The sequence below is a fragment of the Gordonia sp. SL306 genome, assembly GCF_026625785.1.
GTDB lineage: Bacteria > Actinomycetota > Actinomycetes > Mycobacteriales > Mycobacteriaceae > Gordonia.
On sequence record NZ_CP113063.1, the window covers coordinates 3555849 to 3611010 of the forward strand.

At 66.5% G+C, this 55162-nt stretch carries 57 protein-coding genes, 4 tRNA genes and 3 pseudogenes (2 of these 64 only partly in view); 30 read left to right on the forward strand and 34 right to left on the reverse strand.

Annotation, left to right across the window (positions count from 1 at the left end; genetic code table 11):
- Positions 1-888, forward strand: partial view of an acetyl-CoA C-acetyltransferase gene (locus OVA31_RS16250; RefSeq protein WP_267627638.1) — the 3' portion only. 351 nt of this gene lie to the left of the window's left edge; the window shows 888 of its 1239 coding nt (coding positions 352-1239); the start codon falls outside the window, past its left edge; it ends in the stop codon at positions 886-888.
- Positions 889-907: 19 nt separating this feature from the next.
- On the opposite strand, the gene OVA31_RS16255 is transcribed toward OVA31_RS16250, so the two are convergent.
- The 4 genes from OVA31_RS16255 to OVA31_RS16270 form a co-directional block, all read right to left on the reverse strand.
- Positions 908-1777 (reverse strand): LysR family transcriptional regulator, encoded by an 870-nt coding sequence (locus tag OVA31_RS16255; RefSeq protein ID WP_267627639.1) that lies wholly within the window; start codon positions 1775-1777, stop codon positions 908-910.
- A 4-nt stretch (positions 1778-1781) separates the two neighbouring features.
- A complete protein-coding gene (locus tag OVA31_RS16260; RefSeq protein ID WP_267627640.1) occupies positions 1782-2684 on the reverse strand; it encodes a LysR family transcriptional regulator in 903 nt (300 codons plus the stop codon).
- 68 nt (positions 2685-2752) lie between these two features.
- Positions 2753-3514: a crotonase/enoyl-CoA hydratase family protein gene (locus OVA31_RS16265; RefSeq protein ID WP_267627641.1), complete on the reverse strand. Its 762-nt coding sequence runs from the start codon at positions 3512-3514 to the stop codon at positions 2753-2755.
- A complete protein-coding gene (locus OVA31_RS16270) occupies positions 3511-4584 on the reverse strand; it encodes an MBL fold metallo-hydrolase (RefSeq protein WP_267627642.1) in 1074 nt (357 codons plus the stop codon). Before OVA31_RS16270 ends, OVA31_RS16265 begins: the two co-directional genes overlap by 4 nt.
- A gap of 193 nt (positions 4585-4777) precedes the next feature.
- Between OVA31_RS16270 and OVA31_RS16275 the strand changes: the two genes are divergently transcribed.
- On the forward strand, positions 4778-5944 hold the full coding sequence (locus OVA31_RS16275) for a CaiB/BaiF CoA transferase family protein (protein ID WP_267631564.1): 1167 nt from the start codon (positions 4778-4780) through the stop codon (positions 5942-5944).
- Between the two features lie 184 nt (positions 5945-6128).
- Here the strand turns inward: OVA31_RS16275 and OVA31_RS16280 are convergent, their stop codons facing one another.
- Genes OVA31_RS16280 through OVA31_RS16290 form a run of 3 tightly spaced genes read right to left on the reverse strand, consistent with a single transcriptional unit; the run spans position 6129 to position 9157 of the window.
- Complete coding sequence (locus OVA31_RS16280) at positions 6129-7277, reverse strand: CoA transferase (protein ID WP_267627643.1); 1149 nt, start codon at positions 7275-7277, stop codon at positions 6129-6131.
- A 36-nt stretch (positions 7278-7313) separates the two neighbouring features.
- A complete protein-coding gene (locus OVA31_RS16285) occupies positions 7314-8315 on the reverse strand; it encodes a MaoC family dehydratase (RefSeq protein WP_267627644.1) in 1002 nt (333 codons plus the stop codon).
- On the reverse strand, positions 8312-9157 hold the full coding sequence (locus OVA31_RS16290; RefSeq protein ID WP_267627645.1) for an HpcH/HpaI aldolase/citrate lyase family protein: 846 nt from the start codon (positions 9155-9157) through the stop codon (positions 8312-8314). The genes OVA31_RS16285 and OVA31_RS16290 overlap by 4 nt, the downstream gene beginning before the upstream one ends.
- Before the next feature lie 175 nt (positions 9158-9332).
- Between OVA31_RS16290 and OVA31_RS16295 the strand changes: the two genes are divergently transcribed.
- A complete protein-coding gene (locus OVA31_RS16295) occupies positions 9333-10484 on the forward strand; it encodes an acyl-CoA dehydrogenase family protein (protein ID WP_267627646.1) in 1152 nt (383 codons plus the stop codon).
- Positions 10485-10504: 20 nt separating this feature from the next.
- Complete coding sequence (locus OVA31_RS16300; protein WP_267627647.1) at positions 10505-11248, forward strand: GntR family transcriptional regulator; 744 nt, start codon at positions 10505-10507, stop codon at positions 11246-11248.
- 12 nt (positions 11249-11260) lie between these two features.
- On the opposite strand, the gene OVA31_RS16305 is transcribed toward OVA31_RS16300, so the two are convergent.
- On the reverse strand, positions 11261-12070 hold the full coding sequence (locus OVA31_RS16305; protein WP_267627648.1) for a GNAT family N-acetyltransferase: 810 nt from the start codon (positions 12068-12070) through the stop codon (positions 11261-11263).
- A 99-nt stretch (positions 12071-12169) separates the two neighbouring features.
- On the opposite strand from OVA31_RS16305, the gene OVA31_RS16310 reads away from it, so the two are divergent.
- The 4 genes from OVA31_RS16310 to OVA31_RS16325 all read left to right on the forward strand — a co-directional run bounded on the left by OVA31_RS16310 (position 12170) and on the right by OVA31_RS16325 (position 15115).
- The gene (locus tag OVA31_RS16310; RefSeq protein ID WP_267627649.1) at positions 12170-12703 is read left to right on the forward strand and encodes a YtxH domain-containing protein; all 534 of its coding nucleotides are present in this window, start codon (positions 12170-12172) and stop codon (positions 12701-12703) included.
- 146 nt (positions 12704-12849) lie between these two features.
- Positions 12850-13596 (forward strand): YcnI family protein, encoded by a 747-nt coding sequence (locus OVA31_RS16315; RefSeq protein WP_267627650.1) that lies wholly within the window; start codon positions 12850-12852, stop codon positions 13594-13596.
- Entirely contained in the window at positions 13565-14164 is a 600-nt protein-coding gene (locus tag OVA31_RS16320; RefSeq protein WP_267627651.1) for a copper resistance CopC family protein, read from the forward strand. The genes OVA31_RS16315 and OVA31_RS16320 overlap by 32 nt, the downstream gene beginning before the upstream one ends.
- 15 nt (positions 14165-14179) lie before the next feature.
- Complete coding sequence (locus OVA31_RS16325; protein ID WP_324290117.1) at positions 14180-15115, forward strand: copper resistance D family protein; 936 nt, start codon at positions 14180-14182, stop codon at positions 15113-15115.
- Positions 15116-15130: 15 nt separating this feature from the next.
- Here OVA31_RS16325 and OVA31_RS16330 read toward each other — a convergent pair whose 3' ends face one another.
- Positions 15131-16039, reverse strand: a complete 909-nt coding sequence (locus OVA31_RS16330; RefSeq protein ID WP_267627652.1) for an alpha/beta fold hydrolase — start codon at positions 16037-16039, stop codon at positions 15131-15133.
- 87 nt (positions 16040-16126) lie between these two features.
- Between OVA31_RS16330 and adhP the strand changes: the two genes are divergently transcribed.
- The 3 genes and pseudogenes from adhP to OVA31_RS16345 all read left to right on the forward strand — a co-directional run.
- On the forward strand, positions 16127-17155 hold the full coding sequence (adhP, locus tag OVA31_RS16335; protein WP_267627653.1) for an alcohol dehydrogenase AdhP: 1029 nt from the start codon (positions 16127-16129) through the stop codon (positions 17153-17155).
- A 41-nt stretch (positions 17156-17196) separates the two neighbouring features.
- Positions 17197-18078 (forward strand): alpha/beta fold hydrolase, encoded by an 882-nt coding sequence (locus tag OVA31_RS16340; protein WP_267627654.1) that lies wholly within the window; start codon positions 17197-17199, stop codon positions 18076-18078.
- Positions 18079-18374: 296 nt separating this feature from the next.
- Positions 18375-18955 (forward strand): annotated as a pseudogene (locus OVA31_RS16345) (IS1595 family transposase); the annotation flags it as partial.
- A 41-nt stretch (positions 18956-18996) separates the two neighbouring features.
- Here OVA31_RS16345 and OVA31_RS16350 read toward each other — a convergent pair.
- The gene (locus OVA31_RS16350) at positions 18997-19599 is read right to left on the reverse strand and encodes a TetR/AcrR family transcriptional regulator (RefSeq protein ID WP_267627655.1); all 603 of its coding nucleotides are present in this window, start codon (positions 19597-19599) and stop codon (positions 18997-18999) included.
- A gap of 93 nt (positions 19600-19692) precedes the next feature.
- On the opposite strand from OVA31_RS16350, the gene OVA31_RS16355 reads away from it, so the two are divergent.
- Positions 19693-20229 (forward strand): DUF1992 domain-containing protein, encoded by a 537-nt coding sequence (locus OVA31_RS16355; RefSeq protein WP_267627656.1) that lies wholly within the window; start codon positions 19693-19695, stop codon positions 20227-20229.
- Between the two features lie 1266 nt (positions 20230-21495).
- Here the strand turns inward: OVA31_RS16355 and OVA31_RS16360 are convergent.
- From OVA31_RS16360 to OVA31_RS16380, 5 genes and pseudogenes are all read right to left on the reverse strand, one after another.
- A pseudogene (locus OVA31_RS16360) lies at positions 21496-22420 on the reverse strand (SDR family oxidoreductase).
- Between the two features lie 48 nt (positions 22421-22468).
- Positions 22469-23101, reverse strand: coding sequence for a LutC/YkgG family protein (locus OVA31_RS16365; RefSeq protein WP_267627657.1), 633 nt, complete (start codon positions 23099-23101; stop codon positions 22469-22471).
- Positions 23098-24618: a LutB/LldF family L-lactate oxidation iron-sulfur protein gene (locus OVA31_RS16370; protein ID WP_267627658.1), complete on the reverse strand. Its 1521-nt coding sequence runs from the start codon at positions 24616-24618 to the stop codon at positions 23098-23100. Before OVA31_RS16370 ends, OVA31_RS16365 begins: the two co-directional genes overlap by 4 nt.
- Positions 24615-25355, reverse strand: coding sequence for a (Fe-S)-binding protein (locus tag OVA31_RS16375; RefSeq protein WP_267627659.1), 741 nt, complete (start codon positions 25353-25355; stop codon positions 24615-24617). Before OVA31_RS16375 ends, OVA31_RS16370 begins: the two co-directional genes overlap by 4 nt.
- 81 nt (positions 25356-25436) lie before the next feature.
- The gene (locus OVA31_RS16380; RefSeq protein ID WP_267627660.1) at positions 25437-27491 is read right to left on the reverse strand and encodes a DNA/RNA non-specific endonuclease; all 2055 of its coding nucleotides are present in this window, start codon (positions 27489-27491) and stop codon (positions 25437-25439) included.
- Between the two features lie 351 nt (positions 27492-27842).
- Between OVA31_RS16380 and OVA31_RS16385 the strand changes: the two genes are divergently transcribed.
- Genes OVA31_RS16385 through OVA31_RS16395 form a run of 3 tightly spaced genes read left to right on the forward strand, consistent with a single transcriptional unit; the run spans position 27843 to position 29014 of the window.
- Positions 27843-28241 (forward strand): hypothetical protein, encoded by a 399-nt coding sequence (locus OVA31_RS16385; protein WP_267627661.1) that lies wholly within the window; start codon positions 27843-27845, stop codon positions 28239-28241.
- Positions 28238-28585, forward strand: a complete 348-nt coding sequence (locus OVA31_RS16390) for a hypothetical protein (protein WP_267627662.1) — start codon at positions 28238-28240, stop codon at positions 28583-28585. The genes OVA31_RS16385 and OVA31_RS16390 overlap by 4 nt, the downstream gene beginning before the upstream one ends.
- On the forward strand, positions 28586-29014 hold the full coding sequence (locus tag OVA31_RS16395) for a DUF6941 family protein (protein ID WP_267627663.1): 429 nt from the start codon (positions 28586-28588) through the stop codon (positions 29012-29014).
- A 393-nt stretch (positions 29015-29407) separates the two neighbouring features.
- Here the strand turns inward: OVA31_RS16395 and OVA31_RS16400 are convergent, their stop codons facing one another.
- The 17 genes from OVA31_RS16400 to OVA31_RS16480 all read right to left on the reverse strand — a co-directional run bounded on the left by OVA31_RS16400 (position 29408) and on the right by OVA31_RS16480 (position 42158).
- Positions 29408-29707 carry a hypothetical protein gene (locus OVA31_RS16400; RefSeq protein WP_267627666.1) on the reverse strand — a complete coding sequence of 100 codons (300 nt, stop codon included), beginning with the start codon at positions 29705-29707 and terminating at the stop codon, positions 29408-29410.
- A 78-nt stretch (positions 29708-29785) separates the two neighbouring features.
- Complete coding sequence (locus OVA31_RS16405) at positions 29786-30055, reverse strand: hypothetical protein (RefSeq protein WP_267627667.1); 270 nt, start codon at positions 30053-30055, stop codon at positions 29786-29788.
- 9 nt (positions 30056-30064) lie between these two features.
- Positions 30065-31534, reverse strand: a complete 1470-nt coding sequence (locus tag OVA31_RS16410; protein ID WP_267627668.1) for a terminase large subunit domain-containing protein — start codon at positions 31532-31534, stop codon at positions 30065-30067.
- On the reverse strand, positions 31531-32034 hold the full coding sequence (locus tag OVA31_RS16415; protein WP_267627669.1) for a hypothetical protein: 504 nt from the start codon (positions 32032-32034) through the stop codon (positions 31531-31533). The genes OVA31_RS16410 and OVA31_RS16415 overlap by 4 nt, the downstream gene beginning before the upstream one ends.
- The gene (locus OVA31_RS16420; RefSeq protein ID WP_267627670.1) at positions 32015-32287 is read right to left on the reverse strand and encodes a hypothetical protein; all 273 of its coding nucleotides are present in this window, start codon (positions 32285-32287) and stop codon (positions 32015-32017) included. Before OVA31_RS16420 ends, OVA31_RS16415 begins: the two co-directional genes overlap by 20 nt.
- Entirely contained in the window at positions 32284-32955 is a 672-nt protein-coding gene (locus tag OVA31_RS16425; RefSeq protein ID WP_267627671.1) for a hypothetical protein, read from the reverse strand. The genes OVA31_RS16420 and OVA31_RS16425 overlap by 4 nt, the downstream gene beginning before the upstream one ends.
- Positions 32942-33103: a hypothetical protein gene (locus tag OVA31_RS16430; RefSeq protein WP_267627672.1), complete on the reverse strand. Its 162-nt coding sequence runs from the start codon at positions 33101-33103 to the stop codon at positions 32942-32944. Before OVA31_RS16430 ends, OVA31_RS16425 begins: the two co-directional genes overlap by 14 nt.
- On the reverse strand, positions 33103-33453 hold the full coding sequence (locus tag OVA31_RS16435; RefSeq protein ID WP_267627673.1) for a hypothetical protein: 351 nt from the start codon (positions 33451-33453) through the stop codon (positions 33103-33105). Before OVA31_RS16435 ends, OVA31_RS16430 begins: the two co-directional genes overlap by 1 nt.
- Positions 33450-33671 (reverse strand): hypothetical protein, encoded by a 222-nt coding sequence (locus OVA31_RS16440; protein ID WP_267627674.1) that lies wholly within the window; start codon positions 33669-33671, stop codon positions 33450-33452. Before OVA31_RS16440 ends, OVA31_RS16435 begins: the two co-directional genes overlap by 4 nt.
- Positions 33672-33775: 104 nt before the next feature.
- The gene (locus tag OVA31_RS16445) at positions 33776-37666 is read right to left on the reverse strand and encodes a phage tail tape measure protein (protein WP_267627675.1); all 3891 of its coding nucleotides are present in this window, start codon (positions 37664-37666) and stop codon (positions 33776-33778) included.
- A gap of 78 nt (positions 37667-37744) precedes the next feature.
- Positions 37745-38011, reverse strand: a complete 267-nt coding sequence (locus OVA31_RS16450; protein ID WP_267627676.1) for a hypothetical protein — start codon at positions 38009-38011, stop codon at positions 37745-37747.
- 454 nt (positions 38012-38465) lie between these two features.
- Positions 38466-38711 (reverse strand): hypothetical protein, encoded by a 246-nt coding sequence (locus OVA31_RS16455; protein ID WP_267627677.1) that lies wholly within the window; start codon positions 38709-38711, stop codon positions 38466-38468.
- A gap of 232 nt (positions 38712-38943) precedes the next feature.
- Entirely contained in the window at positions 38944-41007 is a 2064-nt protein-coding gene (locus OVA31_RS16460) for a bifunctional DNA primase/polymerase (RefSeq protein ID WP_267627678.1), read from the reverse strand.
- The gene (locus OVA31_RS16465) at positions 41004-41282 is read right to left on the reverse strand and encodes a hypothetical protein (protein WP_267627679.1); all 279 of its coding nucleotides are present in this window, start codon (positions 41280-41282) and stop codon (positions 41004-41006) included. Before OVA31_RS16465 ends, OVA31_RS16460 begins: the two co-directional genes overlap by 4 nt.
- Positions 41282-41611, reverse strand: a complete 330-nt coding sequence (locus OVA31_RS16470; RefSeq protein ID WP_267627680.1) for a hypothetical protein — start codon at positions 41609-41611, stop codon at positions 41282-41284. The genes OVA31_RS16465 and OVA31_RS16470 overlap by 1 nt, the downstream gene beginning before the upstream one ends.
- On the reverse strand, positions 41608-41796 hold the full coding sequence (locus tag OVA31_RS16475; protein WP_267627681.1) for a hypothetical protein: 189 nt from the start codon (positions 41794-41796) through the stop codon (positions 41608-41610). Before OVA31_RS16475 ends, OVA31_RS16470 begins: the two co-directional genes overlap by 4 nt.
- The gene (locus tag OVA31_RS16480) at positions 41793-42158 is read right to left on the reverse strand and encodes a hypothetical protein (RefSeq protein ID WP_267627682.1); all 366 of its coding nucleotides are present in this window, start codon (positions 42156-42158) and stop codon (positions 41793-41795) included. Before OVA31_RS16480 ends, OVA31_RS16475 begins: the two co-directional genes overlap by 4 nt.
- 484 nt (positions 42159-42642) lie before the next feature.
- On the opposite strand from OVA31_RS16480, the gene OVA31_RS16485 reads away from it, so the two are divergent.
- On the forward strand, positions 42643-43167 hold the full coding sequence (locus OVA31_RS16485) for a hypothetical protein (protein ID WP_267627683.1): 525 nt from the start codon (positions 42643-42645) through the stop codon (positions 43165-43167).
- A 38-nt stretch (positions 43168-43205) separates the two neighbouring features.
- Positions 43206-44270: pseudogene (locus OVA31_RS16490) on the forward strand (tyrosine-type recombinase/integrase); the annotation flags it as partial.
- Positions 44271-44488: 218 nt separating this feature from the next.
- On the opposite strand, the gene OVA31_RS16495 reads toward OVA31_RS16490, so the two are convergent.
- Positions 44489-44564, reverse strand: a tRNA-Lys gene (locus OVA31_RS16495).
- Positions 44565-44723: 159 nt separating this feature from the next.
- On the opposite strand from OVA31_RS16495, the gene OVA31_RS16500 reads away from it, so the two are divergent.
- The 5 genes from OVA31_RS16500 to OVA31_RS16520 all read left to right on the forward strand — a co-directional run bounded on the left by OVA31_RS16500 (position 44724) and on the right by OVA31_RS16520 (position 47056).
- On the forward strand, positions 44724-46013 hold the full coding sequence (locus tag OVA31_RS16500; RefSeq protein ID WP_267627684.1) for a sensor histidine kinase: 1290 nt from the start codon (positions 44724-44726) through the stop codon (positions 46011-46013).
- Between the two features lie 7 nt (positions 46014-46020).
- Positions 46021-46647, forward strand: a complete 627-nt coding sequence (locus OVA31_RS16505) for a response regulator (RefSeq protein ID WP_267627685.1) — start codon at positions 46021-46023, stop codon at positions 46645-46647.
- An 88-nt stretch (positions 46648-46735) separates the two neighbouring features.
- Positions 46736-46808, forward strand: a tRNA-Glu gene (locus OVA31_RS16510).
- 55 nt (positions 46809-46863) lie between these two features.
- Positions 46864-46937 (forward strand) — tRNA-Asp (locus OVA31_RS16515).
- A 42-nt stretch (positions 46938-46979) separates the two neighbouring features.
- A tRNA-Phe gene (locus tag OVA31_RS16520) sits at positions 46980-47056 on the forward strand.
- Positions 47057-47111: 55 nt separating this feature from the next.
- Here the strand turns inward: OVA31_RS16520 and OVA31_RS16525 are convergent.
- Positions 47112-47906 carry an IclR family transcriptional regulator gene (locus tag OVA31_RS16525; protein WP_267627686.1) on the reverse strand — a complete coding sequence of 265 codons (795 nt, stop codon included), beginning with the start codon at positions 47904-47906 and terminating at the stop codon, positions 47112-47114.
- A 213-nt stretch (positions 47907-48119) separates the two neighbouring features.
- Here OVA31_RS16525 and OVA31_RS16530 point away from each other — a divergent pair, with 213 nt between their 5' ends.
- From OVA31_RS16530 to OVA31_RS16565, 8 genes are all read left to right on the forward strand, one after another.
- Positions 48120-48665, forward strand: coding sequence for a hypothetical protein (locus OVA31_RS16530; protein ID WP_267627687.1), 546 nt, complete (start codon positions 48120-48122; stop codon positions 48663-48665).
- A complete protein-coding gene (locus tag OVA31_RS16535; protein ID WP_267627688.1) occupies positions 48662-50215 on the forward strand; it encodes an FGGY-family carbohydrate kinase in 1554 nt (517 codons plus the stop codon). Before OVA31_RS16530 ends, OVA31_RS16535 begins: the two co-directional genes overlap by 4 nt.
- A 56-nt stretch (positions 50216-50271) precedes the next feature.
- On the forward strand, positions 50272-51195 hold the full coding sequence (locus OVA31_RS16540) for a phosphotriesterase family protein (RefSeq protein WP_267627689.1): 924 nt from the start codon (positions 50272-50274) through the stop codon (positions 51193-51195).
- Positions 51192-51878, forward strand: coding sequence for an HAD family hydrolase (locus OVA31_RS16545; protein WP_267627690.1), 687 nt, complete (start codon positions 51192-51194; stop codon positions 51876-51878). The genes OVA31_RS16540 and OVA31_RS16545 overlap by 4 nt, the downstream gene beginning before the upstream one ends.
- A gap of 69 nt (positions 51879-51947) precedes the next feature.
- Complete coding sequence (locus OVA31_RS16550; protein WP_267627691.1) at positions 51948-53384, forward strand: MFS transporter; 1437 nt, start codon at positions 51948-51950, stop codon at positions 53382-53384.
- Positions 53381-54169, forward strand: coding sequence for an SDR family NAD(P)-dependent oxidoreductase (locus OVA31_RS16555; protein WP_267627692.1), 789 nt, complete (start codon positions 53381-53383; stop codon positions 54167-54169). The genes OVA31_RS16550 and OVA31_RS16555 overlap by 4 nt, the downstream gene beginning before the upstream one ends.
- A gap of 3 nt (positions 54170-54172) precedes the next feature.
- Positions 54173-55015 (forward strand): transketolase, encoded by an 843-nt coding sequence (locus tag OVA31_RS16560; protein WP_267627693.1) that lies wholly within the window; start codon positions 54173-54175, stop codon positions 55013-55015.
- On the forward strand, positions 55008-55162 hold the 5' portion of the coding sequence (locus OVA31_RS16565; protein WP_267627694.1) for a transketolase family protein. It continues 835 nt past the right edge of the window; the window shows 155 of its 990 coding nt (coding positions 1-155); its start codon is at positions 55008-55010; its stop codon lies beyond the right edge, outside the window. The genes OVA31_RS16560 and OVA31_RS16565 overlap by 8 nt, the downstream gene beginning before the upstream one ends.

Sequence of the window (55162 nt, forward strand, 5' to 3'; positions counted from 1 at the left end):
GGTGGGACGGAATCGATGAGTAATGCGTCGTTCTACTCCGTCGACATGCGCTGGGGAGGCGCCCGAACCGGTATCGCCATGCACGACAGCCTGGTTCGTGCCCGGTCCACCGCGGGAGGGCAGAACTACCCGGTGCCCGGCGGCATGATCGAGACCGCGGAGAATCTCCGCAAGGAGTACGAGATCTCGCGCGAGGAACAGGACGAACTCGCCGTCGAGTCGCACCTGCGTGCGGTGCGGGCGCAGAAAGACGGCATCCTCTCCGAGGAGATCATCCCGGTGACCGTTCGCAGCCGGAGTGGTGATCAGGTCATCGACACCGATGAGCATCCGCGTCCCGACGTCTCGCCGGAATCCCTTGCCAAACTCAGGCCGATCATGGGGAAGACCGACCCGGACGCGACCGTCACCGCAGGCAACGCCAGCGGACAGAACGACGCGGCGGCCATGTGCATCGTGACCACACCCGACGTCGCTGAGAAACACGGTCTGCGCCCGCTGGTGCGGCTGGTGTCGTGGGCAGTCGCCGGGGTCCCACCGCGCACGATGGGTATCGGGCCGGTGCCGGCCACCGAGAAGGCCTTGGCCAAGGCGGGTGTGACGCTCGCCGACATCGACGTGATCGAGCTCAACGAGGCCTTCGCCGCGCAGGCACTGGCGGTGACGCGCGAGTGGGGTTTCGGACGGTTCGGTACCGGTGGCGACTTCGACCGCACCAACGTGCACGGGTCGGGGATCTCGCTGGGCCATCCGGTCGGCGCGACCGGCGTGCGCATGCTCGCATCCCTGGCCCGCGAGATGGTGCGCAACGAGGCCCGCTACGGGCTGGAGACGATGTGCATCGGCGGCGGCCAGGGTCTGGCGGCGGTTTTCGAGCGAGTCGTCTGAGCCCAGGCGCGCATCGGGATCAGGGCGAATCGCGGATGAGGTCGACGAATGCCTGTCCCACGGGCGACAGGCCGGCCGGGTCGTAGGTGATCGCGAACGGCCGGACGAATCGGGGTTCGACGGTCCGCACGACGACGCGGTCCGCTGCGGCCTCGGCCATCGTCTTCTCCAGCAAGGTGCCGCCGATGCCCGCCAGCACCATCGGCAACCGTTCCTCACGATGCTCCGACAGGACCGCGAGCGGTGGGCGGACACCGGCCACCCGGATCGCCTCTTCGATCTCGTCGGCGACCGACTGCCCGCGCGGGACGAAGACCATGGGGATCGTCGGTAGTTCCGCCAGCGGGATGGGTCCGTCGGGAACCTGCGATCCCGGCGGATAGACGAGCACGTACTCCTGTTCGCCGAGCACGATGACCTCCAGGTCGTCGCCGGCAATGGGCAGATGGGCGACGACGAACTCACAGTGTCCGTCCTCGATCACCGACGCCGCCTGCGTCTCGTCGCGCAGCTCGCCGAAACGGACGCCCACACGCGGGTACTCACGACGGAACCGCGCGATCAACTCCACGATCGGCCCGCTCGCCATCGCGGGTGCGGCGAGGATGTCCAGGCGGCCGGTCAGTTCGTCGGCCGACGCGGACAGCAGATCCTCGACCGCGCCGACGTCACGCACGATCTGACGTGCTGGACCGACCATCGTCCGGCCCGCGGCGCTGAGCACCATGCCGCGGCCGATGCGATGGAACAGCTGCACGCCGAGTTCGCGCTCGAGCGCCCGAAGTGCTTGTGACACAGTGGGTTGCGCGACACCGAGGGCGCCGGCGGCACCGCCGATGCCCTCGTGTTCGACCACTGCGAGAAAGTACTCGACCTGACGTAGTTCCATCGTTCTACCAGTCGCCGAACTCGGTCGGGTCCGAGGTGACACCGACGTGCCCCTTGGCCACCGCGATGAACGCCATGGCCGCGGGCGAGGGCCGGCCTGCCCGGAGGACCAGCCCGAAGGCCCGGGTCAACGGCGGGTCGAGCCGCAATCGCCGACTGCCAGGCATCTGCTGTTCGGCGACCACCCGAGGCGCGACGGTGGCGCCCGTGCCACGTTCCACCAGGTCCCAGGTCGCCGTCGGATGGGCGCAGTCGACCACCACGTTGCGGGCGTCGTCGTCGATGAGGTCGCCGATGATCGCCGACGAGCCCGGATCGGCGATGTCGAACACGAGTGGGATCGAGCGCACCAGCCGGCGGGGCACGGGGTCGGTGAGGCCGGCCGCCAGCTGCGGCGGGGCGGCGAGCACGAGTTCCTGGGCGCCGAGGGGGATGGCGGTGAAGGTCGCGTGCTCGGCCGCCGTGTCCATCAGGCCGATCTCGGCCTCGCCCCGTCGCAGGGACGCCAGCACACCGCTCGGCCCGTCGGCCGCGACGACCCGCGCCGCGAGGCGCGGAAACCGTTCCCGGAACACCCGGATCATCTCCACCACCGGGTCGATGCTGAACGCGCCATGGGTGACGATGTCGACCCGTCCCGCGCGTAGTTCGCGCACCGCCTCGACCTTCGCCTTGGCCCGGTCCACGTCGGCCAGGATGCGCCGCGCGGCGACATCGAGTTTGCGGCCGGCCTCGGTGAGTTCCAGGCGACGCCCGGTGCGGTCGAACAGCGTGACACCCAGCCGCCGCTCGAGCGTCCGGATGGCCTGTGACAGGGACGGCTGCGAGATGTAGAGCGACTGCGCCGCCTTGGTGATCCCGCCGTGGTCCACCACCGCTACGAAGTAGGTGACGAGGTGCAGGTCCACCTCAGTGATGGTACGGATCGTCGATCGCGTCGGGGCCGGTCACGGGCGGTAGCCGGTGACCGTCGGGATCACTTTCCCGTCCAGTTGGGGGTCCGCTTCTCGGCGAATGCGCGCGCACCCTCCTGTGCGTCCGCGGAGGTGAAGACCTGCCCGAGGTGCTTCCACTGTGCCTTGAAGAGATCGGCGTCGGTGTAGTCGATGGACATGGAGACCACCTGCTTGGTCGCCCGCACGGCCAGCGGTCCGTTGGCGGCGACGGTCGCGGCGAGTTCGCGCGCCACAGTCAGCGCCTCGCCGGGTTCGGCCAGCCGGTTGACCATGCCGAACTGGTGGGCGCGCTCGGCGGTCATCGGGTCGCCGGTGAGCGCCATCTCCATCGCGAGCTGGTAGGGCAGGATTTTCGGCAGCCGCTGCAGACCGCCGGCCGCCGCTGCGAGGCCACGCTTGACCTCTGGGATGCCGAACTTCGCGTCACGCGCGGCGACGATGAGGTCTGCGCTCAAGGCGAGCTCGCATCCACCGGCAAGGGCCCAGCCCTCGATGGCTGCGATCAACGGCTTCGCCGGGGGCGCCTCGACGAGTCCGGCGAACCCCTTGCCCTCGATGTTCACGTTCTCGCCGCGGGTGAATCCCTTGAGGTCCATGCCTGCGCAGAAGGTGCCGCCCGCGCCGGTGAGGATGCCGATGGTGATGTCGTCGCGGGCGTCCATCTCGTCCACCGCGGCCGCGATGCCCTCGGCCACCTCGCGGTTCACCGCGTTCTTGGCCTCGGGGCGGTTGATGGTGATGACGGCGACGCCGTCGGCGAACTCGGTGAGAACTGCGGTCATCGGGAAGTCTCCTCAACTGCGGTGGACGGTGTGGTCAGTGACCATCGGATCGGGACACCCTCGGTCGGGCTCAGGATGCCTCGCTGCTGCAGCACGACAAGGTGTGCGTTGGTCTCACCCAGTGCCATCCGGCTGAGCGGGACCGACAGCTGCTCGAACGGTCGCGACCACGTCACCGAGCGGGTGATATCCCAGGCCGTGCTCTGGGGCTCGGCGGCCACGGCCGCCGTGATCTCGTCGAGTCGTTCCTCATGGTGTGCGAGGAGATGGGTGACCCGGTCGGCGAGCCCGCGGAACCGGTACTCGTGGGAGGGCAGCGCCTCGAGATCGGGCAGGTGCTCGGTGTTGGCCAGCGAGATCAGATACTCCGACAGCGGGTTGTGCGACTGGAACCGATTCGTCGAGACGTTCGGGCTGATCCGCGGCAGCAGATGGTCGCCGGTGAAGATGACCCCGGCGTCCTCGTCGACGAAGCAGAGGTGACCGGCGGTGTGTCCCGGGGTCCACAGCGCCCGCACGTTCCAGCCGGGCAGATTCAGCGGGTCGCCGTTGTCGAGTTCCACATCCATGGTGCGACCGTCCGGCAGGCGGGCGATCTCACGGAATCCGGTGTCCACGACGTCGGTCGGTGCGCCGTGGATCTCGAGATCCCGCTGTGCGCCGTCGATCTGTCGTTCGATCTCCGCCTCGGTGACATGGTGCAGGTGGCGCGCATCGTTGTGGTGCATCGCGAGCACCGGATCGGCGTGCTCGAGCAGCCGCGGCACCAGGCCGAAGTGATCGGGATGCAAGTGGGTGATGGAGACGTGCCGGACGTCGGCCACATCGTGCCCGGTGACGTGTAGACCATCGACGAGGGCACGCCACGATTCGTCGGTGTTCCATCCGGTGTCGATCAGGGCGATGCCGTCGGGCAGAGCGAGTGCGTAGATGAGTACGTACCGCAGCGGGTTCGACGGCATCGGGACCGGGATCGACCACAAGCCGGGCCGGACCTCCTCGACCGGGGGCAGTACCTTCTCGGCCCATGCCTCGCGCTGACGATGACCGGTGACCTCGATCGTGGTCATTTCACCTCCAGATGATGCCGCCGATGATCCGGACGGTTGCGGCGATCAACTTCCATCGGATCATGAGGGGTTCGTCATGTTCAAAGTGGGTCCGACTCAGACACGATGAGGAAAGACCTATGGCAGTGGGAGATGTGCGCCGTTGACGGGTCGTGGGTCGGCAGGTGATGGTTGCCCGGTGGATGCCGATCAGATGCCCCTGCCGCTGGCCGGGATCACCGTCGTAGCGCTCGAGCAGGCCGTCGCGGCGCCGCTGGCGACGCGACATCTCGCCGACATGGGTGCCCGCGTCATCAAGGTGGAACGCGTGGGGGAGGGCGACTTCGCCCGGAACTACGACGACGCGGTGCACGGCCTCGCATCGCATTTCGTCTGGCTCAACCGTGGCAAGGAGTCACTGGCCCTCGACCTGAAGTCGTCGTCGGGGCGCGACGCGTTGCACCGGCTGATCGACCGCGCCGACGTGTTCCTGCAGAATCTGGCGCCCGGGGCCGCGGCGCGGCTGGGATTCGGTGCCGACGAACTGCGTGCCGACCATCCGGACCTGATCGTCGTCGACATGTCGGGGTACGGAGACGCCGGTCCGTACCGGGAGCGCAAGGCCTACGACATGCTGGTGCAGGCGGAAGCGGGCCTGATCTCGGTGACCGGCACCGACGAGGAGGCGGCCAAGACCGGTATCCCGACGTCGGACATCGCTGCCGGCATGTACGCCTTGACCTCGATCCTCGGTGCACTGGTGCGGCGGGGGGCCACCGGAGTGGGGGCTGCCGTCTCGGTCTCGATGTTCGATGCGACGGTCGAGTGGATGGGGCATCCGATGTACATGCGGCTCTACGGCGACCGGCAGATCGCACGTTCCGGCGTGGGACACGCGGCGATCGTGCCGTACGACCGCTATCCGACGAGTGATGGCGAGATCCTCATCGGGGTCCAGAACGACCGTGGCTGGCAGGTCCTGGCCGGCCAGGTTCTCGGACGCCCGGACCTCGCCGCCGATCCCCGCTACGCCACCAACATCGGCCGGGTCGGCGCCAGGGCGGACGTCGACGCCGCGGTCGCGGCCGAGACCAAGCGGTTCACCACCGTCGAACTCGACGAAAAGCTCGCTGCAGCAGGCATTCCTGCCGCCGAGATCCGTGAGCTCGACGGAGTGGTGGCACACCCGCAGCTGTCCGGACGGGATCGGTGGCGTGAGGTGGACACCGAGGCCGGACCGATCCGAGCGCTGCTGCCCCCGATGACCTTCGCCGACGTCGAGTTGCCGATGGGGGCGGTGCCCTCCCTCGGCCAGCACACGGAGGCGATCCTCGCCGAGCTGGCTCACGACGAGACCGACCCGCCGCGGGTGATCGAGTAGGGGGCGAGGCCGCCGCGTCTTCCTCCGTTGATCGAGTAGGGGACGAGCTCGCCGCGACTTCCCGCTGACCGAGTAGGGGACGAGCGTAGCGAGGAGCCGTATCGAGATCATTTGTCGCTGGGGTGGTCTCGATACGCCACTCGCTGCGCTCGCGGCTACTCGACCGGCGGGTTGGGGGCCGCGGCTACGGGGCCGGCGGGGGATTGTCGGCGCCGAGTTCCGAAGCAGGTCCGGTGACGTAGTGCTCGCCGTCGAAGGCGGCGGGATGGCCTGCGGCGAGAAACGTCCCGATCCCCGGTTGGTCGAGTTCGGCGAACATCGGGTTGGTTGCCAGCACCCCCGACGCCACGACCTCCTCGAAACTTCGGTAGCGCTCCCAGAGTATCGATGATCCGCCCAGCGCCGCACTGACTTCCGCACTGCTGTGACGCGCGAACCACGGCTCGAAGAGCGCGGTGAGCACCGCTCGGTGGGTGAAGCGGTCGGCCTCGCTGCGGAAGTCGGCGCCGAGCGCCTTCTCCACCGCCTCGACGGCGTCGCCCACCTCGGTCAGCGCGACCAGGTCGCGGAAATGGCGTGGCGTGAGCGCCACGATCATGAACCGGCCGCCGTCCGCGGCGACGAAATCGGTTCCGTACGTGCCGTAGACGTCGTTGCCGGTGCCCACCCGTCCCCGGCCGTTGACCTGCGGTTCGGTCAGGTAGCCGAGCGTGCTGGCGATGGACAGAGCCGTGTCCTCGAGTGGCAACGTGATGTGCGCGCCGACGCCGCTCTGTTCGCGTCGGCGAACCGCGGCCGAGATGGCCAGGGCCGCATACAATCCACACGCCATATCCCACGCAGGCAAAACATGGTTCACGGTGCCGGAGCTGGTGACCGGTCCGGTGATCATCGGGAACCCGAGGCCCGCGTTGACGGTGTAGTCGACGCCGGGCGTGCCGTCGGTGCGCCCCAGGATCTCGCAGGTGATGACGTCGGGCCGCAGCGCCGAGAGGGTCTCGTGGCTCATCCACGACCGTCCGGCCGAGTTGGTCAGCAGGATGCCGCCCCCCGCGACGGGATCGGACACCAGACGTTGCACCAGCGACTGTCCCGCCTCGCTGCGCAGATCCGCGGTGATCGACCGTTTGCCCTTGTTGAGTCCGGTCCAGTAGATCGACTCACCGCTGTCGGTGAGCGGCCAGCGGTGCACGTCGGCCGCACCGCCGATCGGGTCGATCCGGATCACCTCGGCGCCGAGCTGCGAGAGGGTCAGTCCGGCCAGCGGCGACGCGATGAAACTCGACACCTCGACGATGCGGAGGCCGGCGAGGGGCTTCTGAGGGGTGGTCACGATGGTGCTCCTTCGGAGGACTTGTGCCAGGAGGGGTTACGCCATGAGGGCGCGGAAACGCCAGTCCAGGACGGGGCGCGGACCGTCGGCGTCGTGCGCGACGACCACCGACCGCAGGTCGAGCAGTCCGCCCCCGCCGTCGAGGGCGGTTGCCTGTTCGACAGTCAGTTCACTGGTGAGCGTGTCACCTTCCCGGACCGGTCCGGTGTGGTCGCACGACTCCCAGCCCAGCACGCTGACCACGTTCGGCAGGGCTCGATTGGCCTGGGCGAGAGCCACTCCGATCGTGTGTCCGCCATAGACCAGTCGACCGGCGGCGCCGACCCGTTCGTCGTGGTGCGTGGCCGCGATGTTGAGGGTGAGGCGGGCGAGCTCCGGCGCGCTCGACACGACATCGCCGCTCGACGCGTACACATTGCCGACCAGGTCAGGAGAGAAGTGTTGTCCGCGAACGGACTCCCGGAACGCGGCGAGGTCCCAGTCCGGGATGACCGGCTCGGTGGAGCGGTCGGCGCCGATGGCGGACAGGTCATCGGAGGCACGGACGCGTTCCGGGTCGGGCGAATCACTCAGCGGGAGCATCGCGCATCGGTAGAAGTCGAGCACCACGGCACCGTGCTGATCGGTGGTGACGATGTGCAGCGCGGCGAGCCCGGTCGGGGCGCGGCCGGGCTTCGACGAGTTCTCCCGCAGCCCGACCACTTCGGTCGTGGTGCTCAGGGTGTCGCCGACGTGCGGGTGGCGCAGGAATCGCAAGCCGCGATAGAACAGGTTTGCCTTGACATGGTGGGTCGCCAGCGTCGACTGTCCGATGGCCAGGTCGCAGACCAGTCCCGGGTGGGCGATCGCACGGTCACGACGCGTGATCCGCTCGGCCAGCGAGACGTCGAGGGCGAGGCGCATCCGGTTGCCGACGATGGCCTGGTGGGTCGCTGCCATTCCCGATGTGACGGTCACCGACGGTGCGTCGTCGAAGACCTGTCCGATGGCGAGTTCGTCGAAGTAGGGGCCGCCGACCTGGATGGTCGCGCCGGTCATTCGGGGTCCGCCTTGGCGAGGACACGGCGCGCCGAGACGGCGAGGGCCTCGTCGAGCATCCGTCCGTCGAGTGCAGCGGCGCCATCGCCGCGGGCAGCAGCCTCGTCCAGCGCGGCGAGGACTCGTCGCGCGTCGGCGACCACATCGGGATCGGGCGTGAAAATGGCTTTCGCCGAATCGATCTGGGCCGGATGGATCACCCAGGTGCCGTCGAAGCCGAGATCCCGGACCCAGGTCTTCGCATTCCGGAACGCATCGTCGTCGGCGATGGTGAGATGCGGCCCGTCGACCACCGATACACCCGCCGCACGGGCGGCCGTCAGCACGGTCTCCTGGACCGGATGCCAGACGAGCTGCGGTGCCGTCGGCGAACGCCCCAGCGTTGCAGCGAGATCCGCGTAACCGATGATCACCGCGTCGAGCCGATCGGATCCGACGCAGATGTCGGCGATGTCGCGGATGCCCGTCGGGGTCTCGACGAGGATCTGCAACCGGGCCGGTGAGTTGCCGAGACGCCGGTCCGCGTCCGCGAGTTGCTCGGCCGACTCTGCCTTGGGGAGCACCACCGACGCGAGTGACGATCCCATCGCGGCGCATGCGGCAAGATCTGCCTCGACCCAGTCGGTCCCGAAGGCGTTGATGCGAATCGACACCGGTCGCGCGCCACCGAATTCGGCGACGAGTGCAGCGGCGGCGTCGCGGGCGGAGTCCTTGTTCTCCGGCGTGACCGCGTCCTCGAGGTCGAGGATCACCTCGTCGGCGTTCGAGGCGAGCGCCTTGCGGGCCTTTCGATCATCGGAGGCGGGCGCGACCAGGACGGCCCGGCGTCTGTGTGTCTGCACGAAATCCTCAATCCCAGGTGCGGCCAAATGTGCGGCCAAATCGGTGTCCCAAGAACTCTTACCAGACGTCCCAGTGCAACGGAAGTGCGCGACAGGCCTTGACAGCGCAACCCGGAGGGGCAAATATGGCCGTACAAATCGTCACCAATGTATTGCTGCTGTGTGAGGTGGGTCCATGAGCAACCTGAACGCCGAAGAGTCGTTTCTCGTCGAGACCGTGCGCGCGTTCGTCGACCGCGACGTCAAGCCGACGGTGCAGGAGGTCGAGCACGCCAACGAGTACCCGGACAAGTGGATCGAGCAGATGAAGCAGATCGGCATCTACGGTCTCGCGGTTCCGGAGGAGTTCGGCGGTTCGCCGGTCTCGATGCCCTGCTATGCCCAGGTGACCCAGGAGCTCGCCCGGGGCTGGATGAGCCTGGCCGGCGCGATGGGCGGTCACACGGTGGTCGCGAAACTGTTGACCGAATACGGCACCGATGAACAGAAGCAGAGTTACCTGCCTCGGCTCGCGACCGGCGAGATGCGGGCGACCATGGCGCTCACCGAACCCGGCGGCGGTTCGGATCTGCAGAACATGTCGACGGTGGCCAAGGTCGACGGCGACGACCTGGTCATCAACGGTTCCAAGACGTGGATCTCCAACGCGCGGCGTTCGGGTCTCATCGCGTTGCTGTGCAAGACCGATCCGGCCGCGCAGCCGCGGCACCGGGGCATCTCCATCGTGCTGGTGGAACACGGTCCGGGACTGACGGTCTCGCGTGATCTGCCGAAGCTCGGGTACAAGGGCGTGGAGACCTGTGAGCTGTCGTTCGACGACTATCGGATCTCCCGGTCGGCGATACTCGGCACCGAGCCGGGCAAGGGTTTCGGCCAGATGATGAAGGGACTGGAGACCGGACGTATTCAGGTCGCCTGCCGTGCACTGGGAGTGGCCACCGCGGCGCTCGAGGATTCTCTCGCCTACGCCCAACAGCGCGAATCGTTCGGGCAGCCGATCTGGAAGCACCAGTCCATCGGCAACTATCTGGCCGACATGGCCACCAAGCTCACTGCGGCACGGCAGTTGACGTGGCATGCCGCCGACCAGTATGACCGTGGCGAACGCTGCGACATGGAGGCGGGTATGGCCAAACTCTTCGCGTCCGAGGTCGCCATGGAGATCGCGCTGAACGCGGTCCGCATCCACGGCGGCTACGGCTACTCGACCGAATTCGACGTCGAACGCTACTTCCGGGACGCTCCGCTGATGATCGTCGGCGAGGGCACCAACGAGATCCAGCGGAATGTCATCGCGGGGCAACTCGTCGCCCGGGGCGGGATCTGAGCGACGGTGAGGATTCCGCGATGAGCGCACGCGACACGACCGAGCCCGCCTATCGGGCACTGGCCGGGACGCTTCGTGCGCGGATCGCGGAGGGTCGCTACCGCGGCGGAGTCCGATTGCCCACCGAATCGGAACTGTCCGAGGAGTTCGGTCTGAGCCGGCAGACGGTACGGCGTGCGTTCCAGGATCTGGTCGCCGAAGGTGCGGTGTACCGGGTGCCGGGCCGAGGGACCTTTGCCACCGAGGGCAACGGGCGGTACCTGCGGCAACTCGGATCCATCGAGGACCTGATGAATCTGTCGGACGACACCACCATGGAGGTGGTGTCCGCCCCCCGACGGCAGGTCGACCTCGACGCGGCCGGTCGCCTGCGGCTGGACACCGACCTGGTGTATCGCATGGTCTTCCGCCGCTTTCACGATGGTGTGCCCTTCGTCCTGACGACGGTGTGGTGGCCGGAGTCGGTGGCGCGACCGGTGATCGAACGACCGGAGGTGGCGGCCGGGGCCACCAGTGCGCACACCATGATCGGCCTGCTCGAACCCCATCTGGACCGTCCGATCGTGGAGGCTGCACAATCCATCACGGTCGCGGCCGCGGATGCGTCGGTGGCCGAACAGGTGAATTGTCCGGAGGGCCATCCGATGCTGCGGGTGGACCGCCTCTACAGCGATGCCGAAGGGAACGCCGTCGAATTGGCTGTGAGTCACTTCCTGCCCGAGCACTACACGTATCGGGTCACCCTGCGGCGGAGTAGCAGCTGACCGGTGGCGCGGTCAGTCTCCGGTCGGCGCCACCACGTAGTGGCCGGTCCGCAGGAACCGGATCGCGCGTTCGGTTCCGGCGGGATCGAGGAGCGGGGCGAGCGCGGCGCGCAGGGCGATTCGCCACTGTGCCGCGACGACCGGATGTGTCCGCCGCATCGCCTCGATGTCGCGCGGGACCGGAATGATCATCGCCGAATCGGAACCGATGTCGGTGACCGGGCGAGGGTCGCCTGCGACGACGTCGATGCCGAGGCGCGCACCGGCGCCGAGTAGGTCGTCGACGCTGTCCGTGGGTGCCGGCAGCGCGGGAGAACCGAGCGACCAGGAGACGAGCAGCCGATCGCTCTCGTCGCCACCGGCGAGTTGGTCGGCGAGCTCGCCATAGAAATCTCGGTGGTAGGCAACCGGCACCGCACCGAGCTTGGTGAGGTTGAAATAGGCGTTGCGCGCGACGAGAGGATCGAAGGTCCAGGTGATGGTCTGCAGGCCGCGCGCCACGGCCCACTCGCGCTGGTGCATCTTGAGTGCATGGCCGACGTTGTGGCCGCGGCCGATCCGGGACACCCCGGTGATGTGGCTGTGCAGCGTTCGACCGACCGGCGCCGCGAAGAAGCCCACGCTCCCGCCTGCCAACCGGTCGCCGACATACGCGCCGGCGACGTAGTTCCCCGCGTGGGAGAGGGCGCGGAGCATGTCGACGCTCACCGGCCGGTTGCCGGGGTCGGGGTGCCACACGTCGTCGAACACGTGGGTCAGTTGCTGGAGATCGGCGGGGGACGACAGCTCGCGGATCTCGACAGCGGTCGACGTGTTCGGCATGATCTCATCCTGTCATCGTCGCCGCGGATCACGGGCCGAGTCCGGCCAACCATCAGTGCCCTGCTCAGGAGGCCCGGGCAGCGCACTAGGATGCCGGTCATGGGTCGTACGACGCCTGATCGGTCGCCGGATGTGCTGACGCGCGTCGCGGCGGGCGTCGTCGTCCCGGTGGTCGCGGTGGCCGCGCACGGTCTCGGGGCCGGCTCGGTGCCGGGCTCGGCCGGAGTGCTGCTCAGCGGGGGCATCGGCGCCCTCGTGGCGTTGGTACTCGGCAGTCAGCGGCGGCGGTCGGCGACCACGGCCACGCTGTGTACCGCGGGCCTTCTGACGCTGGCCCAGATTGCTTCGCATCTGTCGTTGATGGCCGTTGCGACACCGTCGTCGACGATGCACCACGACGCGCTCCTGCCGATGCTGCTCACACACCTGATCGCCATCCCGCTGAGTGCGGGGCTCATCGTGGCTGCGGCCGGCCTGCTGCGGGCACTCACGTCGACGGTGCGGCGTCTGTTCCCGCCACCGCGGGCCGCCGCGTCTCCACCCGTCGTACCCGTGCGCTGGGTGGCGCCCTATCTCTACACCGGTGTCGTCGTCGGAGGGGTCGGGGTCCGCGGTCCGCCCGCGCTGTCCTGACCCGATTCGCCAGCGCCGTCCGACTCCCGTCGCGACGCGGTGGCACCTCCGCGTGCCGGTACGTCTCTGAGCGTGCTCGGCTGGCGCGGGGCGATCATCACACGCGTATTCCGCGTGTCTCCGAGACCTGGAAAGAACCAACAATCATGAGTAACAGACTGATTCGACGACTCGCCGTGCCCGCTGGAGCCCTCGCCGTCGCGGCGGCGGCCACCTTCGCCGGGGTGGGCGCGGCCTCTGCGCACGTCACTGCGAACGCGCCGACCCTGAGTCAGGGGGGTTACGGCGTGGTGAACCTGGTGGTGCCCAACGAATCCGACACGGCCGCGACCACCGCCCTGACGGTGACCCTGCCCAAGCTGAAGTCGGCTCGCCCCGAGGTGATGTCGGGGTGGAAGGCCACCGTCGCCAAGGACCCCGCCACCGAGGAGGTCACCTCCATCACGTGGACCGCGCTGCCGGGTACACCGGGTGTACCGGTCGGCGAGTTCGCCCAGTTCCGCATCTCGGGTGGGCCGTTCCCCGAGCAGGAGAGCGTGTCACTACCCGCCGTGCAGACCTACGCCGATGGCGAGAAGGTGGACTGGTCACAGCCCATGGGCGCGAACGGTGAGGAGCCGGAACACCCGGCGCCGACTCTCACCTTGCCGGCAGCCGAAGAAGGTGCCGACCATCACGGTGGCAGCGCAGACCAGAGCGGTGGCACGGAGACCTCGACGGCGTCGGATGCGGACTCGTCGTCGGCTGACGGCACCGCACGCTGGCTGGGCGGTATCGGCCTGGTGATCGGAGCGCTCGGCGCAGTGTTCGGTATCGGCGCGCTGGTCCGCTCCGGCCGACGCGGCACCGAGACACCCGGCGATGACGATGCGCGACGTGGTGAAGATGCGTAGGCCGGAGTCGGCGGCCACGACTGTCCGTCGCCGCTCACCGTCGACCGTGCTCGCGGTGGTCGTCGGTGTCCTGCTGACCGGGCTGATCGGCACCTGGGCAGCACCGATCGCGTCGGCCCACTCACGCGTGGTGTCGACGGATCCGGCCGATGGCGCCTCGGTACAGACCGGCCCGCAGCAGGTCACCATCACCTTCAACGAACCCATCCAAGAGTCGTTCGCCGTGCTGACCGTGGTGGGTCCCGACAACCATTACTGGCAGGACGGCAAGCCGACGGTGAGCGGTCCGCGACTGAGCGTCGCATTGCGGGAGCTCGGTCCGGCCGGAACGTACACGCTCAACTACCGAGTCACGTCGGCCGACGGACACCCGGTCGAGGGCAAGAGGACCTTCGAGCTCGCGACCGCGGGCAACGGGACTCCCGGTCCGGCTGCCGACGCGACGTCCGGCGGCGGCGACGACGGTCCGCCGTTGTGGCCCTTCATCGTCGTCGCGGTCGTCGTGCTGGTTGGTGGTCTGGGCGTGGTGCTGTGGCTGACGCGCCGGCCCACTCGACGGTCGTCGTGACCCGGACGGACTGACGTGGGCATCGCGGGCAGGCGTACCCCGCAGTCGCGATCGTGGATGCGCGATCTGGCGCTACCGGGTGCGCTGCTCGCGATGTTCACCGGCCTCGGTGTCTGTTGGATCCTCGCCGCACCCGGCGGACCGGAGGCGCTTGCCGTCCCGTCCACGGCTGCGGTCGGCGCCGCCGTCCTGCTGGTCGGCCTGGGTGCGCTGCCCGGGCTCGGACTCCGTCCGTCGGTACGGGTGATCGGTGTGACCGGTGGCGTCTGGTGTGTCGCGGCGCTTGTCTCCGCCTGGATGCGCACGGCGGACCAGGCGGGCGAGTCGTCCCTGTCGGTGAGTGTCGGCCAGTTCGCCGACACTCTCGGCGAGGGGGCGCCCGAGGTGGTCGAGCTGATCGCGGCGGTGCTGGTGGTCGCGGTGGCATCCGTCCAGCTCGCCGGCCGGATGCATCCGCCGGTCGCGGCCTACGCGGTACTCGGGGCCATCGGACTGCTGGCAGCCGCCATCACCGGACATCCGAGTCAGACCGCCGTCGGCCCTCTGCTGATCGGCGCCCACGCGCTGGCCGCGGCCTGGTGGTGCGGGTGTCTCGCGGCAATGCTCGTCACCATCCGCGGCCGGGCCGGCTGGACCACGGCCCTGCCCGTCTTCTCACGACGGGCGGTGTGGGCGGTCGCGGTCATCGCCGCGACGGGCGCGATCACCGGTCTCATGGAGGTCGGTCTCGGCGAACTCGTCGGATCGGGCTACGGGCGCATCCTGCTGGCCAAGGTGGCAGGCACGGTCGCCCTCGTGGTGCTGGGTGCGCGACATCGTCGGGCGTGGGTACCCGCGGTCATCCGACACCGGTCGTCGGAGGCCACCTCGATCAGACTCGCCGTCGGGGAGCTGATGGTGATGGCCGTGGTGCTGGGACTCGCGGTCGGGTTGTCGACCACGGCGCCCTGACGGCCGGCGACACAGTCAGCCGGGTTGGTCCCAGACCGCCAGGAGTTCGGTGATGATGTCGACCGACATCCCGAGCGCCCCCAGATGACTCTCGCCGTGCATCGTGAAGAGTTTCGCGTCGGGCAGGAGCGACACCATGTGTTCGCCGTGGCTGTACGGGATGATGTGGTCGCGGTCGCCGTGCCACCATCGCACCGGTACGGTCACGTCGGACACCTGGAAGCCCCAGTCCCGCGAGAAGACCACGATGTCGGAGAACGGTGCCTCCATTCGCTGGGATCCGCCGTGGAGCAGGTCGTCGAGGAACATCGCCCGGAATTCGGGGCGCGACAGCAACTCCCGGTCTCCCTGCGGCGACAGGCGTCCGTAGATGGAGATCGCCGGATCGGCGATCGGGCGCGCCACACTCAGCACCGAACTCACCACTTTGCCGACCGGCGCCCCGGCCACCCGTAGGACCGGCGCGGCGGCGCGGGCGAGCCGCATCGCGCCGCCGTCGATCGCGTCGGGTCCGACGGTCGGTGCGACGCCGCCCAGGATGCCCGCCGTCACCACCCGATCGGGATACGCATAGGCCACCCCGAGGGCATACGGTCCGCCGCCGGAGAGGCCGATGACGGCGAATCGGTCGATACCCAGCAAGTCGGCGACCTCGCCGAGGTCCGTGGCGAACTCGGAGACGGATCGATACGAGTGGGGCGTCGACGAGCCGACGCCCGGCCGGTCCAGTCCGATGATCCGAATGCCGTTCTCGGCCGCGAATGCGCGCGCCTCGGTCGGGATCTGGCGGCGTGCTCCCGGAGTCCCGTGCAACCAGAACACGGCGCGGCCGTTGGCCGATCCGAACTCGGCGAACCCGATCCGCCGTTGACCCCCGCCGACCGCGACGGAGCCCTCGATCTTGGGACGGTCGATGTCCATCATTCATCCAGCATCCCACGTAAGTTGTGTCTTGGGTCACGTGACCCCGACAGATTTGAGGGGGACGTCTCGATCGGAAGGTGATGCGCGATGACAGATCAGACTTTCACGGCCGCCGTGGTGACCGGCTTCGGAGATCCGCTGACCATCTCGGAAGTCGAGATGCCCGCGCCCGGTCACGGGCAGGCGCTCGTGAAGCTCGAGACGTCCGGCGTGTGCCACACGGACCTCCATGCGGCGCACGGGGATTGGCCGGTGAAGCCGACACCCCCGTTCGTCCCGGGCCATGAGGGCTACGGCACCGTCGTCGCGGTGGGGCCGGGCGTGACCGACATCGCAGTCGGCGACAAGGTCGGCAACGCGTGGCTCTGGTCGGCATGCGGTCAATGTGAGTACTGCCGCACTGGGTGGGAGACGCTGTGTGAGAAACAGGAGAACGGCGGGTACTCCGTCAACGGCTCGTTCGGCACCTACATGCTCGTCGACGAGCGGTTCGCCGCCCGCATCCCCGATGGTGTGGACCCGGTCGAGGTGGCGCCGATCCTCTGCGCCGGCGTCACGGTCTACAAGGGCTTGAAGGTCTCCGAGACCAAGCCGGGTCAGTGGATGGTGATCTCCGGGATCGGCGGTCTCGGCCACGTCGCGGTCCAGTATGCGACGGCAATGGGCATGCGGGTCGCCGCCGTCGACATCGGCGACGACAAGCTCGATCTGGCCCGTGAACTGGGCGCGGAGGTCACCGTGAACGCCACCGAAGTGGATGTTGCCGAGGCGATCGTCGAACAGACCGGCGGCGCGCACGGCGTGCTCGTGACCGCCGTCCACCCGCAGGCCTTCGGACAGGCGATCGGTATGGCGCGACGCGGCGGGACCATCGTGTTCGTCGGGCTGCCACCGGGCGACTTCCCCGCTCCGATCTTCGACGTGGTGCTGAAGGGACTCACGATCCGGGGTTCGATCGTCGGTTCCCGGCAGGACATGACCGAGGCACTCGACTTCTACGTGCGAGGGCTCGTGAAGCCGACCGTCGCGACGACCCGCCTCGAAGACATCAACGATGTGTTCCGCCGGATGGAGGAGGGCAAGATCGAAGGTCGGATCGTGATCGACTACCGCTGACCACAGGTATTTCTCATCGAGAACCGCGTACCGTCGTGAGGGTGAGTTCTGAGTTCGCCCGTGGTGTCGCCCGTGGATTCGGGCATGTCCTACGTCCGTATCCGATCCGCGACATCCCGGCCGGCGCGAGTGTCGATCTCCCCGGCCGCGGCCCGACCTACGTCACCGATTCCGGGCCGAAGGACGCACCCGCGGTGTTCCTGCTGCACTCGGTACTGACCACCGGTCTGCTCTGTTGGTATCCGGTGATCCCGGAGCTGAATCAGCGGTACCGGGTCATCACGATGGATCAGCGGTGGCACGGCCGCGGCATCCGGTCGGACGGCTTCGACCTGGTGGACTGTGCCGACGATGTGGTGGCACTGGCCGACACACTCGGCATCGACACGTTCATCGCAGCGGGCTTCTCGATGGGTGGCGGCATCGCCCAGCTCACGTGGCGGCAACACCGACAACGCGTGGCAGGGCTGGTGCTCTGCTCGACCGGGCCTTATTTCAGCACCCGCGACCCCGCGCATCGGGCCAATGCCCAACGGACCGGACGACTGCTGACCGCGATGAGCCGGATCATGCCGAAACCGTCGCGACGCCTCGACGACACCTCCGCGCACACCACGGTGTGGGCGATGCGCCAGTTCTTCTCCACCCCGCTGGCGCAGATGGGGCAATTCGGCGACGGGCTCGGTGAATTCGACTCGCGCCCATGGCTCGGCGAAATCGATGTGCCCACCTCGGTGGTGGTATCCGTCCGGGACCGGGTGGTGGAGCCGGAACGTCAGCAACTGCTCATCGACGGCATCCCCGGCGCGCGCCGATTCGAGGTCGACGGCGGACATGCGTGTTGCGTCCTCGGTGCGCCGTTCTTCATCCCGCCGTTCACCGAGGCCGTCGACGCCGTCAGCGAGGTCTCGATCGGGGCGTGAAGGTCTCGCCTGCCGCGTCAGAGCTCGCCCGCTGGTGCCGCATACCGCGCACCTTTGCCGTGTCGGGCAGGCCGTCGGGTATGCGACACCAATTGGTGCCGTTAGGGTTTCACGCTGTTGACTTGTCAAGGTTCGACTGCGCTCTCGGCGCTCCCGGCGCTCCCGGCGCTGCCGGGTGCATGGGTGAATGGTCGGCTGGAGTCAGGTGGCGAGTGGAAGGTCGTCGACGTGACATTTCCTGGGCGAATCGGCGATACCGATGAGATGCGCCGCTGCTCTCATGCCATCCAATCCACTCGAACGGCCTAAAGACCTCGGTAACGGCGGGAACGATCTTTTCATCGCACCCGTACGCCGTTGACCACGTGGTTTCGGGATCTTCTCGCCGGTGTCGTCGAGCTCGACGAGTCGTTCATCGGTGGCCGCAGCCGCGGTCGGGTCGGTGTGTCATCGACGAACGTGCCGGTGATGTTTGCAGTGGAACGACTTGGGGCACAACATGGTAGAGAGCTACCCCTTGGCCGAGTGCGACTCCGTGTGGGTTCAGCACCCGGCTCACACGAGATGCTGGACTTCGCCCACGAAGTGATTGAACCAGGATCGTTGATCCGGACCGATGGGACTCGATTCTTGCGGCGTCTAGCCGATGAGGGATTCCGGCATGAGTTCATCTCGGGCTACAGCTCGCCTGAGCCTGGCCACGTCACGTTCCCAGGCCCTCATCGCGTCGCTGCTCAAACGATGGAATGCAGGTACGCACCACTACGTCGAGCCCGAGCACTTGCCCTACTATCTCGACGAGTTCGCCTTTCGCTTCAATAGACGCATGTCGGGCGCTCGTGGCATGGTGTTCTTCCGTCTTCTGCAGCAAGCGGTCAAGATTGTTGGCAGGGTCTACTCGATCTTTACCGTGACCCGTTATGACCTGGGTTCGAAGAGTCGGTCGAGATGCTGGTCAATGGCTGCGAGCGCCGCTTGTGGTTTGATGACGTCAAGGTCGAGAAGGGGACCGAGGCCGGTCAACGCAAGGACGAGGTCCGTTTCGATGATCGGATCGCAATCGCGACGGATCTGCCCCTGTCTGATCGCCTCCCGGATGAGGCTTTCGACCATTGCGCGTCCATCCCGCAGTCCGAGGCCAACCTGTTGACGCAGTGATGGGTCGTGCATCGCTTCGAGCACGTAAGCCGCGTTCATACGGCTGGTGGCACGGGAGTCGGGTCGCAGAGGCAGCATCTCCGTGAGGACTACTCGCAGCACGTCGCGAGGATGCGGAGGTTGGCCGAGTGAGCTCAGGCTTCGTGCGACTCGGCGAGATGTCTGTTCTGAAGCAAACTCCATCGCGAAGGCCAGCATCTCGGCGCGGGAGGAGAAGTAGTGCTGCAACTGCCCCAGTGAGACTCCGGCCTCGCGGGCGACTTCGCGCATGGTCGCTCGTGCCCAGCCGTGCTGATCAACGACGCGCCAGAGTGCATGAGCGATCGACTCACGTCGCTGGTGGTGATCAACCTGCTTCGGCACTCGGACCCCTCGCTTTTGGCAATACACGTGACATAATACATGTGACCCAAATAGTTCCACGACATGGAGTGCCGATGGATGCATGAGCACGCGATGCCCCTCACGTTCTGTAACCCCTCCGCTTTCGTGTTTGACTCCGAGACGGCGATTGCACTGCTCGCCGACGTGCATATTCGGAAGGCGATCGAACGCGGCGATTTCGACGACCTTCCCGGCACCGGTAAGCCACTCGATCTGTCCGATGCCGATGACCCAGATTGGTGGCTCAAGAGGTTCATGAAACGTGAGGGTCTCGCCTTCCTGCCACCCTCCATTCAGTTGCGCAAGGATGACGCCGCCCTGGACGAGCAACTCGATCAGCTATCGAACGAGAAGTCGGTTCGGCACGAGATTGCCCAGTTCAACGAACGGGTTGTGCACGCTCGCTTACAACTGCCATCAGGGCCGCCGCTCATCACCATGCCACGTGACATTGAAGCCACCGTGGCAGCGTGGGCGGATCGCAAAGGGGTGCGATCTGAGGAAGCACGCGCTACTGCGCGTGAAGAAGCTAAGGCTAAGAAGCGTTCTCGCCGAAGTGTCTTCGGTAAACTAGGTCGTCGACGACCGCGTCACCGCACCGAAATGTGACTCGCAAAATAGCCCAGTATCCAGCCGAGAACCCGCACCACTGAACGGCCGGCCCTCACCCGGCGGAGATCAACCATTCTGGGCCCGCCGACTCGCCGACCTGGGCGCGAGAGCCGCGACCATCCCACAACCGAAACTGACCGCTCCACGCTTGGCCGAGGTGATCACCACGCCGTCACCGACCCCGCCTACCGAGCCCAGGCAACCGAACTCGCCGCCATCGCGGCCGAAGCCGGCGCCGCCCGCGTCATCACCACCAACCAAACCCGAACACCTACCCAGCTGCCACCTCATCGGGGCATACAGTCGGGTGGATGGCTCGTGCCAGCCGGCGCCGTCGGTGCTGCTTCTATCAAGGAGAGAGATGAAACGCTACCGTCGAGCTCGTTCGGGCATGGTGTCCCTAGCTGTTGCATTGTGTGTCGGAACTCTTGTCGCAGCATGTAGTTCCGGGGCTCCGCCTGAACGCAAGAGCATTGATGAAGGCGATGCTGCTCATCGCGTTGACGGGCAAGGTGTGCACGTTCCGGAGGGCTTCGCGTTCTCACAAGGCTATGTGTGGCCGATGGATTCGGTCGGCGCCTCCGCTTTTGCTGTCCGGTTCGATGGGCCTGTCGGCGGATTCAGGAAACTCCGTGCAGCCGACTTCGGTCGTGCCTTGTCCGAGTTCGGGGACCTGCCGTGCACGTCTGTCCCCACACCGCGAGGCAGCGGAGATCTCGACGAACTGGGCTTGGTCTGTCCTGCCGATGGTGTGTCGCGGATCAGTCGGACCCAGAAGGAGCGCGATCCTCACCAACCCCTGGCGGAGGGTGAACGGGCAGTCGTTCTGAACCAGACCCCTTCGCACACACAGCTGTTCGTTGTCTACAGGGGGACGTAGCCGAGTCGCCGATTCCCACTCGACGACTCGGCTACAGACTGTCTAGCGCAGGCCTTTGGGGTCATCGACGGCCTTCCAGTCGGCGAAGGTGTCTGCTTCGTGTCCAGCCCGAGCACTTGCCCTACTATCTCGACCCACACCCGCTGGACGAACTGATCGCCGGCGGTATTGGCATCGACGACTGGGTCACCGCAGAAACACTTAAACTACTGTATGGCAACCAATCTGATGGCTGAGTCCATTTGAGCAGATGAGCACTACACAGGTTCGAGAACAACACCAATCCGCAAGCGGTGCAGGAAAATTCAGTCACTTCAGTGAACGTCAGTGAACAGGAGTCGCACCGGAACGGCGCCACGCAAGGGCGGCATGGTCGATCATCGTCACGAATTCCACACGTCGGGTGTGCGCCCGTCGACGTCAGTGAACCCATACTCTCGTGCTAGGTCGGCAGAGGTCACCGAATGTTGATTCCACCGGTCTCGATCGGGATCGGCGGCCAGCGCGGCCACGCCGCGGCCGACAAAGCGGGGCGACTCCGACGACCCGAATGAGCCGGGAGCGACCGGTAGGTCGGCGGCTCTCTCGTGCAGTGCGTCCTGCCAGTCGGTCTCATCCACCTGGTAGTTGTCGAGCATCATCTCGGAGCGCAACCACCCGGGTGTGACGGCGACGGCCGTCGCGCCGTGATCGGTCAGCTCGTGGCCCTGGGAGAAAGCCAGACGTCCCACCGCGACCTTGACCAGGTCGTAGTAGACCGAGATCCGGTAGCGCGAGGAATTGTAATCGGTTGTCCCGTCGGTCATCTCGATCAGCAGGCCGCCGGGGCGCCGGATGAGCAGCGGGAGGAGAAAAGTGCGATGTGATCAGATGGGTGTCGAGACCGAGGCGGAGAATTCTCAGCCCTCGTTCGAGATCATGGTCCCAGATGGGCGTGTTCCACTCTGCGGGAGTTCCTTTCAGGATCTCGGCGCCCCAGATGTCGTTGACGAGAACGTCGATCTGTCCGTAGTCGGCGCGTAATCGCTCGGCGAGCCGGCCGACCTGTTCGGGAATGAGATGGTCCACCTGCGCGGCCACCCCCTGACCGCCCAGTTCGTTGACGAGTTCGGCGGTCTCCTCGATCGTCTCGGGTCGGTCGTCGTAGTCGGACGTCATGCCGCCGAACCGGCTGCTCCGTCCTGTGCAGACGACGGTGGCGCCCGCTTCGCCGAGTGCGAGGGCGATACCTCGTCCCGCGCCGCGTGTCGCCCCGGCGACAACGGCCACCCGACCATGCAACGCATGCGGATCCGGTGACCAGTCCATGCTTCGATGCTCCCAGCGTCGTGGTCGGAGGGGCAACCCTGTCGCGGGTCACCCAACGATCAGCACGTGCAGTGTCCGTGGCCCGTGGACGCCCTCCACGCGATCGAGCTCGATGTCACTGGTGGCGCTCGGCCCGCTGATCCACGTCTGCGGATGTGTGTGAGCCCCGGTCTCGACGAGTCGGGCGACCGCCTCGGGGACATCGCCGACCACCTGATCCTTGTCGACGATGCAGACATGTACGTCTGGCACCAACGACACCGCGCGCCGCCCCTGACCTGGTCCGTGGTCGAGGACGATGGTGCCCGTGTTGGCCATCGCGACCGCGGCGGTCGTCACCACCGCGCCGACCCCATCGAGGTCGGCGGGCGAGAGGCCGTCGTCATTGCGCCATTCCAGATCGACCCCGAGGCGTCGGCGGACGACGTCGTCCGCAACGATCGCACCGCTCACCCCGGAGAGCGCTGCAGTTAGCGCGGCGTCCAGGTCGGCCGCCGACACCTGCTCGACCGCGGCACGGTAGTCGGCCACCCGTTCGGCGAAGCGATCGATCAGGCCGAGGTCGCCGGTGCTGACCGTCTGCCCGTACGCCCAGTCGACGGGCGTCTCGTCCACGTGAGGATCGCTGACGTCGTCGAGCGCGGTCCGGATTCGTCCGAGGATATCCTCACGCGCGCTCATGTCCCGGCCTCGCTGCCCTCGTCGTTTCGGGTGGCACGCTCGCGTTTCCACCAGTCGCGGAACGACTCCTTCGGTGGCACCGGGATGTCGCGAGAAGAACTCCAGCCGGCCAGCGGTCCCGGAATCGACCCGATCGTGGTGCGCCGCCGGAAGAATCGGTTGCTCGAGGTCGCCGCCTTCTGTGCGGCCTCCAGTCGCTTGTGGGAGCCGAACATCCAGGCCATCGCCTTCATCGCCGCGGCCTCCGCCGTCGGGAGTCTGCCGCGATGCTCGTCGACGACCCGGGTCCGCAAGTGCACCAACAGTTCCGGGATGTCGATACGCACCGGACAGGCGTCGAAGCAGGCGCCGCACAGGCTCGATGCATACGGCAGCGACTGATCGACAGCAGAGCTGGTGCCACGGAGTTGCGGGGTGAGGATGGCGCCGATCGGGCCGGGGTAGACCGAGCCGTAGGCGTGGCCTCCGGCGCGCTCATAGACCGGGCACACGTTGAGGCACGCCGAGCAGCGGATGCACCGCAACGCATCACGGCCCACGTCGTCGGCCAGCACGGTGGTCCGATTGTTGTCGAGTAGGACGATGTGCATATTCTGTGGACCGTCTCCCGGGGTGACGCCGGTCCAGATCGACGTGTACGGATTCTCCCGTTCCCCGGTGCTCGACCGCGGCAGCACCTGCATGAACACCTCGATGTCGGACCAGGTCGGCAGCACCTTCTCGATACCGACCACCGAGATCAACGTCTCCGGGAGGGTGAGGCACATCCGGCCGTTGCCCTCGGACTCGACGACCACGAGACTTCCGGTGTCGGCTACCGCGAAGTTCGCGCCGCTGATCCCGACCTTGGCGCGTAAGAACTTCTCGCGCAGGTGGAGTCGTGCCGCCTCGGCGAGTCGCCGCGGGTCGTCGGTGAGGTCGTCGGGGGCCGGGCGGCCGACCTCCTTCATGCGTCGCAGGAAGATCTCACGGACCTCGCTGCGGTTGCGGTGGATGGCGGGGACCAGGATGTGGCTCGGCCAGTCATCGCCGAGTTGCACGATCAACTCCGCGAGGTCGGTCTCCCAGGCGTCGATGCCCGCGGCCTGCAACGCCTCGTTGAGCTCGATCTCCTGGGTGGCCATCGACTTGACCTTGACCACCTCGTCGGCGCCGGTCCGGCGGACCAGGTCGACGACGATCCGGTTGGCCTCCTCGGCGTCCCGGGCCCAGTGCACCACCGCGCCGGCCGCGGTGGCCTTCTCCTCGAATTGCACCAGGTAATGGTCGAGGTGACGGAGGGTGCGGTTCTTGATGGCCTCCGCCGCCAACCGAAGGTCCTCCCAGTTGTCGAGTTCGGCGACGACACTCGCACGTTTGGAGCGGATGATGCCGGTGGCGTGGGCGAGGTTTCGACGTTGGGTGGTGTTGGCGAGTTCGGTGCGGGCGGCGACCGGGAACTTCGGCATGCCGACGAAGGTGGATGTCACACCGACATGGGGATGACCGGTCTCGGGAACGGGGTGGGTGGTCGTCATGCTGGCTCCGTCTCGGTCGACGCCAGTATCTCGGCCAGGTGCATCATGCGGATGCCGGAGCGTTCCCGCGACAGCATGCCGCCGATGTGCGCGAGACACGAGTTGTCGCCCGCCACCAGGACTTCGGCGCCGGTCCCTTTGACGTGTGCGGTCTTGTCCGAGCCCATCGCCACCGAGACGTCGGCGTTCTTCATCGCGAACGTGCCGCCGAAGCCGCAGCATTGCTCGGCTGCCGGTAACTCGACCAGATCGATCCCCTTGACGCTTCGCAGGAGTTGCAGCGGCTTCTCGCCGACTCTCAGCATCCGCAGCGAATGGCACGTCGGGTGATAGGTCACGCGATGTGGGAAGTACGCACCGACGTCGGTGACGCCGAGAACATCGACGAGGAACTCGCTCAGCTCGACCACCTTGGGTACCAGGACGTCGACGGCCGAGCGCAACCCACGATCACCTGCGCGGTCCGCGAGCCACGGATGCTGATGACGCACCGACCCCACACACGATCCCGATGGCGCGACCACCGCGTCGTAGCCGCCGAAGACGTCGACGAACTGACGGACACCCGGGATGGCCTCATCGGCGTAGCCGGTGTTGGTGAACATCTGCCCGCAGCAGGTCTGCTCGACGGGGAACTCGACCTCGACCCCGAGTCGCTCGAGCAGCAGCACCGTGGCCTTCGGGGTGTCGGGCCACATCGTGTCGTTGAAGCATGTGGCGAAGAGCGCAACCCTCATGGTGGGATCATCCACCTCGGAGCGGGCGCCCGCAGCGGATCGGCTGGTCGGTGGCGAGATCCGGCCGACTCGGGGCAGAGGTCACCAGTCGACGTCGTCGAGGGCGGTCAACGCTGGTCCGGCGGATTCGAGGCCGACCTGCATGGTGTCGTGGTCGGCGAGCGTGCCGAACCTCAACGCGGTCGTGGAGGCGATCTGCGCGATCGGGGCCTGGAACACCGCAACCGTGCCGAGTTCGGCAAATGCCTCGGTGCCGTCGCCGAGCGCGGCGTCGAGTCCGGCGCTCTGGTCGGCGATGAAACCGGTCGCGCGGAGCCGGCCTGCGTGCACACGGATCACGATCTTCCAGAACGCCCGGGGAACGGCGACGTCGCGGTAGACGGGGTCGTCGGCGCCGAACACGGGTCCGGTGATGATGGTGATGCGTTTCTTCTCCGCGCCCGCATTCGTGAGCGCGTAGTTCTCGATGCCCTGCCACAGGTGTTGATTGAAGGCAGAGATCTGCGGACAGCAATTGGTGAAGTGAAAGGTGTCGTCGGCCGAGAGCTTGGCGGTGGCCGGGCTGCCCCACGCCGGGTCGAGTCGACGCACCATGTGGCCGCGATCGAAGAAGCGTGGTCGCTGCGAGGCGAACACCTCCTGCCCGAGTTGCGCGTCGGTGTCGATGCGCGGGTCGGTGTACCAGATCTCCGCGGCCTCGACCTCGCCTGTGGTGCGGTTGATACTGCGCAGTCGGCGTCCGTCGACGTTGACGATGGTGTACACCGGCATTCGGCGATCTGCGCGGATCACCAGGCTGAAATGGTGATACCGGAGCACCACACCGGCCGCCGATCGGCGCATGCCGTGCGGCAGCGCGCACTGCTTCACCAGCGCCGTCGGGAGTGTGGGGAGCGCGACCGCCTGCGGGAGGAAGTCGGGCTCATAGCCCCGCCGCTTGTCGTAATCGGTTTCGGGGGCATCGTTGCGTTCGAGGACCATCGCGCCTGCCGTCGGCGGCGAACCGTCGGACAGCACATCGATCGGCGGCACGTCGTCGGGCGTCGAAGTCGGTGACGCCGCGAGGGCCTCGGCCGCGATCGCGCGGCCGTCGACGATCCGTAGTTCGGGAAGGACGAGCTCGGCGGATACCGCGGTGGCCGTCCCGATCGTCGGCGGTCGTGTCGGTGCGGTGGCCGTCGTGCGGGCAGATCCCATCGGCGGATTGAGCGCCTCGGCGAGGAGATCTCGGAAGCGCAGGGGCAGATCGTCGTGACGGAGACGAAGGGCCGTGACGACCGCGCTGGCGCGGATACCCTCGTTGCAGTCGTCGGGGGCCGGCGCGCCGGTGTCCAGGGTGCGGTCGTTGCGCGGGCCACCGGCGTGATGCAGTGCGACGAGACAGAATTCGTCGTTGTACACAGGACTCCCGCTTGATCCGTGCAGCGTGTCAGCGGAGTAGAAGAGAGTCGTCGACGACGCGCCGCGGCCGACCACCCGGTTCTCACGCAGCGCGATCTGCTTGAAGTCCCCGTCGGGATGCTCGATGACCGAGACGAAGTCGCCTTCGGCATGTTTGTCCGCCGCCGACGACAGCGGGGTGAACCCGAAGTGCTCGAGTGCCTTGTCGCCCGCAAGCCTGGGGCCGACCGCGATGAGGCTGACGTCCAGGTCGTCGACGGGGCTGGTCCAGAAGAAGGTTGTCGGGTCGAACCGGAACTCGGTGACGATCTCGGGGATGTCGTCGATGCACAACTGATAGTCGAACTGCAGGCTCGATGCTGCCGCGTCGGTGGCATCGGGGATCACGTGATGGTTGGTCATGAACAGTCGCGGCGACACCATGACTCCGGTGCCGAGGGGCCGGCGGTGGCGGTCCAGGACCCGGGCCACGGTGGCCGACGCACGACGGGCCAGGTCGAGGTAGGCGATAGGGACGTAGTCGGCCGGGCCCACGAGCTTTTCCAGAGCTCCGTCGGCGGTCGGCGCGATAAGTGCGGCGACGCGTTGTCTGCTCGACGGGGAGAGGTCGTTGAGCATCTCGGCGTCGCCGCCTGCGAGTTTGGCGATCTGCGGGCCGGTGAGATCGCCGCCGGTGACCGCGGACAGTCGGCGCACGAGTCGGTCATGATCGGGTTCGGAGAAGATCGTGGTCATCGAGCCCTCCAGGGCATCGGTTCCGGTGTCTGATCCAAGTGTGGACCGACTCCGCGATGCCGCCGCGAGTAGACGACTACCTGTCTTTGCAACCCAATTGGCAGGTGTCGCGCCCGATGTTCGGTGCCCCCAGCAGGGCTCGAACCTGCGACCTGCGGATTAAAAGACGGAATCCGCCGTCGATCGGCGACGATCCCGGTCAATCATCATCGATAGAATAGGCAGGTCAGGGTTGGTTTCGGAGGTCGCGGCGCCATCGGTCTCGATCCCGCTCGATCGGTGTCGTGTGACCACGGCGTGACCAAAGGTTTGCGCAACCAGAGGTAGCGGACCCTTGGGTACAGTCGCACAGTGACCAGTGGCCTCTATCCCGACGCGACAGTCATCCGTGCTGGGAAGATCAGGGATGCTGAGATCCTTGGCGTTCGGGTCGAGAATGCCGTACGTGACGGGTACGGCCCCGTCGTCTCAGTGTTCTGCGACGTCGATCGAAGTGCTTCCGCCTCTGGCATGACCTTGTTTGAGCTGTGTATTGTTAGTCGAATCCCGCATTCAACGGTGCAGCTGACGACGGTTTCGCGACTTGCCGAACAAGGGTTCGAACTTGAACTCGATACGACTGACGGACAGGCGCGAACCCATCATCAAGTCACCATGACGTGGCCAGTGGAACAATCGGAACTAGCAAGGTTCGTTGCTTGTTTCGACGAGCCGATACTGAACCCGACCGGAGGAAAGGTGCCGCAATGAAGGTGGTTGACGTTGACTTCAGTACGACAGTGCGCGGCGGCCTCGTACGCGCGGCGCAATGGCGCGCATCTGCCCCGCTCGGTCAAGGCGAGCATGTCATCGCAGTTGATGCTGACGAAGACATGGAGTTCGAGGCAGTCGTTGAGACCATCGAGGACGACGTCGTCTATCTGTCGGTGCTGTGGCGTGACCGAGTGCCGAGTTCCGCGAACCTCTCGATTGATCTCGCCAACCTTGGCCTTGGCCCTGTCGCGTCTCTCTTGACCACGGGACTAGCCCCTCGAGTGGTCGCACATCAAACGCCGGTTACCCCGATGAACAACACTATGGCAGCCTCACACTGAATGAAGATTCGACTTCTGCTAGCCGATGCCGCGCAAGCCGACTCGAGCAACGGGAAGGTCAATGCCCTCGGCCTGGGGTGGACGACGATTCCGACGCCGACTCCAGGATTCAGTCTGGTTATGTTTCTTGACATCGACTGGGACGAGACCAACCAACAGCACAAGCTGAAATGCGAGTTGCTGACTGATGACGGTGTCGCCGTTCACGTTCCAACGCCGCTGGGGGACCAGCCCGTGGTCTTTGAGGCGTTCGCTGAAGCCGGCAGGCCACCTGGGACGACTCATGGAACGCCGTTGCGCATGCCTCTTGCACTTACAGTGGGCCCGGGTTTCCCTCTGCCGCCGGGACGCTATGAATGGCGGGTTACCGTGGAGGGCTTCGACGACGCGACGGCTGTCGAGGGATTTACGGTCGTACCCCAGCACTGAATCCCAGACCAAGGTAGGTGTGAGTGAGCGACTACATGTCCATTCGTGAGACCGCTCACTACATGGGCTGGAAGGGCCCAGGTACTGGGACGAGCCCCCACCCGCAGACGGTCAGCCGGTGGTGTGCAGCGAGGACGCTCAAGGCCGTTCAAGTGACCGTGCCAGGCGGCACCTACAAGGTCCGCCGCTCCGACGCTGACGACTTCATGCGCCGCAACCTGCGCACCCCCGATCAACGATTGCCGTGATCGACGTACGAGTCACCCGGCCCGCGTCCTCGTGTCACCGTCGAGTCGGCGCGAACCACGCGGTCGGGGTCTCTCTCGATCTCTTCTGACTCTGCGAAGGCGGCCGCCAGTCTGGGGCTGATCGCCGGCTCGTCGTGAGCGGGCATCAGAACTCCGTTCTCAGTGCCCGCAGGCTGTCTCGGGTACGTCGGCGATCGCGGCGGCGACGCTGGCGCTCCGTTCGGTCCGGCCACTCCTGGGCATGACACATCGGGCAGCAGCAGGCACTGGTGCCGGTGTAGCGGAACTCGCGCCGGCACTGTGAGGTGCCGTAGGTGTAGGCGAGTCCGACTTCGGCGGGCGGAAGGTCACAGACGCCGTCGGTGTGGTCGTGGATCTCGCGTGATTCGAGGTCGTGGTGGGCGAGTTTCACCCAGAAGGGTTTTGTCTTGTCGGTACGGGACATGATGTCGCTCCGCGGTATCTCGCTCCAGTGGCGAGTAGAGCGACGTTACTCCAGACCTCGAGTCATGTGAAGCCTGTTTCAAAGGCCACCATTCGGCTCACCGGGGGGGCGGTCTGGATACTCGTTGTCGAGTGCGTCTGCAGTCTGCTGGAGCCAAGAGCCAATCTCTCGCGCCGCAGAGGGGAGAAGCTCGAACACGCGCCGATCGACGGCGCCTCTGCCGTCGTCGTCTGTCCGATAGATAACGATCTCGACATTGTTTTGCTCGCCGGTTTCTGATCGTCCGGTCGTAACGACCCACTCGCCATCGGTGGTTCGAATTGGCAACGGCCCGTGGTAATCACTCATGGACAGAGCTTAGACCTTGTCGCCCTTGCCGCCCCAGAAGATGTGCTCGTTGGGGCTCGTCGATGGTCGTTGCGGGATGCGGGTACCGCGTTCGGTCGTGAGGATGTCGCCTGAGCCGCCGAGACGAGACGGCCAGGCCTCAACCGCGGTGCTCGTCGCGATGACCGATGCGGCCTGCATGAGTGCCATCGCGAGGTCGTCGTGGCCGATGTTGTCGGGTACCGAGATCTTGTAGGTGCCTGTCTCCGTCTGCTCGTAGGACAGCGCATGGAGCTGGCGTAGTAGGTCGGGATGGTTGGGGAGCACCAGTCGACCATCTTGGAGTAGCACCTTGAGCCGTGCGAAGCCGGCGTTCTTGCGGGCCGCGGTGGTGGTGACCGCGTTGACCATCAGGTTGCCGGACCGCGGTAGCTCTCGCATCTTTCTGGAGAGCACCTGGGTGGGCATCTGCCCGACGCCGTTGGTTTCGGAGATGAATCGCTGCACGTTCAGGTGCTTGGCGTGTTCGATCAGCCGGTCGATGAAGGTGGCGTACTCCATTCGGAAGTGCTGTTCGATCGCCGGTATCCAGAACACCGGCTCGCTGCCGTACTTGGCGGCGTTGAGGTCGACGTCGCCGGAGGCGGCCAGGTAGACAACGGCGTTGGCGTCATGGGCCATGCCCCAGTCGAGGCCGCCGACGACGCGATAGTCACCGCGTGGGGCCATCGGGTCGACGAGTTCGTATTCGGCGCGGGCGTTGTCGAGTTCGTCGGTGGAGAAGTAGGCGCCGGCCTGGTCGCCCCACTCGGCCAGGTACTCCATCGCGAACTTGTGCGATGCCGTGTGGGATTGGATGCGGGCGAGGAAGTCGTCGTCGATGAGTGGGGACAGTGACGACGGCCAGTGGAACGAGGTGCAGTAGTCGTCGGGTTTATCCATGCCCATCTGCCACATGACGCGGAAGAAGTGGTCGACGCCGCCCCACGGTGTCGAGGACAGGATGATGCGCGAGCCGGGCCGTGCGATCACGGTCGGAAGGGCGGCCTGCCAGATCTCCTCGTCGACGAAGCCGGCCTCGTCGATGATGAGCAGGTCGACCGGTTTACCTCGGATGCGCTTCTGGGAAGCGGGTACCGAGATGATCCGCGAGCCGTGGGCGAGGACGATCTGATGCTTGGTCTCGTCGTAGACGGTGCCGCGCAGGATGTCTGATTCGGAAGCGAGCGTTGCGCACTCGGCGAGGAGTGTCTGTGAGGCGTCCTCGCCGGCCGACACCAGTAGGACCAGCGCGCCGGGCTGGACGTAGGCGCGGTACAGCGCTTCGATCGCCAGCGTTCGCGACTTGCCGACCTGGCGACCAGCGCACATGACGCGGATACGCGCCGGGGATGTGACCATCTCGCGCTGGTAGCCCCAGAGAGGTTGCCCGACAAGGTGCTCGGCGAATCCGGCAGGGGATCGGACGCCGGTGCGGAAGTCCTCGGACGTGATTGTCATGTCGCGTTCTCCTGCTGGGCGATGTCGGCGATGAGCTTGGCGATGTTGACCTGGGTGTCGCTGGTGTCCTTGCCCAGGCGCGCGTTGGCCAACGGGGTGAGGCCGAGGCGGTCGGCGAGGTTGCTGGCGTGCTTGCGGACGCGCAGGAGGTAGTCGGCGGCGCCGGTCGTTTTGCCGTCCTCGCCCCACATGCCGTGTTGGTCGACGTAGGTCTGCAGTAGCTCAACCTGAGCGAGGACTCGCGCGTACTCGAGGACGGCCTCGCGGTAGAGCGGGTCTCGCAGTCGGGTGTGCTGCTCGAGAAGCTCGTTGCCGATCTTCGCTGCCAACGGCGTGATCATCCGCTCCGAACGGGCCCCGTGTTTGAGCGCTGCCGTGTTGTTGGCCTCGAACGGTGGCCAGGTGTAGCCGCGGGCAGGTATGCCGCTGGCAGGCTTCTGGCCGCCGATCGGGATGACGGTTGCGTTCTGAGCCGGTGCGTCAGGGTCCTTCGATGCCAAGGGATTCCACCTCTCTGATCGTGCCGGCGGTCGCGCGCATCGCGGTGGCGAGTTCGGCGGGGGAGACGTCGGGGTCGGCTCGTTGCGCCCAGTTCGCCGCATAGCTGACGAGCGCGACGACCAACGCCGTGGTGTCGGGGTCGGCGCGGATCACGGTCGCCGCCCCGACGATGGGGTCGAGCTGTTGGGCGACGGCGTCGAGCGCCCGGCTGACAGGTTCCCAGCCGAGCGCCGACGCCTGAGGCTCGCTCACACCTCGATCCGACGGATGTAGTTGCCGAGGCCGTGGTCGACGACGACCTCGTGATTCTTGGCGAACTCCGCCTCGCGGGCTGCCTGCTCGTCGGCGATGCGCTGCTGACGTTCGCGATGCTCGGCGACCTGCTCGTCGCTGGACAGGGCGTGCGGTGTCAGCGTCTCGCCTGCGGCCTCGCGCTGGGCCAGGGCGACATAGTCGGTGCCGAGCCCGATGATTCGCCGGTCCATCAGTTGAAGGTCGACGCCGTTCATGTGGAGGTCTTCTCGCCGGCGTTGCCGCTCAGCTGCCATGTCGCCAGTGCCGCCTGGAGAGAGGCCCAGGCTGTTGATCTCGCCGCCGATCGTATTGCGTTTCTCGGCTAACTCCGTGGTGGCTGCCTGCAACTCGACGACCGCGGCAACGGCTGCGGCGTAGGCCTTGCGTGCCCGCACGGTGTCTGAGGTCATGAGTTTGTCGATACCGTCGCGAAGCTTCTTGGCCCTGGAGACATCGCGGTCGAGCTGAGCGCGCTCCTGCGCGCGATTCTCGGCCACCTGGTGCAGTGAGGCCAGATGCTCAGCTTCGCGAGCGGCGGCGAGATCTGCGGCCGTGATGGTCGTGTCGCCGTCGCGGACTCGGTCTTCAAGTTCGGCGAGGGGCGGTTGCGGGTCAGCCTTCGTCATGGTCGGTGTTCTCCTTCTTCGGGGTGAAGTGGTCGGTGATGGCCTCGTCGAGCGAGGTCGCCGTGCTGCCGGTGCTGCGAGGTGCCTTGCCCCTCTCGAGCGCGGCCTCGAAGGCCCAGTACAGCGCGAACCGTGGGTCGCCGCTCATCAGGCAGCATCCACAGCTGCGAACACCGCGGCGGGGTCGCCGGCGAACGCATCGGGGTTGGCGTCGTAGGCGTCCTGGTAGCGGTAGTCGACGGCGTGCAGGGCATTCGCCGCGTTGGCGGCCGGGTCCTGGCCGTCCTTCGCGAGGCCGCCGGTGATTCGCGAGCCGTCGGAGCGAATGACGACCGAGGTGCCGTCCTTGTCGCCGTTCGGGGTGAGGTAGTCGCCGTTGGCGAGCACCCGGGCGCCGTTGGCGAAGTGGTACACACCCGCGTCGTCGACGAAACCGAGGTCGGTGTGTCGGCCGCCGGGGCCGTAGGTGTTGATGCGGTGGACGGAAGGTTCGGTCATGATGCTTCTCCTTGATGGGCAGTGGATGTGATCGAGGCGCATGCTTCGGCGGCGACGAATCGCAGCCCCGCGGCGGCCTCGCCCGCGGATTGTTTCGGGTAGGCCAGCGAGTACAGCTCGGCCGCATACGCCGACAGTGCGACCATCAGACGTGCAGATCGGGGATCGGGGTCGAATCCGATGTCGATTGGTTCGGGGTCGAGGTTGACGGCGATCATCTCGAGGGCAGTCGCGCGTACTTCGGCCGCCTGGCCTGGTGTCAGACTATCGTGCAGTGACGGAAAAGGCTTGCGGCTGAGACGCTTTGACCGTCGTGGCCGCGTCACCAGCTGTGCCTCAGCGATGCCATGCGTGCCTCGTTGAACGGGTCTCGGCCGTCCTTGACGACGATGGTCTTACCTTCGGCGGTCAACTTCACGAGCTTTTCGACCAGAGGGATGAGCTGGCCGCCGATCTCGCCGACCGCCCCGGCCAGCACCGCCGATGTGTTGTTGCCGGTGTCGATCTGAGGGGTGATGTTGCTGAGGTCGACCTTTCGGTCCACCGCCATGCCGATGTAGGGCTCGACAACGGAGAGGGCGGAGAAGCCTCCACCGACGCCCAGCGCGAGGTAGTCGTACCAGTTGTTGGGTGCCATCGTGTCGGACTGGTCGTCGGTGTAGCCGCCGAACCCGACGGTGCCGCCGCTCGCGAACATCTGCGGTTGGACCTGTCCGGCGTTGATGGCCTTGAGGTACTGGCGCATTCCGGGCTGCTCGGCGATCTGCTTGCGGATGATCTCCTCGCCGGGCATGCCCATCAGCGGGACGCTGTCGGTGTTGCCGACGCCGGGGATGGTGCCGCCGAAGGCGAACCGCCGCATGTCCGGGGGGACGATCTTCTGCGAGGTCGGGTCGGTCGTGGTGATCTCGAGGCCACCGGGCAGGTACTTCGTCGAAAGCTTCATCGCCTCGGCGTCGGGCTCTGCAGCCTTCGGCGTGGTCGTCTTCGGCGTCGTGTCGGTGGTCGGTGTGGTGGTCGTGATCCCGCTGGGCCAGTTCGTGACGAACACCTGCTGCACGCCACCGGCCGCGGTAGCACTGTCCGGTGCTGCTGTTTTGACCGCCGACAGTCGGCCCAGCGATGCGGCCAGCTCCTTGTCCGCCTCGTCGGCCTTGGCCTGATAGTTGGAGCCGTCGGAGAATGCCGAACGCTGCACAGCTTGCGCCATCTGCGCCTCGGACATGGTGTCTTTGCCCTGCACCTTGTCGAGAGCGTCGTAATACTTCCCGGCCGCGATGGTGGTGTCCTGCAATTCCTTCGGATCACCCCAACCCTGCGACGGCCGCTGCTGGAAGGCGCCGACACTGTCTCGGTCGCCGTAGTCGAGGTCTTCGCCATCGGACTCGGCCAAGGCCGCCATGACCGCCGAACGGATCTCCTTCTCCGACTTACCGCGCTTCTGCCCCTCGGCGACGATCTCGTCGATGTTGCGCTGCTTCGAGGTGAGCTTCGACGGGTCGTAGCCCCCCGGTGCGGCGGCCTGCTTGACCGCGGTGTGCCCGAGCGCCCAGTGGACGTGGTCGGCATGCTCGGCCATGGTGGCGGCGCCGTAGAAGGACATGCCGTCGCCAACATCCTTGCCGTCCTTGATGTTGTGACCGAACGGCGAGTGAATCAACTCGAGGCTGTCAGGGTAGGTCTGGGCAATCCAGCTGGCGATGCCGCCCATGTTCGATCCGGCGATATCGATGGCCTTGCCGGCGTTGTGGTAGTCAGGATGCCCCTCAGTCATCTCCGTACGGGTGCCGGAGGACATCTGCGCATCGGGGAACTTCGTATGCACCGAGTCCCACATCGACTGCTGGTCGGTCGATGTGAGGCCCGGAGTCGTGACCTGGCCGCCATCGGCGAAGCCGTGAGCGAACATCCGCGGGAAGCGACCTTCGTTGACGGCCTTCATGAAGCCGACGCCGTAGTAGTCGACGGCGGCGACCTGGTGGACGAACTCGCGATTGGACAACGGGGTGAGGATCAGGTCATCTTTCGGTCCGCCCGGGCCGAACACCTGACCACCGCCCGCGCTCGGCGGTCCGGCGATGATGCCGCTCGAGTTGCCGGGGGCGAACGGATTCTGGCCGGACTGGTAGCCGCGGACGATGACGTCCTTGTATTCGGTTTCTGTCCACTTCCCGAACTTCTTGGCGTTCTGGTAGGCCTTGTCGTCGGCGGTGACCAGCACCTGCTTGCCGTTGCGGTTCACGACCTCGATGCCGATAGCCTGCAGCTTCTGCAGTACGGGGTCGCCCTCAGGGATGGACGTGCTGATCGTCTTGTCGTTGTTGGTGGTGGCCTCGACGCCCATCTGCTTGAGGAGGTTGAGGACGTCATTGCCGCCGGGGGCGTCGACCCTGATGTCGGTGTTCGGCGGAATCGTCTTGATCGTGTCCGCCAGATGGTTGGCCTTCTCCGCTGCGCCACCGAACATCTCGGCCAACTGGCTCGTCTGCTTGGCGGTGGCGCGGATGCCGTCACCCACACCCATCACCTTGTCGCCCGCCGACTTGAGCGCATCGCCGACCCCGCCCATGCCGGGGATGTACGAGGTGAGCTCGCCGATGGCCTTCATCGACGCGCCGATCGGCATCAACAGTCCGTCAGCGATCATGCTGCCGACCCACAGCATGCGGGAGCCGAAGCCGAGGAGGTAGCCGGTGGTTTGCAGCACGACCGCGCCGAACTCGGCACTGTACTTGGCGGTGTTGATGAAGAAGTTCTCGATCTCGGTGCCATGGGATTCGACCCAGTTGGCGAAATCGCCTGCGGCCGGTCCGAACGCGTCGGCCAGCTTGGCCCGCATGTCGTCAGCGGCGACCGAGATGCGCCGCTTCACCTCCTCGATCGAGGTGGCGCCGTTGGACATGTCCTGCGCCGCCTTATCGGTCGCACCGCCCGTCTGGCCCAGCTCGTTGCGCGCCTTCGAGAGGTCGAACTTGTCGAAGGCGCCGCCCAGGTCTTCCCACTGGGTGCCGAACAGTGCCGCGGCGATCTTGTTCTTCTCCACGCTCGGCGGCATCTCGCGCAGACTGTCGAGGATCTTGTCGAGGCCCTGCTTGGCCGGCTCGCCACCCTTGGCGAGCTCGCCGGTGATCTGCTCGACGTTCAGACCGAGGCCCTGCAGCGCCGTCGCCGTCGACTCCGAACCGTCCGTGGCGCGCAGAGTGAACTCCTTGATCGCATCCGCCGCGACGTCGGTGTCGCGGGCGCCGTTCTGCCACGCCTGGTTGATCAGGCCGAGCGCATCCGCGCCATCGAGGCCCACCTTGCGGAACTGGGTGCCGTACTCGTTCATCGTGTCGAGCAGATCGCCCGACAGGTTCAGGCCCTTGTGCTGGGCAGCGGTGAGCAGATCCAGCGCCTCACCCGCATTGTCGGCAAGCCCCGTCTTGACCATCTGACCGGCCGCCCGCGCCGTCTCAGGGATCTCGGTGCCCATGATCGTGCTGACCGTGCTCAACTTCTCGATCACGGGCTGGATCTGCGCCGCGGTCGCGTTGCCATCGAGGAGGCCTGACTGCATCGCCACGCCAACCGATTTCATGTTCTCGTTGACCGAGTCGCCGAAGACGTTGGTGTAGGCGCCCGCAGCCGCCTTACCCGCCTGCTGCGCCTGCTCAGGGGTCCACCCGAACGTGGCCTTCGTCTTGCCCTTCTCCTGTTGCTGGTCGAAGCCCTTGTTCACCTGGTCGGCCAGGGCAGCACCCGCGGCCAGGCCCAGGGCTGCCGTACCCGCCAGAGCGATGCCAATGGGTCCGCCCTTGCCGCCGATCGAGGCGATGCGGGGTGCAAAGCCGGAGACGAAGCCTGCGCCGGATTCCTTGCCTGCCTCGCCGGCCGCCTGGCCCATGCCGGAGAAGGAGTCGGACAGTGCGGTCTTGCTGTCGGCACCCACCTTGCGGAACGCACCGGCGAATGCCCCAGAGATGCCGTCGCCCGCCTTCTTGGCGTCGCTCTCAGCCTTGCCGAAGGACGACGACATGCCTGTCTGGGCGCGCTGCGCCTCCTGGGTGGCGCTGGTGCCCACGCCGTCGAAGGCTTTGCCGCTGCGCCGTCCTGCATCCTCGGCGTCACGGCCGAGCTGCTTGAACTGGGTCTTGGCCTTGTCGGTGTCGCTCTGGAATCCCTTGATGTCCAGTTCGATGGTGGCTCTGAGTTTGCCGACGTCGAGGGGCATGGTCAGTCTCCTTGGGTGGTGGGCTGGTGGGTGGTCATGCGGCTGGCTTTCCGGTGAGGCCCGGTCGTTCTCCACCGATCACGTGCCGGCGGATCTCGGCAGGCTGAGACCGTGCCCAGGCGCGGCAGGTGGCCAATGCGGGGCAGCGGAAGCACATAGCTGCAGCGGCGTCGTGGCGCCGCTGCAGTGCCTGGCGTCCTCGTCGTGCGCCTTCGGATCGAACAGGTCAGGTCGGGTGGTGCAGCGGGCACCGGGCAGCTTGGGCAGGCCGGCCAACATCGTCGACATCAGCGAGATCTCACCGGACTCGAGGCGATCGGACTTGCGCGGCTTGCGGGTGCTCACTGGTCCCACTCCTCGAGTGCCGACCTGCGGATTAGGTATCCGCTCGCGCTGTCATCTGTGCTGGTCACAGCGTCAGTGGTCACACCTTGGTCACGTGTCACTCGGCGGCGAGGTGGACGGTCCTGCCGTTCAGTTGTGCGCGCATCGTTTGTGCATGCCGAGGCCGACGTGGAGGCAGGCAGGTTGCGCGAGCGTGCATCGTTGGCGTCGGTCTCTACATCGCTGCCACGCGTGGCTTCGTCGGTGGTCTTGCTCTGCTTGCGGGCTTGGGCTCGTACGTGTGGCTGTACGGCGTCGGATGAGCTGTAGCCGCGGGTGATGCGTCGCCGTCGGCTCCATCCGTTGAATAGGCTGAGCAGTTCGTCGAGTTGGTCGAGTTCGTCGGCGCTGAGTCGCCCTCGGCTGACTCGGGTGGCCAGCGCGTGCAGACGGGTGGCGAGGTCGTCGAGGTTGGTCATGCCGCGTGCTCCTGGATGTGGCGATCGACGTCGGCTTGGGTGATCTCGTAGGCGAGTTGTCCGTGTTCGCGGCGAAGCTTCTCCGCCTTGAAGCCGGCGCAGTGGGCGAGCCGGTGTCCAGCTCCGCCGCCGTGCCAATGCTGCTTTTTGCAATGCGGACAGCGGATGACGACGTCGATCTGTCCGCTCGGCCGGATGTGCGCCTTGATGACTTCCGCCTCCGGGGTGGGCTGATTACTCATGAGATCCGCTCGCTCTCGATGCCGATTTCCGTGACCGATTCGGGGGTGGGGCTACCTCCCGCCTCTCTTAAGAGAGGCGGTCGGGCGTGATAGCCCGTGTGCGTGATAGCCGTGATAGCTGCCGTGATGCTGTGACCTGCGATGATCTTCTGGCCGTGATAGCTGCGAGGCCTGCGTGATAGGTCACGCTTGAAACACGTGCGTGATAGCCCGCGTGATAGGCGTGATGGGGTCATGACGCCTCCTGCCGAACCGTGATCGGGTGGTAGGTGACGGGGTCTTTGGGCGAGGTGGCCACGCGGGAGGTCAGCCGCCCGTCGCGGACGAGTCCGTCGAGTTTGCGGCGTGCCTTTTCGACCTTGTTGCGGTCGGGCTTGTCGGTCTCGAAGAGCAGGCGTGCCGCATCCTTGACGGTGAGTCCGCCTGATGCTGCCGCCGCGATGAGATCGACCTGGCCGTGGATGGCCATCTGTCCGCTCTGCTGGTCGTGCAGGAGCATCCACGGGCCGAGTTCTTCGACGGGCTGCTTGACGTGGTGGAAGCGGACGACGGCGTCGCCGGGGTTGCCGTTGAGCAGGATCACCGAGCCAGCGCCCGAGGTGATCCAGGTGGAGCCGTAGACATCGGCGATGTCGGGCTTTTTGTCGGCGCTGATCTTCTTGATGTGGTGTAGCTCGAGGATGTTGCGGCCGGATGCGAGCAGGGCTTGCCGGGCCCGGTTCCATCCGGCACCGACCTCGTCGTCGGACAGACCGATGGCGGCGTCTTTGAGGCTGTCGACGATCACGGTGTCGGCTTCGGCCGCCTCGGCGAGTTCGGTCAGCATGCGGGTGTTCTTCGCGAGGTCGTACGGTGGCGGGCCTTTCCAGACGACGAGCCTGCTTTCGAGGTCGACTGGGTTGGCGCTGCCTAGTTGTCGACGGAGGGCGCGCGCCGCCTGGCGTGGGCGGTCCATCGCGAGGTAGAGGACGCGGTCGGCGCGGCGAACCGGCAGGCCGAGCGCGGTGGCGGGGGTGGCCGAGATGAGGGCGGCGAGCACGTTGCCCGCCAGCGTGGTCTTACCGACGCCTTGGGGGCCGCAGATGATGAGGGATTCGCCGTCTGCCCACAGCGATCGGTCGCCGTCGCCCCACAGTGAGGTGACGCCGTCTGGCTCGCCGTGGATGAAGGTGGCGCCGTCGAGCATGATGCCGGCGAGGCCGCGTTCTTCGGTCGTCGTGTCGGCGACGGTGTGCAGGCGAACGTCACCGCCGCCTTCGGGAAAATCCACGGTCATCTCCTGGGCCCGGCGACTGTCGGCGAGTTGGATGATCTGGGCGTCGGCGACCTCGACGGTGGGCGTTCTGGCGACCTTGCTCAGTGCCGAGGTCCATGCCCGCTCGTACTCGGCGTTGGCGTCGGCTTCGGTGCGGCTGCCGTCGGCGGTCACCGCGGCGACGAACCTCCCGCGGAACACGTCACTGGCATCGCCGACGCCCGGCTCGCCCTGCTCGACGAGACGCGCGAGTGCCATGGTGTTGGCGGTCATCGCGTCGTGGCGGCTGTCGACGTCAGAGAGGCCTTCGAGTGCTTTGCTGAGCGCGCGGCAGACTCGATCCGACATGAGGCCACCGGTGACGACGACCGGCTCGGCATCGGGGCGCGTCGGTCCCGGCTCGGGTGTCCGCTTGAGCGCTTCGAGCCATGTATCGGGCAGTGCGGGCAGATCATTCGGCGACGGGACGGAATCAGCGGCGTGGCCGTCGATGCTGCGCCAGCGATACTCATCGCCGCTGGGGTGCACTGACGGTGCGACGACCAGATAACGGTGGGTGGTTTGGATGATCTCGATGTGGCCGAGACCGAGGTCGGGAAACGAGATCTTCGTCGCCAGTCGGGTGCCGGCGGGGACGGTGTAGAGACTGATGCCCGAGCCGTCGGCGCGGGCCGAGGAGAACCAGGTGGCCGGCAGTGTGCCCCAGCGTTTCTGCGCCTCGGCGATCGTGTGTGCCCCGGTCTTGTCGCCGTAGGCGTCGACGTCGATGCCGATGACACCGTCGGGGAGATGCAGCGCGACGTTGCCGTCGGGCCGGTCCTCGAGCCATGCCTGGATGTCGGGCCGTGACGGCGTGAGGGCGTCGTATCCGGTGAACTTCGACGGCGGCGGGAACTTCTTGCCGACAGGCAGCGGGAGGACGCCGCGCCAGCCCGCGTCCCAGTACTGTCCGGCTGCTGCCGCGTACGGGCCGGCAGGGGACAGCCCCGAACCCGCCGAGGTCGTCTCGACGGGCTCGGGAGTGCTGAGGTTGGCCGTCACGCGGTGGTCACCCGGTAGGTGTCGCCGGGAACAGATCGGTACGGCGCGTCGAGGGTGCCGTACCGCATGTTGGTCATCTCGCCATCCCAGCCGGGGACATCCTCGACAGGCACATAGGCGACGCCGACAAGGAATCCGAGGACGGTTCGCGTTCTACCGGTCTCGCTATTTCGTTGCATCAGAACGATTTCCGCACCGTACATGCGGTCCGGTGTCACCGCGTACGGCCCATTCCGGTCGTCGCGGCGTCGCGTATTGAACGTTTCCCAGGCCATCAGAGTGTGGCCTCCTCTCGTGGTCCTTCGGGCGCCGGGACGACGACCACGTGCGTGCCGCTCCCGATCTCGCGCACCAGTTCGACACCCTCGCGGCGGGCGTAGTGGATCAGCAGATCGCGGACATCGGCATCACGATCGCCGGTCGCGGCCTGGTATTCCTTGAGGCGCCGACGACCGTTGCGAGCGAGCGCGGCCGGCCACATGGCGTCATCGGACGGTGGGATGTCGTGCACGCCAGCGCCGGTCAGCAACGCCATGCACCGGGCGTCCATCGCGATGTCGTCGCGCCTGTCGGAGATGATGCGAAACACTGCGGTGTCGGTCATGACGACACCAGCCGGAGTTGCGGCCGCACGGGCTCGGCGGTCTCTCGTGGCGGCAAGTCCATCCGGTCACGGACGCGGTAGGCGGTGACCAGCAGCTCGGACAGATCTTGTGCTGTCATCAACCGCAAGGGGAGTTCTCGATACACGGTCGACAATTCGTCGATCAGATCCTCGTGCCCGCTCATGCCGACACCGCCTCAGCGAGAAAGCCGGCGTTGGCCGTGTGGTCGGCCTTGGCGGCCGCGACCGCGGCGAGGATCTGCAACGCGAAGCGTTCGGCGTTGTCGAGGTCGTAAAAGCTGATGTCCTCGTCGCGTTCGCCGACGTTGACGGCGATGCGGTAGTCGAGGATCGGCTCGACGAACATCGGCGAGTTGTCGGCGGTCCGGATCAGCGCGACGCTGACGAGTTGCATGTCGTCGAGCTCGTTCGACTCGACGGGCGCTGCCTCGCGGGCGATCTCCTCGTCGATGAAGCCGCCTCGGGCTGTGGTGCCGATCGGCGGAAAGTCGAAGTTTTCGGCGGGGTGTGTCAGGATGTTGGTCATCAGATCTTCCTTCGGTGGCGTTGGTGTTCTGTGGCCTGGTTCGGGATTGGCGCCCGACCAGGCCGTTTCTTTTGGTGTGCGTGCCCGCGCGGCCTCAGGCCGTGAGCTGCCGATTACATTCCTCGAGTGGCGAAAGACCAAGAGCGTCAAGGAGTCCCGAGGTGGGAACCTTGTAGATCGCCCCTACGCGAAGGACCTTGAACGGAAGTTCTCCGCGCTTGGCCATGCGATAGCCGTTTGCCTCCCCGATGCCCATCGCGGAGAGGGCGAATCGCAAATTGACCGTGGCCTGGCGCGAACACACCTCCCGAACGTGCTGGGGAGTGGGGCCTGTCATCGTGACCTCCAGTTGATTCGAACTGTGTTGGCACCCCGTGTCGGAGGTGTGTAGATAGATAAGCACGTGTCAGCGACGAGTGCAACCCCCCGACGCGGGGTGTTGTGATCAATTGACGCGGAGTGACAAGTCGGGCATGCTGGCCGAATGCCGACCATGCAAATTCCCGATACTGGTCCTGGGGTGGAGGTGCTTCCAGGTATCTACGTCCCGGATAGGGCCACGGTCCATGTCGAGGACTACCGAGGATTCGACCTCAGTGCGGAGTTGGTCCTCGATGACACGCCTCGCGTGCTTGTTGATTCGCTGACGGTGAAGCGCCGCGCGAATGGTGATCTGATCACTGCCGATTCTCTGAGAACTATTGCGGTGCAGTGGATTATTCATCACTACATCAAGGGTCAGATATATCTGTCCCGGCCCGATCAAGGCGACGGCGACGAGGTAGTCGCGCAGGGGCTCATCGACGCCGTCGAGGCTGACCGCCTTCGGGAGCAGGGGCCGAACCCTGAAACGGTGGAATGGGTGGGGCGCGTCTACAAGTTGGCTGTCCTTTGTGGCGATGGGCCCACTAAGGCCGTAGAGAAGTCTTTCGGAGTCTCGCGGAGCACGGCGGGTAATTGGATTGGTCGAGCACGCTCTGCCGGCCATATACCGCCGGTGGAGAGTTAGCCATGCGCGGCAGTGTGAAGCGCGGCGACTCGAGCTGGATGTATGTCGTCGACCTCGGTAACGATCCCGCCACCGGCAAGCGTAGGCAGGAGCGTAAACGCGGATTCCGGACCAAGCGGGAGGCCGAGGAAGCTCTCGACGAGCGGCTGGGGGAGGTGCGGACGGGCGTCGTCGCCGTCGACCAGCGCCTCACGCTGGCGCAGTACCTCGAAAGCTGGCTGGCCGCCAAGGAGCAGGCCGGCATCCGCGCGACCACGCTGCGGTCGTACCGCCAGCACGTCGAGTCCTACATCGTTCCGCACATCGGCAACGTGCGGCTGCGCGACCTGCGGGCCACACACGTCGAGCACATGCTGGCGCAGATCGCCAAGCCGCCGAGCAAGCCCGCGAAGGGCGCGACGATCGGAAAAGGGCAGCGCCGCAACCCGAAGCCGCTCGGTCCCGCCACCCAGCGGCGCATCCATGCCACGCTGCGTAGTGCGCTCACGTCGGCCAAGAGAAAGCACCTGGTGGGCTTCAACGCCGCTGCGGACATGGAGCTGCCGAGGGCGCCTCGGCCGAAGGTGAAGCCGTGGGAGGCGGACGAACTCGGCGCGTTCCTCGACTATGCCGTCACTGACCGGCTGGGCGCTGCCTACGAGGTCTTGTCGTTCACTGGGCTGCGTCGCGGCGAAGTCCTCGGCCTCCGATGGGACGACATCGACGTCGAGCGCAGGGTGATCGTTGTGCAGCGGCAGATTGTGGAAGTCGACGGCACCGGCGTCGAGTGCCCGTTTTGCGGCGGCGAGCATCGGCAGTACCGGTTCGGTGACCCGAAGACCGCCAGTGGTGACCACCGCAAGGTCAACCTCGGACCGCGCACGCTCGGTGTCCTCATGGCGCAGCGGCTCGCGCAGGAGTCTGAGCGAGCGGAGTGGGGGAGGGCCTACGACGATCACGGCCTCGTGTTCGCCCGCGAGGATGGCTCGCCTATCCCGCCGGCGGACTTGACCGAGAAGTTCCACGACCTCTCGGACGCGGCGGGGCTCAGGCGCATCCGATTGCATGACTTGAGGCATGGCGCGGCGTCGCTGCTTCTGAAGGCCGGCGAGCCTTTGGTGGTGGTGTCGAAGATGCTCGGGCATTCGTCCATCAGCATCACCGCGGACACCTACAGCCACATGCTTGACGGCGTCGGAGCCCACGCGGCGGCCGCTGCTGAGGCCCAGGTCCCTCGAGCCGGTCGTGACCAGTCAGAAGCGTCGCGTGACCAATCGGTGACCACGGAGGCCTCTGGAGATGACGAAAGCGACTCGCTCGGAAGCGAATCGCCTGGTCAAGATGGTGCCCCCAGCAGGGCTCGAACCTGCGACCTGCGGATTAAAAGTCCGTAGCTCTACCAACTGAGCTATAGGGGCGTGCCCCGCAGAGCAGGGCGACGACGAGTTTACAGGCCCGGTCGATGCCTGCGATGCGGCCCCGTCGAGCAGCAGCTGTACCGAGGTGGTGCAGGCACTACCCGAGGTCTCGTGGCAGGGACAGTGTGTTCGTGTGGACGCGATCATAGCGTCACAGCAATGGTGACCACACCGATGGATACTCTGCCCGCCGATGCCCACCCGAAACCGTCAAGGGCCGTGCCGACCGGCCCGACGACGTCACCCTGGTCGGTGCTGCGCCAGAACCCGTTTCGCTTCCTCAGGTCCTCGGCCCCGTGGCGCGGTCTCGCCTACCTGGCCGTGTCGCTCGTCTTCGGCTGGATCTGTTTCTGTCTCTACGTCGTCATCGTGCTGATCCCGTTCGCGCCCGGGTGGTCGTATTACCTGGCGATGGTCGAGCGACAGCGGGTGCGGCTGCTGGGCGTCGTCCCAATCGCGAATCCCCATCCCACGCTGTACCGGATCGGGTTTGCTGCCCGGGCTGGTGAACGGCTCGGGGAGGCGGCGACGTGGCGTGAGACCGGCTACTCGCTGATCCTCGCGGCCTTCGCGCCGTTGATGTCGCTGGGACTGATGGTCTATTTCGGCGCTGCGGGGATGCTGCTGCTGGCTCCCGCGATCGCGCCGGGCGAGGAGTTCCAGCTGGGTGGGTGGGTCATCGACTCGTCGGCCGAGGCGTGGACGCTCACCGTGATCGCGGTTCCGGTGCTGGTGCTCGGCGTCTACCTCTGTGCGTGCGCGGCGGCCGGTCTCGCCTCGCTCTGCCGAGGGCTTCTCGGCCCGAGGGAAGAGGAGCTCACCGCCCAGGTCGCCGATCTGCGTGCGTCGCGCGGCATTCTGGTCGACTCGTTCGAAGGGGAGCGCCGCAAGATCGAACGCGACCTGCACGACGGTCCTCAGCGCGATCTCGTCGGCGTGTCGATGCAACTCGGTGAACTCCAGCTCGCCACCGACGACGACTCCGTGCGAAGCCTGGCGGCCGACGCACAGGCGCGCGTCGAGCAGGCGCTGGCCGGTCTGCGGGACACCGTCCGGGGCGTGCACCCGAGAGTCCTCGATGATCACGGCGTGCCTGCGGCGTGCGTCGAACTCGGCGGCCCGATGCCGGTACGCGTGGCCATCGGTGACGGCTGGGAACACGGCACAAGGCTTCCCGTCGACGTGGAGCGTGCGATGTACTACACCGCGAGTGAGGCGGTCACCAATGCCGTCAAACACTCGTCCGCGACCGGCGTGACGATCACGTTCAGCAGATCCGCCGACACGGACACGATGGAGATCGTCGACGATGGCGTCGGAGGTGCCGATTCGGGTGCGGGCACCGGACTCGCCGGGCTGGCCGAACGCGCTTCCGCGGTCGGCGCGTCGCTCGAAGTGGCCAGTCCGACGGGCGGGCCGACTCGCCTGTTGTGGTCGAAACGGAGGTAGGGGAGACGTGCGGATCGTGGTCGCCGAGGATTCGGTGCTGCTCGCCGAGGGGCTGTGCCGAATCCTCGAACGTGCCGGTCACCAGATCGTCGACATCGTCGACAACGCTGTCGGGTTGCGGTCGGCGGTGACCGACGACGTCGAGGTCGTCGTCACGGACGTCCGGATGCCGCCCGACGACGGGGACGACGGACTCCGCGCCGCCCTCTCCCTTCGTCAGCAGCGTCCCGGTCTACCGGTGCTCGTGCTCTCGCAGTACGTCGCGACCGCCTACGCCAAGCAGCTCCTCGACTCCGGAGGCGCGGTCGGCTATTTGCTCAAGGAAAGGGTGGGCCGGGTCGGCGACTTTCTGCGCGCAGTGGAGACCGTCGCGGCAGGCGGGGTCGTGGTCGATCCGGAAGTGATCCGCCGGATGGTCGGTCCGTCGGTGCTGGATCGTCTCAGTCCGCGTGAGCGTGAGGTCCTCGGTCTGATGGCCGAGGGCAGTACGAACGCCGAGATCGCGGCGTCGCTGGTGGTGTCGGATGCCGCGGTGGCCAAGCACGTGGCCAACATCTTCGCCAAGCTGGATCTTCCACCGCAGGAGGGAAACCGCCGGGTACGGGCCATCCTGACCTACCTCGCGCAGCGATGACGCCGAACGCAAATTCACCCTCTGACCATAGGATTTGTACTTTGTTCAGCGCGTGTCCTAAGCTAAGTCGGCTCCCAACGGAGAACCGGCCCCCTTCGTCTAGCGGCCTAGGACGCCGCCCTTTCAAGGCGGTAGCGCGGGTTCGAATCCCGTAGGGGGTACGCTTGCCCGGCCCCGAGGTGACGAGGGGACGGAAAGAGCAACACAACAGAACATGGCCCTGTGGCGCAGTTGGTTAGCGCGCCGCCCTGTCACGGCGGAGGTCGCGGGTTCGAGTCCCGTCAGGGTCGCAAATTCATTTTTGCGATTGGCATTCGGTTCGGGTGCCGCCCGGCCAGGTAGCTCAGTTGGTACGAGCGTCCGCCTGAAAAGCGGAAGGTCGTCGGTTCGATCCCGACTCTGGCCACCATTCATACCGGAGCAAGCGGTCCTCATCTGAGGGCCGCTTTCCTGTCGGTCGACGTTCAGCCCGGGTACCCCAATCGCTTCGACACAGTCATCGCGCCGTCGATCAACGCGCGGGCCATCTCGTCCTGTCGGGCATTGGACATGTCCGCCGACAACCCGCCCATGCTCAACGCCGCGACGACATGCCCTTTGCGGTCCCGGACGCAGGCGCCGAGCGCGGCCACCCCGGGCGTTACGTCCCCGATGCTGATGGAGTACCCGCGTTCGCGGATCTCGACGAGGCGAGCGCGCAGTTCCTCCTCGGTGATCTCTTCCCCGGTGGGGGTCAGCATCGGGCCGGCGTCGAGGACTTGAGGGAGGGCGGTCTCCTCCAACTCGGCGAGCAGCGCGATCGGCGCACCGCCGAGGTAGAGGGGCAATGACCGCCCGACGGTCAGCACCATCACGCGGATCGGCTGACTGCTCTCGATGAGGTCCAGGCACACGGCGCGAGCACCATCGGGGACGACGAGGTAGACGTGCTCGTCGAATCGGGCTGCCAGCTCGGACATCACATGGCTGGCCTCGGTGCGGAGGTCGAAACTGCCGAGGACCGCGGAGGCGAGTTCGAAGACGCGAAGGGTGAGGCGATAGTCGTTCGATCGTGTGCGCTCCACCCAGCCGGCCACTTCGAGGGTGGCGAGGATTCGGTACATCGTGGTCCTGTTGTACCCGCATTTCTTCATCAGCTCGGCGAGTGACAGTTCGGAGCTGTCGCCCTTGAACGCCTCCAGGACATTGGTCGCCTTGATGATGGAGGCGATGTGGTTCTTCGGATCGAGCTCGGGTGTCCGCGGCGGGGTCACTGTCATCGTTCCCTCTCCTTCGCCAGCTGTTCTGTGCGCCTGACCATTTCAGGTCACCATCGTCGCCACCAGAGGTCATGGCCCATTCGTCCGGTACTGCGCCGCCGGGCACAACTCACCGCATGCTGTGATGGTTGACACACGAACACCTTCGTGCAATTGTTCCGTATGGCGAACACGCTATCCGGAATCCGGACACCGAGTCAAGCCCCAGGGGTGATGGCCATCGATACGGCATCTTCCGCCGCGACCCTGGTTCTGCCCGCCTCGGGGGCAGGACGGGTCGTCGGGCGCACTGCCGCCGGGACCGAGGTCACGGTCGAGATCGCCGGCTGGTCCGTCCTGGACTCCTTTGTCGAGAGATTCGCCCCCGGCATCGCCGCTGACCTCGAAGACCGGTTCGCCGACCTCGTCGCGGAGTGGGAGTCCACACCGGCGACTGTCGTCTACGCGGTCGTCAACGGTCACGACGTGCTCGTCGGACTCTCGTATCAGACCGCTCCCGCAGAGATCTTGCGTGCGGTCTGGTCGGGCCTGTGCGTCGCGATCGCCCGCGACCTGCGCGACAACGAGATCGACGGACCGGTCGTGATCCATTCCGACCATCCCGGTACCGACGTTCTCGCCGATCGCCTCGCCATCCTGGGCGTCCCAGTGGTCGGTTCTCGGGGACGGCCCGCGGACCCCACCGAGGTGGACCGACGCGTGCAGCTCGACTCTCTCGTCCGCGATGTCGCCACCACTGCGCAGGAGGCCCTCCGATGACTCGCCGTTCGGTCGTCGTCGGCATCGACAAGGGGACAAGCTCGTTGAAGACGATCGCGGTGGACCTGGCCACCGGCGAACTGGTCGCCGAGTGCGGTGCGAAGACCCCGTGCCACTACCCGAGTCCAGGACGGCACGAGGAGGATCCCGAGGACACCTGGCGGAGTGTCGCGTCCACGATCCGAAGTGTCGTCGGAGATCTGGGTCCCGACAGCGTGATCGAAGCGGTCGGGGTGACTGGCCACATGGGCGGCCTGTGGGCCCTCGGCGGCGACGGGCGGCCGGTGGGTAACGCCATCTGTTGGCCCGACGCGCGGGCCACCGCGATCCTCGACGAGGTCGGAGACCGAGGTGAGCTCGACGCGCTCTTCGACATCAGCGGCAACGCGCTGATCCCCGGCACACCGTATCCGTTGCTCGCATGGGTCAAGCGACACGAACCGGCCCGCTACGCCGACATCGCGCACTTCTTCATGGCCAAGGACTACATCAACTATCGGCTGACCGGAATCGTCGCCACCGAAGAGTCCGATCTCTCGTTCGCGCCGTGCGACTTCCGTGGACGACGGAAGTCCGAGGCCTTCTTCACTGCCTTCGGCATCGAGGAGATGTCGGCGCGGCTGCCGGATGTCGGGGTCAGCGAAGCCATCGTGGGTGCGGTGACCGACGCCGCCGCGGCGGAGACCGGCCTGCCGGTCGGGACGCCGGTCTGCGCGGGGACGGGCGACGCGACCGCGAACATGATCGGGATCGGCGCCGCCCACGACGGTCAGGCGGTCACCACGATCGGGACCAGCCTGATGAACGGGACCTCCACCGACCATCCGCTTCTCGAGCCCCGCGGCGTCGGGTTCGGCTTCCTGATGCCGGAGAACCGCTGGCAACGGCAGATCACCAACTCCGGTGGCGGCACGATGTGTCTCGACTGGGTGATCAACACCTTCTGCCAGGTCGAGGTCGAACGGATCTCTGCTGGGGAGACGACCCTCGGGCGCGTGGTCTGCGAGTTCGCGCAGGACACCGAGCCGGGCTCGAGAGGCCTTGTCTTCCATCCCTATCTCAACACTGCAGGCGCAACCGCGCCGTTCCTCGACGTGAACGCCCGCGGCAGTTTCCTAGGCCTACGCGGGGACACGACGCCGGCAGAGATGGTCCGCGCCGTCATGGAGGGCACCGCGCTGTCGGTGCGCGACTGCTACGCGGCGATGCCGGTGAGGATCGACGAGATCCGCCTCACCGGCGGCGGGGCACGCAGCGTCGAGTGGAGCCAGATCATCGCCGACGTCCTGCAGAAGACGATCGTCGCGCCGGACGTCCCGGAATCGGGTGCCCTCGGCGCCGCGATGCTCGCCGCGGTCGCCACCGGGCAGTACCCCGACCTTGATGCCGCGGCCGCCCAGATGGTGCGCGAAGGTCGTGTCCACGAACCAGATCCGGCAACCGCCGACCTCTATGACGCGGCGTTCTCGACCTACCGCGCGGTGCTGAAGCCCCTGCGCGACGTGTGGGCGGCCGTCGCCGACGACACCGACCATCTCACCCCGGCCTGAGCGCCGATCCCTCCTCGACCCAAGCGAACCTCGACCACAGCGAACGGAGTCCCCCTGTGACCGCCATCAGAACCGTGCTCGGCGACATCGCGCCCGACGATCTCGGCGTGACGCTCTGCCACGAGCACCTTTTCACCAATCCGCCCCGATGGGCGCGCGAGCAGGACAACGACATGGTCCTCGACAAGGTGGATGCCGCCATCGGCGAGGTCGCCGACTTCGACGGTCTGGGTGGCGGTGCGCTGATCGAGATGACCACCGAGGACTACGGGCGCAATGCCGCTGGTCTCCTCGCCGTCGCCGAGGCGTCGCGTGTCCACATCGTCAGCGCGAGTGGCTATCAGAAGGGCATCTACTATCCCGACACGGTCGCCATCGAATCGGTCGACGAGATCTCGCGGCGCTTTGTCACCGACGTGACAGTCGGGATCGACGGAACGTCGGCGCGGGCGGGCGTGATCAAGTTCGGCACCTGCCGCACCGATGAGATCCGCGAGGACGAGCGCAAGGTCCAGCAGGCGGTCGCCCGCGCGCATCTCGCGACCGGGGCACCGATCTCGACGCACTGTCAGGCCGGGACGCTGGGCACTCTGCAGGCCAACGGATTCGCCGATCTCGGCGTCGATCCGGCGCGAGTCCTGATCGGGCACCTTGACCGGAATCTCGACTATGGCTATCTCCGCGAGGTCGCGCAGACGGGTGTGTGGCTCGGTTTCGACCACTGGACCAAGCCGAAGTACCCATCGGACGAACTGCGGGTCTCCTACATCGAGCAATTGTTCTCCGAGGGGTACACGCAGGTGATGGTGTCCGGTGACCTCGGCAGACCGTCGTACCAACCGCACCACGGGGGCACTCCCGGATTCGCGGGCCTGCTCAAGCAGATCCGCGAGCGCCTTACCGCGGAGATCGCCGAGACCGTATTCCTCACCAATCCCCGCGAGTTCTTCGCGTTCAACCCGACGGAGACGGCCGCATGAGCACCTCGACAACCGCGTCGACCGTCGACACGCAGTCGCGACTGCCGACCAGAGGAGTGCTCTTCGACCTCGACGGCACACTGATCGACTCGCGGTTCGCGATCATCGAGGCCTACCGGGCGACCTTCGAGAACGAACTCGATCAACCGTTGCCTACCGAACTCGAGGACCCGAGCGCCATCATGGCGCCGCGCCCGCCGGAGATCTTCGCGCGGTACTCCGATCAGGAACCGCTCGAACTGGAGAAGGCGTACGGCCGCCACTACGAGACCGACGCATTCCGCCGTGTGACACCGTATCCGGGACTGCGCGACACGCTGGCCGAACTCGTGGGCCGCGGCATCACGGTCGGCATCGTCACCAACAAACGGATGAGTCGTGTCCGAACCGATTTCGATCATCTCGGCCTCGATGCGGAAATATTCGCGACCATCGTCACCGCCGACGACACCGCAGAACGTAAGCCGCATCCGGCACCTGTACTGCTCGGTCTGCAACTCAGTGGTGTCGATCCGGCACACGCGTGGTATGTCGGTGACGGGCCCCAGGACATCCGCTCCGGCGCCGCCGCAGGCACCGGGACCGTCGGGGCCGCTTACGGCTACTACGGACCCGAACGGCTCGCCGACCACCGGCCCGACCATCTACTGCACTCCCTGGGCGATCTGCTCGATCTCGTCTGACGCTGTCGCGCAGCGCTTCTCCCGATCCTGCCCACTGTGAGGTGTGGGCACTCACCGAACGGAATCACCATGACCCAAGTACTCCCTGCCCGAAACCGGGCGCTGACCTCGGTATCGGAGGTCGACCATCTGGTCGACTCCGAGGACATCAAGACCCGCAGACACAAGGTCATGCTCGTGCTCGGCCTCGCCGGGATCGCCTTCGAGGCCTATTTCCTGGCGGTCCTGAGCTCGGGCACCGCCCCCATGAGTGAGCAGCTGAATCTCGACGCGAACGGTGTCGGTCTGGTCAGCGCCTACGGCTATGTCGCCACGTTGATCGCGGCGGCGACGTGTGGTCTGCTTGCCGACCGTTACGGCCGCGTCAGGATCATGGTGGTGGCCAAGCTCATCGCGGTCGTCGCGGCGTTGTTGATGGCTGGTGCGCCGAGTTTCGCGATGCTGGTGCTGGCCCGCTGCATTGCGGGTGCGGCCTACGGCGTCGACCTCGGCGTGGCGATGGCCTACCTGTCGGAGAACCTGCCCAAGAGGCGTCAGTATCTGCTGAACTTCTGGCAGGCCCAGTGGTACATCTCCACAGTGGTGGCGCTGGTCATCGTGCTCTGCCTGTACCACCTCGACGTCGGTCTGAGTATCTGGCGCTGGGGTTTGGTCACCGCCGCGATCTTCGCCTTCGTCGTCGCGATCGCCCAGTGGACCCTCATGCTTGACAGCCCGCGCTGGCTGGCCAAGAAGGGTCGGCTCTCCGAACTGACCACGTCGTTGCAGAAGATGTATCGGATCTCCGCGACGTACCCGACCGGACATCTCGAGGCGGCCATCGAGGAGCCGAAGAAGGAACGCCGCTGGACCGAACTGTTCAGCGTTCGCTTCCGGGCACGCACCATCCTCGCCAACGTCGTCACCATGATGCAGGCCCTGCAGTACTACGCCGTCGCCTACTACCTCCCGGTCATCGCCCTGAGCCTGTTCGGGGAGAACTTCGGTGAGGCCACCTTCGGTTCCATTGTGTTCAACGTCTTCGGCATCGTCGGTGGTATCGCATCGATCTGGGTCGCATCGAAACTCGGCGCCAACGGTGCCGCGAAGTACGGCTTCCTCGCGGTAGCGGCGATGATCCTGATCCTCGGCGTCTTCTTCGACTCGCTGCCGATTCTCCTTGCCTTCCTGGTCCCGGCGATGTTCATCTTCTTCCACTCCGCCGGGCCGGGTGTGTCCGGACTGACGATGGCCGCCATGGCTTATCCGTCCGACCTGCGTGGCCGTGGCGGACAGCTGGCCACCATCTCGCAGAGCATAGGCGGCATCGTCGGCCTGTACGCCTTTCCCAGGATGTCCGAGTCGCTCGGACTGAGCACCACTATCACGATCTTTGTGGCGGTCCCGCTCATCGGAGCGGCGATCTGCATGCTGATCCGTTGGGAACCGTTCGACACCACTCATGACCTCAATGAGATCGCGGAAGCCGAGGGCGACATGGTCGTTCGTGAGGTGTCCGGGAAATGACCGGCAGTGACTCACCGCGCGTCGCGTTGGTCACCGGCGGCGGTCAGGGCCTGGGGCTCGCGATGGCCCGCCGCCTGGCCGCCGATGGTCTCGAGATCGTGATCGCCGACATCGACGCCGCCCGAACTGATCAGGCCGCCGCCGAGGTATCGGGCACGGCCATGGTCCTTGACGTCACCGACGACAGGTCGGTGCGCCGGGGGATCGATGCGGTGGCCGACCGGTTCGGACGCCTCGACGTCCTGATCAACAACGCGGGCATCATCTCACGGTCCAACGCAGAGGAGATCGACTCGGACCGATGGCTCCGGGAACTCGATGTCCACCTGGGTGGGACGATGCGATGCAGCAGACAGGCCTTTCCGCTGCTCCGGGAGGCGCCGGCCGCGGCCATTGTGAACCTCGCGTCAGTGGGTTCGACGTTCGGACTGCCGCACCGACTGGCCTACACCGCAGCGAAATCGGGCGTCACCGGGATCACCCGGACCCTCGCCGCCGAATGGGGTCCGTACGGGATCCGCGTCAACGCCGTGGCGCCCGGGTACATCGACACCGGGATGATGCGGTCCGGTCTGGAGTCGGGAACCCTCGACGAGGATCGGCTGCTGGATCGCACGCCACTGCGGCGCTTCGGACTGCCGGAGGAGATCGCCTCCGCCACCTCGTTCCTCGTCTCCGCCGATGCCTCCTTCGTCACCGGCACCGTCCTGCGCGTCGATGGCGGGATCACCATCGACGGCACATTCCACTCGGCCTCGGCCGACCTGACCAGAGAGGCTCCTTGAGACATGCTGGTGGACAACACAGTCGACACACCGTCGGCTACCACGCTTCGCGACACCGCGTATCGCCTGCGATCGGCGATGATGCGGATGGCCGCCGACAAGGGTGAGGGCTACATCGCGCAGGGGCTGGGCATCGCCGATCTCCTCGCGGTGATCTACTCGCGGCAACTGCGATTCGATCCCGAGAACCCCGACTGGGCCGGCCGCGACCGGTTCCTGATGTCGACCGGGCATTACTCGATCGCTCTATACGCGGTGCTCGCCGATCTCGGTGTCCTCACCGAGCAGCAGATCGATGACTACGGACTCAACGGGAGTGAGCTCCCGATGAGCACCTTCGACGAGACACCCGGCGTCGAGATCACCGGCGGTTCACTCGGGCACGGCCTCGGGCAGGCGGTCGGGATGGCGCTCGGACTCCGGCTCGACGGCGGCGACCAGCGGATCATCGTCGAGCTCTCCGACGGTGAGCTGCAAGAAGGTGCCACCTGGGAGTCGGCCATGTCGGCGTCGAGCTTCGGCCTCGGCAACCTGACCGCGGTCGTCGACTGCAACGGCATCCAGGCCGACGGTCCCATCGTGCTGAACATGGAACCGATCGCCGACAAGTGGCGGGCGTTCGGGTGGGCGGTGGAAGAGGTCGACGGCAACGACATCGACGCGATCACCAGCGCATTCGACGCCCTGGCCACTGCACCTGCGGACACCCCGCGGGTCCTGATCGCCCGCACCACACCAGGGACCGGGGTGCCGACCCTGGTCGCGAGGGAACGAGCACATTTTGTCCGGGTCGCCGACACCGAGTGGGCCGGACTCATCGCCGAACTGGAGGAGAACCGTGGCTGAGGTCAGGAACCGTGCGGGTGGCATGGGTGAGATCGCCGAGGTCGACGGGCCGTACGAACGCGCACCCTTCGGCAACGAGCTCGCCGAACTGGGCGCGCGGGACGAGCGGATCGTCGGGCTCAGCGCCGACATGTCGAAGTACTCCGA

What these genes read in the sequence shown, in the direction of transcription:
- OVA31_RS16255 (WP_267627639.1), bottom strand. Translation starts at nt 1,777, where the DNA reads ATGGAACTACGTCAGGTCGAGTACTTTCTCGCAGTGGTCGAACACGAG.
- OVA31_RS16265 (WP_267627641.1), bottom strand. Translation starts at nt 3,514, where the DNA reads ATGACCGCAGTTCTCACCGAGTTCGCCGACGGCGTCGCCGTCATCACC.
- OVA31_RS16270 (WP_267627642.1), bottom strand. Translation starts at nt 4,584, where the DNA reads ATGACCACGATCGAGGTCACCGGTCATCGTCAGCGCGAGGCATGGGCC.
- OVA31_RS16275 (WP_267631564.1), top strand. Translation starts at nt 4,778, where the DNA reads ATGCCCCTGCCGCTGGCCGGGATCACCGTCGTAGCGCTCGAGCAGGCC.
- OVA31_RS16285 (WP_267627644.1), bottom strand. Translation starts at nt 8,315, where the DNA reads ATGACCGGCGCGACCATCCAGGTCGGCGGCCCCTACTTCGACGAACTC.
- OVA31_RS16295 (WP_267627646.1), top strand. Translation starts at nt 9,333, where the DNA reads ATGAGCAACCTGAACGCCGAAGAGTCGTTTCTCGTCGAGACCGTGCGC.
- OVA31_RS16300 (WP_267627647.1), top strand. Translation starts at nt 10,505, where the DNA reads ATGAGCGCACGCGACACGACCGAGCCCGCCTATCGGGCACTGGCCGGG.
- OVA31_RS16305 (WP_267627648.1), bottom strand. Translation starts at nt 12,070, where the DNA reads ATGCCGAACACGTCGACCGCTGTCGAGATCCGCGAGCTGTCGTCCCCC.
- OVA31_RS16310 (WP_267627649.1), top strand. Translation starts at nt 12,170, where the DNA reads ATGGGTCGTACGACGCCTGATCGGTCGCCGGATGTGCTGACGCGCGTC.
- OVA31_RS16315 (WP_267627650.1), top strand. Translation starts at nt 12,850, where the DNA reads ATGAGTAACAGACTGATTCGACGACTCGCCGTGCCCGCTGGAGCCCTC.
- OVA31_RS16320 (WP_267627651.1), top strand. Translation starts at nt 13,565, where the DNA reads ATGACGATGCGCGACGTGGTGAAGATGCGTAGGCCGGAGTCGGCGGCC.
- OVA31_RS16330 (WP_267627652.1), bottom strand. Translation starts at nt 16,039, where the DNA reads ATGATGGACATCGACCGTCCCAAGATCGAGGGCTCCGTCGCGGTCGGC.
- adhP (WP_267627653.1), top strand. Translation starts at nt 16,127, where the DNA reads ATGACAGATCAGACTTTCACGGCCGCCGTGGTGACCGGCTTCGGAGAT.
- OVA31_RS16355 (WP_267627656.1), top strand. Translation starts at nt 19,693, where the DNA reads ATGCCCCTCACGTTCTGTAACCCCTCCGCTTTCGTGTTTGACTCCGAG.
- OVA31_RS16365 (WP_267627657.1), bottom strand. Translation starts at nt 23,101, where the DNA reads ATGAGCGCGCGTGAGGATATCCTCGGACGAATCCGGACCGCGCTCGAC.
- OVA31_RS16370 (WP_267627658.1), bottom strand. Translation starts at nt 24,618, where the DNA reads ATGACGACCACCCACCCCGTTCCCGAGACCGGTCATCCCCATGTCGGT.
- OVA31_RS16375 (WP_267627659.1), bottom strand. Translation starts at nt 25,355, where the DNA reads ATGAGGGTTGCGCTCTTCGCCACATGCTTCAACGACACGATGTGGCCC.
- OVA31_RS16380 (WP_267627660.1), bottom strand. Translation starts at nt 27,491, where the DNA reads ATGACCACGATCTTCTCCGAACCCGATCATGACCGACTCGTGCGCCGA.
- OVA31_RS16390 (WP_267627662.1), top strand. Translation starts at nt 28,238, where the DNA reads ATGAAGGTGGTTGACGTTGACTTCAGTACGACAGTGCGCGGCGGCCTC.
- OVA31_RS16395 (WP_267627663.1), top strand. Translation starts at nt 28,586, where the DNA reads ATGAAGATTCGACTTCTGCTAGCCGATGCCGCGCAAGCCGACTCGAGC.
- OVA31_RS16400 (WP_267627666.1), bottom strand. Translation starts at nt 29,707, where the DNA reads ATGTCCCGTACCGACAAGACAAAACCCTTCTGGGTGAAACTCGCCCAC.
- OVA31_RS16405 (WP_267627667.1), bottom strand. Translation starts at nt 30,055, where the DNA reads ATGAGTGATTACCACGGGCCGTTGCCAATTCGAACCACCGATGGCGAG.
- OVA31_RS16410 (WP_267627668.1), bottom strand. Translation starts at nt 31,534, where the DNA reads ATGACAATCACGTCCGAGGACTTCCGCACCGGCGTCCGATCCCCTGCC.
- OVA31_RS16425 (WP_267627671.1), bottom strand. Translation starts at nt 32,955, where the DNA reads ATGACGAAGGCTGACCCGCAACCGCCCCTCGCCGAACTTGAAGACCGA.
- OVA31_RS16430 (WP_267627672.1), bottom strand. Translation starts at nt 33,103, where the DNA reads ATGAGCGGCGACCCACGGTTCGCGCTGTACTGGGCCTTCGAGGCCGCG.
- OVA31_RS16435 (WP_267627673.1), bottom strand. Translation starts at nt 33,453, where the DNA reads ATGACCGAACCTTCCGTCCACCGCATCAACACCTACGGCCCCGGCGGC.
- OVA31_RS16440 (WP_267627674.1), bottom strand. Translation starts at nt 33,671, where the DNA reads ATGATCGCCGTCAACCTCGACCCCGAACCAATCGACATCGGATTCGAC.
- OVA31_RS16445 (WP_267627675.1), bottom strand. Translation starts at nt 37,666, where the DNA reads ATGCCCCTCGACGTCGGCAAACTCAGAGCCACCATCGAACTGGACATC.
- OVA31_RS16455 (WP_267627677.1), bottom strand. Translation starts at nt 38,711, where the DNA reads ATGAGTAATCAGCCCACCCCGGAGGCGGAAGTCATCAAGGCGCACATC.
- OVA31_RS16465 (WP_267627679.1), bottom strand. Translation starts at nt 41,282, where the DNA reads ATGGCCTGGGAAACGTTCAATACGCGACGCCGCGACGACCGGAATGGG.
- OVA31_RS16470 (WP_267627680.1), bottom strand. Translation starts at nt 41,611, where the DNA reads ATGACCGACACCGCAGTGTTTCGCATCATCTCCGACAGGCGCGACGAC.
- OVA31_RS16475 (WP_267627681.1), bottom strand. Translation starts at nt 41,796, where the DNA reads ATGAGCGGGCACGAGGATCTGATCGACGAATTGTCGACCGTGTATCGA.
- OVA31_RS16480 (WP_267627682.1), bottom strand. Translation starts at nt 42,158, where the DNA reads ATGACCAACATCCTGACACACCCCGCCGAAAACTTCGACTTTCCGCCG.
- OVA31_RS16485 (WP_267627683.1), top strand. Translation starts at nt 42,643, where the DNA reads ATGCCGACCATGCAAATTCCCGATACTGGTCCTGGGGTGGAGGTGCTT.
- OVA31_RS16500 (WP_267627684.1), top strand. Translation starts at nt 44,724, where the DNA reads ATGGTGACCACACCGATGGATACTCTGCCCGCCGATGCCCACCCGAAA.
- OVA31_RS16525 (WP_267627686.1), bottom strand. Translation starts at nt 47,906, where the DNA reads ATGACAGTGACCCCGCCGCGGACACCCGAGCTCGATCCGAAGAACCAC.
- OVA31_RS16530 (WP_267627687.1), top strand. Translation starts at nt 48,120, where the DNA reads ATGGCCATCGATACGGCATCTTCCGCCGCGACCCTGGTTCTGCCCGCC.
- OVA31_RS16535 (WP_267627688.1), top strand. Translation starts at nt 48,662, where the DNA reads ATGACTCGCCGTTCGGTCGTCGTCGGCATCGACAAGGGGACAAGCTCG.
- OVA31_RS16545 (WP_267627690.1), top strand. Translation starts at nt 51,192, where the DNA reads ATGAGCACCTCGACAACCGCGTCGACCGTCGACACGCAGTCGCGACTG.
- OVA31_RS16550 (WP_267627691.1), top strand. Translation starts at nt 51,948, where the DNA reads ATGACCCAAGTACTCCCTGCCCGAAACCGGGCGCTGACCTCGGTATCG.
- OVA31_RS16555 (WP_267627692.1), top strand. Translation starts at nt 53,381, where the DNA reads ATGACCGGCAGTGACTCACCGCGCGTCGCGTTGGTCACCGGCGGCGGT.
- OVA31_RS16560 (WP_267627693.1), top strand. Translation starts at nt 54,173, where the DNA reads ATGCTGGTGGACAACACAGTCGACACACCGTCGGCTACCACGCTTCGC.